Annotated in this window: 50 protein-coding genes and 2 pseudogenes (2 of these 52 only partly in view); 18 read left to right on the plus strand and 34 right to left on the minus strand. The window is 51.2% G+C overall.

Annotated features, from left to right (window positions below; all coding sequences use genetic code 11):
* From Pla144_RS11410 to Pla144_RS11420, 3 genes are all read left to right on the plus strand, one after another.
* A protein-coding gene (locus Pla144_RS11410) for an alpha/beta fold hydrolase (protein WP_146450797.1) crosses the window boundary here: on the plus strand, window positions 1–192 show its final stretch. Its footprint begins 801 nt before the window's first position; the window shows 192 of its 993 coding nt (coding positions 802–993); its start codon lies off the left edge, out of view; its stop codon occupies window positions 190–192.
* A 49-nt stretch (window positions 193–241) separates the two neighbouring features.
* Window positions 242–853, plus strand: a complete 612-nt coding sequence (locus Pla144_RS11415; protein WP_146450798.1) for a hypothetical protein — start codon at window positions 242–244, stop codon at window positions 851–853.
* 340 nt (window positions 854–1,193) lie between these two features.
* Entirely contained in the window at window positions 1,194–2,234 is a 1,041-nt protein-coding gene (locus Pla144_RS11420) for a tyrosine-type recombinase/integrase (RefSeq protein WP_146450799.1), read from the plus strand.
* Window positions 2,235–2,592: 358 nt separating this feature from the next.
* Here the strand turns inward: Pla144_RS11420 and Pla144_RS11425 are convergent, their stop codons facing one another.
* The 7 genes from Pla144_RS11425 to Pla144_RS11455 all read right to left on the minus strand — a co-directional run bounded on the left by Pla144_RS11425 (window position 2,593) and on the right by Pla144_RS11455 (window position 12,418).
* Complete coding sequence (locus tag Pla144_RS11425) at window positions 2,593–5,172, minus strand: serine/threonine-protein kinase (protein ID WP_197530590.1); 2,580 nt, start codon at window positions 5,170–5,172, stop codon at window positions 2,593–2,595.
* A 105-nt stretch (window positions 5,173–5,277) separates the two neighbouring features.
* On the minus strand, window positions 5,278–8,955 hold the full coding sequence (locus Pla144_RS11430; protein ID WP_146450801.1) for a beta strand repeat-containing protein: 3,678 nt from the start codon (window positions 8,953–8,955) through the stop codon (window positions 5,278–5,280).
* A 71-nt stretch (window positions 8,956–9,026) separates the two neighbouring features.
* Window positions 9,027–10,340 (minus strand): PEP-CTERM sorting domain-containing protein, encoded by a 1,314-nt coding sequence (locus Pla144_RS11435; RefSeq protein WP_146450802.1) that lies wholly within the window; start codon window positions 10,338–10,340, stop codon window positions 9,027–9,029.
* 329 nt (window positions 10,341–10,669) lie between these two features.
* A complete protein-coding gene (locus tag Pla144_RS11440; protein WP_146450803.1) occupies window positions 10,670–11,227 on the minus strand; it encodes an ECF-type sigma factor in 558 nt (185 codons plus the stop codon).
* Between the two features lie 106 nt (window positions 11,228–11,333).
* Window positions 11,334–11,612: a hypothetical protein gene (locus Pla144_RS11445; RefSeq protein WP_146450804.1), complete on the minus strand. Its 279-nt coding sequence runs from the start codon at window positions 11,610–11,612 to the stop codon at window positions 11,334–11,336.
* A gap of 172 nt (window positions 11,613–11,784) precedes the next feature.
* Window positions 11,785–12,210: a hypothetical protein gene (locus tag Pla144_RS11450; protein ID WP_146450805.1), complete on the minus strand. Its 426-nt coding sequence runs from the start codon at window positions 12,208–12,210 to the stop codon at window positions 11,785–11,787.
* Between the two features lie 16 nt (window positions 12,211–12,226).
* A complete protein-coding gene (locus Pla144_RS11455) occupies window positions 12,227–12,418 on the minus strand; it encodes a hypothetical protein (protein ID WP_146450806.1) in 192 nt (63 codons plus the stop codon).
* Between the two features lie 121 nt (window positions 12,419–12,539).
* On the opposite strand from Pla144_RS11455, the gene Pla144_RS11460 reads away from it, so the two are divergent.
* Entirely contained in the window at window positions 12,540–13,796 is a 1,257-nt protein-coding gene (locus tag Pla144_RS11460; protein ID WP_146450807.1) for a tyrosine-type recombinase/integrase, read from the plus strand.
* Between the two features lie 550 nt (window positions 13,797–14,346).
* Here the strand turns inward: Pla144_RS11460 and Pla144_RS11465 are convergent.
* Window positions 14,347–14,565, minus strand: a complete 219-nt coding sequence (locus tag Pla144_RS11465) for a hypothetical protein (RefSeq protein WP_146450808.1) — start codon at window positions 14,563–14,565, stop codon at window positions 14,347–14,349.
* A 147-nt stretch (window positions 14,566–14,712) separates the two neighbouring features.
* Here Pla144_RS11465 and Pla144_RS11470 point away from each other — a divergent pair, with 147 nt between their 5' ends.
* Genes Pla144_RS11470 through Pla144_RS11480 form a run of 3 tightly spaced genes read left to right on the plus strand, consistent with a single transcriptional unit; the run spans window position 14,713 to window position 15,775 of the window.
* Window positions 14,713–15,123, plus strand: a complete 411-nt coding sequence (locus Pla144_RS11470; protein ID WP_146450809.1) for a hypothetical protein — start codon at window positions 14,713–14,715, stop codon at window positions 15,121–15,123.
* 40 nt (window positions 15,124–15,163) lie between these two features.
* Window positions 15,164–15,544 carry a transposase gene (locus Pla144_RS11475; RefSeq protein ID WP_197530591.1) on the plus strand — a complete coding sequence of 127 codons (381 nt, stop codon included), beginning with the start codon at window positions 15,164–15,166 and terminating at the stop codon, window positions 15,542–15,544.
* A 33-nt stretch (window positions 15,545–15,577) separates the two neighbouring features.
* Window positions 15,578–15,775: a hypothetical protein gene (locus Pla144_RS11480; RefSeq protein WP_146450811.1), complete on the plus strand. Its 198-nt coding sequence runs from the start codon at window positions 15,578–15,580 to the stop codon at window positions 15,773–15,775.
* Between the two features lie 234 nt (window positions 15,776–16,009).
* Here the strand turns inward: Pla144_RS11480 and Pla144_RS11485 are convergent, their stop codons facing one another.
* The 7 genes and pseudogenes from Pla144_RS11485 to Pla144_RS11520 form a co-directional block, all read right to left on the minus strand.
* Window positions 16,010–17,371: an IS5 family transposase gene (locus tag Pla144_RS11485; RefSeq protein ID WP_146450812.1), complete on the minus strand. Its 1,362-nt coding sequence runs from the start codon at window positions 17,369–17,371 to the stop codon at window positions 16,010–16,012.
* A 183-nt stretch (window positions 17,372–17,554) separates the two neighbouring features.
* The gene (locus Pla144_RS11490) at window positions 17,555–18,910 is read right to left on the minus strand and encodes a sigma-54-dependent transcriptional regulator (RefSeq protein WP_146450813.1); all 1,356 of its coding nucleotides are present in this window, start codon (window positions 18,908–18,910) and stop codon (window positions 17,555–17,557) included.
* A gap of 6 nt (window positions 18,911–18,916) precedes the next feature.
* Window positions 18,917–19,882, minus strand: a pseudogene (locus Pla144_RS25380) (sensor histidine kinase).
* Between the two features lie 59 nt (window positions 19,883–19,941).
* Entirely contained in the window at window positions 19,942–20,355 is a 414-nt protein-coding gene (locus Pla144_RS11505; RefSeq protein WP_197530592.1) for a response regulator, read from the minus strand.
* A gap of 199 nt (window positions 20,356–20,554) precedes the next feature.
* Window positions 20,555–21,031 (minus strand): Hsp20/alpha crystallin family protein, encoded by a 477-nt coding sequence (locus Pla144_RS11510; RefSeq protein ID WP_197530593.1) that lies wholly within the window; start codon window positions 21,029–21,031, stop codon window positions 20,555–20,557.
* Between the two features lie 108 nt (window positions 21,032–21,139).
* Window positions 21,140–21,532: an Hsp20/alpha crystallin family protein gene (locus tag Pla144_RS11515; RefSeq protein WP_315851794.1), complete on the minus strand. Its 393-nt coding sequence runs from the start codon at window positions 21,530–21,532 to the stop codon at window positions 21,140–21,142.
* 78 nt (window positions 21,533–21,610) lie between these two features.
* Window positions 21,611–22,069 carry an Hsp20/alpha crystallin family protein gene (locus Pla144_RS11520; protein ID WP_146450818.1) on the minus strand — a complete coding sequence of 153 codons (459 nt, stop codon included), beginning with the start codon at window positions 22,067–22,069 and terminating at the stop codon, window positions 21,611–21,613.
* Window positions 22,070–22,508: 439 nt separating this feature from the next.
* Between Pla144_RS11520 and Pla144_RS11525 the strand changes: the two genes are divergently transcribed.
* Entirely contained in the window at window positions 22,509–23,006 is a 498-nt protein-coding gene (locus tag Pla144_RS11525) for a hypothetical protein (protein WP_146450819.1), read from the plus strand.
* Window positions 23,007–23,590: 584 nt separating this feature from the next.
* Here Pla144_RS11525 and Pla144_RS11530 read toward each other — a convergent pair.
* The 4 genes and pseudogenes from Pla144_RS11530 to Pla144_RS11540 all read right to left on the minus strand — a co-directional run bounded on the left by Pla144_RS11530 (window position 23,591) and on the right by Pla144_RS11540 (window position 30,222).
* A complete protein-coding gene (locus tag Pla144_RS11530) occupies window positions 23,591–24,607 on the minus strand; it encodes an HPF/RaiA family ribosome-associated protein (protein WP_146450820.1) in 1,017 nt (338 codons plus the stop codon).
* A 20-nt stretch (window positions 24,608–24,627) separates the two neighbouring features.
* Window positions 24,628–28,680: a chemotaxis protein CheB gene (locus Pla144_RS11535; protein WP_146450821.1), complete on the minus strand. Its 4,053-nt coding sequence runs from the start codon at window positions 28,678–28,680 to the stop codon at window positions 24,628–24,630.
* Window positions 28,681–28,885: 205 nt separating this feature from the next.
* Window positions 28,886–29,020, minus strand: a pseudogene (locus Pla144_RS25545) (hypothetical protein); the annotation flags it as partial.
* Window positions 29,021–29,055: 35 nt separating this feature from the next.
* The gene (locus Pla144_RS11540) at window positions 29,056–30,222 is read right to left on the minus strand and encodes an IS4 family transposase (protein WP_146450822.1); all 1,167 of its coding nucleotides are present in this window, start codon (window positions 30,220–30,222) and stop codon (window positions 29,056–29,058) included.
* A 188-nt stretch (window positions 30,223–30,410) separates the two neighbouring features.
* On the opposite strand from Pla144_RS11540, the gene Pla144_RS11545 reads away from it, so the two are divergent.
* A complete protein-coding gene (locus tag Pla144_RS11545) occupies window positions 30,411–30,782 on the plus strand; it encodes a response regulator (protein WP_146450823.1) in 372 nt (123 codons plus the stop codon).
* Window positions 30,783–30,822: 40 nt separating this feature from the next.
* Here Pla144_RS11545 and Pla144_RS24585 read toward each other — a convergent pair whose 3' ends face one another.
* Together Pla144_RS24585 and Pla144_RS11555 are read right to left on the minus strand one after the other, a co-directional pair.
* Window positions 30,823–31,287, minus strand: a complete 465-nt coding sequence (locus Pla144_RS24585; protein WP_197530595.1) for a hypothetical protein — start codon at window positions 31,285–31,287, stop codon at window positions 30,823–30,825.
* 190 nt (window positions 31,288–31,477) lie between these two features.
* Window positions 31,478–31,885 carry a hypothetical protein gene (locus Pla144_RS11555; protein ID WP_146450824.1) on the minus strand — a complete coding sequence of 136 codons (408 nt, stop codon included), beginning with the start codon at window positions 31,883–31,885 and terminating at the stop codon, window positions 31,478–31,480.
* A 1,068-nt stretch (window positions 31,886–32,953) separates the two neighbouring features.
* On the opposite strand from Pla144_RS11555, the gene Pla144_RS11560 reads away from it, so the two are divergent.
* Window positions 32,954–33,313, plus strand: a complete 360-nt coding sequence (locus Pla144_RS11560; protein WP_197530596.1) for a hypothetical protein — start codon at window positions 32,954–32,956, stop codon at window positions 33,311–33,313.
* Between the two features lie 446 nt (window positions 33,314–33,759).
* Here the strand turns inward: Pla144_RS11560 and Pla144_RS11565 are convergent, their stop codons facing one another.
* The 3 genes from Pla144_RS11565 to Pla144_RS11575 form a co-directional block, all read right to left on the minus strand.
* Window positions 33,760–33,975 carry a hypothetical protein gene (locus Pla144_RS11565; RefSeq protein ID WP_146450826.1) on the minus strand — a complete coding sequence of 72 codons (216 nt, stop codon included), beginning with the start codon at window positions 33,973–33,975 and terminating at the stop codon, window positions 33,760–33,762.
* 1,038 nt (window positions 33,976–35,013) lie between these two features.
* Window positions 35,014–36,321, minus strand: a complete 1,308-nt coding sequence (locus tag Pla144_RS11570; RefSeq protein WP_146450827.1) for an APC family permease — start codon at window positions 36,319–36,321, stop codon at window positions 35,014–35,016.
* On the minus strand, window positions 36,318–37,046 hold the full coding sequence (locus Pla144_RS11575; RefSeq protein WP_146450828.1) for a class I SAM-dependent methyltransferase: 729 nt from the start codon (window positions 37,044–37,046) through the stop codon (window positions 36,318–36,320). The genes Pla144_RS11570 and Pla144_RS11575 overlap by 4 nt, the downstream gene beginning before the upstream one ends.
* A gap of 158 nt (window positions 37,047–37,204) precedes the next feature.
* Between Pla144_RS11575 and Pla144_RS11580 the strand changes: the two genes are divergently transcribed.
* Window positions 37,205–37,432: a hypothetical protein gene (locus Pla144_RS11580; RefSeq protein WP_146450829.1), complete on the plus strand. Its 228-nt coding sequence runs from the start codon at window positions 37,205–37,207 to the stop codon at window positions 37,430–37,432.
* Between the two features lie 298 nt (window positions 37,433–37,730).
* Complete coding sequence (locus Pla144_RS11585) at window positions 37,731–39,542, plus strand: APC family permease (RefSeq protein ID WP_146450830.1); 1,812 nt, start codon at window positions 37,731–37,733, stop codon at window positions 39,540–39,542.
* Between the two features lie 314 nt (window positions 39,543–39,856).
* Here Pla144_RS11585 and Pla144_RS11595 read toward each other — a convergent pair whose 3' ends face one another.
* Complete coding sequence (locus Pla144_RS11595) at window positions 39,857–40,273, minus strand: helix-turn-helix domain-containing protein (protein ID WP_197530597.1); 417 nt, start codon at window positions 40,271–40,273, stop codon at window positions 39,857–39,859.
* A 365-nt stretch (window positions 40,274–40,638) separates the two neighbouring features.
* Here Pla144_RS11595 and Pla144_RS11600 point away from each other — a divergent pair, with 365 nt between their 5' ends.
* From Pla144_RS11600 to Pla144_RS11620, 5 genes are read left to right on the plus strand one after another with little or no spacing between them, the layout of a single operon-like run.
* Window positions 40,639–41,154: an MgtC/SapB family protein gene (locus Pla144_RS11600; RefSeq protein ID WP_197530598.1), complete on the plus strand. Its 516-nt coding sequence runs from the start codon at window positions 40,639–40,641 to the stop codon at window positions 41,152–41,154.
* Complete coding sequence (locus tag Pla144_RS11605; protein ID WP_146450834.1) at window positions 41,138–41,635, plus strand: hypothetical protein; 498 nt, start codon at window positions 41,138–41,140, stop codon at window positions 41,633–41,635. Before Pla144_RS11600 ends, Pla144_RS11605 begins: the two co-directional genes overlap by 17 nt.
* 39 nt (window positions 41,636–41,674) lie before the next feature.
* The gene (locus tag Pla144_RS11610; RefSeq protein ID WP_146450835.1) at window positions 41,675–42,772 is read left to right on the plus strand and encodes an AI-2E family transporter; all 1,098 of its coding nucleotides are present in this window, start codon (window positions 41,675–41,677) and stop codon (window positions 42,770–42,772) included.
* Window positions 42,773–42,828: 56 nt separating this feature from the next.
* Window positions 42,829–44,211: a DUF2254 domain-containing protein gene (locus Pla144_RS11615; protein WP_146450836.1), complete on the plus strand. Its 1,383-nt coding sequence runs from the start codon at window positions 42,829–42,831 to the stop codon at window positions 44,209–44,211.
* A 4-nt stretch (window positions 44,212–44,215) separates the two neighbouring features.
* Window positions 44,216–45,553 carry a hypothetical protein gene (locus tag Pla144_RS11620; RefSeq protein WP_146450837.1) on the plus strand — a complete coding sequence of 446 codons (1,338 nt, stop codon included), beginning with the start codon at window positions 44,216–44,218 and terminating at the stop codon, window positions 45,551–45,553.
* Between the two features lie 2 nt (window positions 45,554–45,555).
* Here the strand turns inward: Pla144_RS11620 and Pla144_RS11625 are convergent, their stop codons facing one another.
* From Pla144_RS11625 to Pla144_RS11640, 5 genes are all read right to left on the minus strand, one after another.
* Window positions 45,556–49,752 (minus strand): PAS domain S-box protein, encoded by a 4,197-nt coding sequence (locus Pla144_RS11625; protein WP_197530599.1) that lies wholly within the window; start codon window positions 49,750–49,752, stop codon window positions 45,556–45,558.
* Window positions 49,753–50,165: 413 nt separating this feature from the next.
* Window positions 50,166–50,687 carry a pyridoxamine 5'-phosphate oxidase family protein gene (locus Pla144_RS11630; protein ID WP_146450839.1) on the minus strand — a complete coding sequence of 174 codons (522 nt, stop codon included), beginning with the start codon at window positions 50,685–50,687 and terminating at the stop codon, window positions 50,166–50,168.
* A 285-nt stretch (window positions 50,688–50,972) separates the two neighbouring features.
* Window positions 50,973–52,139, minus strand: a complete 1,167-nt coding sequence (locus Pla144_RS11635) for a baeRF7 domain-containing protein (protein WP_146450840.1) — start codon at window positions 52,137–52,139, stop codon at window positions 50,973–50,975.
* On the minus strand, window positions 52,132–52,278 hold the full coding sequence (locus Pla144_RS24590; RefSeq protein WP_197530600.1) for a hypothetical protein: 147 nt from the start codon (window positions 52,276–52,278) through the stop codon (window positions 52,132–52,134). The genes Pla144_RS11635 and Pla144_RS24590 overlap by 8 nt, the downstream gene beginning before the upstream one ends.
* A gap of 55 nt (window positions 52,279–52,333) precedes the next feature.
* Window positions 52,334–52,900 carry a type 1 glutamine amidotransferase domain-containing protein gene (locus Pla144_RS11640; RefSeq protein ID WP_146450841.1) on the minus strand — a complete coding sequence of 189 codons (567 nt, stop codon included), beginning with the start codon at window positions 52,898–52,900 and terminating at the stop codon, window positions 52,334–52,336.
* A gap of 783 nt (window positions 52,901–53,683) precedes the next feature.
* Here Pla144_RS11640 and Pla144_RS11645 point away from each other — a divergent pair.
* Window positions 53,684–53,998, plus strand: coding sequence for a hypothetical protein (locus Pla144_RS11645; RefSeq protein ID WP_197530601.1), 315 nt, complete (start codon window positions 53,684–53,686; stop codon window positions 53,996–53,998).
* Here the strand turns inward: Pla144_RS11645 and Pla144_RS11650 are convergent.
* The 4 genes from Pla144_RS11650 to Pla144_RS11665 form a co-directional block, all read right to left on the minus strand.
* Entirely contained in the window at window positions 53,971–55,530 is a 1,560-nt protein-coding gene (locus Pla144_RS11650; RefSeq protein WP_146450843.1) for an alkaline phosphatase family protein, read from the minus strand. The two genes, Pla144_RS11645 and Pla144_RS11650, sit on opposite strands and share 28 nt — an antisense overlap.
* 52 nt (window positions 55,531–55,582) lie before the next feature.
* Window positions 55,583–56,728, minus strand: a complete 1,146-nt coding sequence (locus Pla144_RS11655) for an AI-2E family transporter (protein WP_197530602.1) — start codon at window positions 56,726–56,728, stop codon at window positions 55,583–55,585.
* 65 nt (window positions 56,729–56,793) lie between these two features.
* A complete protein-coding gene (locus tag Pla144_RS11660; RefSeq protein ID WP_231936337.1) occupies window positions 56,794–56,970 on the minus strand; it encodes a GlsB/YeaQ/YmgE family stress response membrane protein in 177 nt (58 codons plus the stop codon).
* A 201-nt stretch (window positions 56,971–57,171) separates the two neighbouring features.
* Window positions 57,172–57,671, minus strand: the 3' portion of a protein-coding gene (locus Pla144_RS11665) for a PRC-barrel domain-containing protein (RefSeq protein WP_231936315.1). The gene runs 76 nt beyond the window's last position; 500 of the gene's 576 nt are visible here — the last part of the coding sequence; the start codon falls outside the window, past its right edge; it ends in the stop codon at window positions 57,172–57,174.

The raw sequence follows: 57,671 nt of genomic DNA on the forward strand, positions 1-57,671 counted from the left end.
CCCGTGCTGGTCTTCTGGGGAGCCCAAGACCAACTGCTGCTCGTGGAGAATTCCCAACGACTCAGCCAGCGGCTAAAACGAAGTAAGCTGCACGTGTTTGAGAACTGCGGACATTACTCGTATCAGGACCAGCATGAGAGATTCTTGACTATGCTCATTGATTGGGTTTCTAACGAACATAAGGCCGTTTGATCGGCGCCAGCACACGAGTTTCCAAGACGACATCGGGAGAAAAATGGTCATGGCAAAGCCAGACAACCTCAAGACTTCGACATCGGTCATCGTTGACCTGCCTGCAGAAAAGTTTGACTTAGCAGACTGGATTGTGCATTTCTCGAACGAAGAGTACGTGGCCTGTACTCCGGCCACGGGGGCGCACAAAGTGATGTATGTTTACCGTGCCGGCGATGGTCGCTGGGTGTTCCGCAATGATGAAACTGCGGCGGGTTTCTTGATGACCCAGCTTTATCGTGAGGAAATAATGGAACCTCAGCACATCTTCCTGGTCAGCCCTCGCACAAAGGGGCGTCTGCTCGGATGTGTGCCGCTCACTCTTCAGATTACGTGGGACATGAAGGTTGAGCCGGTAGATAAGAATCGCTCCAAGTTCACTTGCACCGTGGGGGCTCGCCTCAATCCTTTGCTATTTATCGCAGGCCTGTTAATACGCCTGTCATATTGGACGGAGGCGCATACTGAAGAGGAGACGCCTCACTTCGCTGAGAGTGCGGCCCGCTGGGCAACTCGAGACGATCCTGAGCAACGCCCCACCTATGTAGGTGCGATTGGCCAATTCCCAGTAATGCCTAGTCCGACTCTACCGCCTAGTTCTGATCGACGTGAACTAAGCTAGCGCTGATTTGTCTCACCTGCTTGATTGTGCACTTGGGGGAGCAAAGGATCGCGTATCACGGGCGTCTCAAGAACGGGCCAGTTCCCGCAGCGGTCGGAGGCACCGCACTTAATTCGCACCTTGCCAACTTGCTGAATGTGCATAAGTCTCAGCGAGTTCGCCGGGATGCCAAGGCGCACACTTCGCCATTTTCTCGACTAAAATGGGATCATCTGTGCAGCTAGCGTAAGCTGCCCGATTTTACTCCAGAGGGACAGGAGGTTCAGCAGGAAGCCGATTGAGGCCATCGGCTGGCGGAGCCGGGAAGGGAAGCACGTGCCGACGGCCTGGAGTCGTCGCCATGTCCTACAGCTTTGAAACCGTCGCCGCCAAGTATCTCACCGCCAAGAAGCTCTCATCCGGCACCTGCAAAGAGTATCGGGGCACCGTCACGAAGTGGACCACCTGGGGAAAGGGAGTCGACGTCGATCAGATTGGCAGGGTCCACCTGCGGGACTTCCTCGACTGGGTCTACGAAAAGGCGGCAGCGGACGGTGGGTCGAATGCTGGCCGTACCGCCAACAAGTCCCGCGAGAACCTGAGAGCGATCCTGTCATGGGCCTGGGAGCAGGACTACCTGGAGAAGCTTCCGCGGTTTCCCAAGCCGAAGCCGCAACGCGACGTCGCCGGTCGGCACTATCTCACCAAGGCTGACCTGAACGCACTTTATTTCGCAACCTACGAACTGGAGCGGCCGAGAGGGTGGAAGCAACCGCTCACCGTTGGCCACTACTGGCGGGCGGCGCTGGTTGTGTTCTTCAATTACGGTGTCGACACAGGAACGGTCTTCAAGACGGCCGCGTTCCACGAGCCTATACTGTGGCGGCACGTCTGCTGGCGACCTGAACCACCGAACGGTCAAGGGAAAGAGTCCCGCTACGGCTGGCTTTACTATCGCCGTGTGTTGACGAAGAAGCAGTTCTATCGTCCGATGAACCGAGTCGTACAGGTGCATCTGAAGAGCCTCCGGCCCGAGGTGGCTGAGCCGGACCAGCCAGTGTTCCACTGCGGTAGCTCTCGCCCGAACTCGCAGTTCCAACGGCTTTGCGCCTTGGCCGGGGTCAAGCCGAAGCAGGATGTGGAAACGGGCGAGGAGAAGCTTTGGGTTTTAAAAGATCTTCGAAAAACCTGCGCGACCTACTACGATGAACACATGCCTGAGTCTTCCATCGAGATCCTCGGGCACTCGGTAGGCGGCGTAACGTACCGGCACTATGCCCACCGGGACCCGCTTGCCTTCAAGGCGATCATGTCACTGCCTCAGCCATCGGCTTTCACCGCGCTGGTGCACGGATTTGACGGCGAGTGCCCATGCTGCCGCCGCAGGTTCCGCCAGGCCTAAAATCCGACCGGAGCGGCGTCTCCCGGCTTAGCTGCGGAGATGTCGCCGTCGGTGGGCCACCTCAGCGGATTGGCAGGGCTGCTAACTTGCTGAAACTGGTCCAACTTCTGCAACTTAGCAGACAACCAAGCTAACGTCCTTGTGCTCAACCGACGCGGCAATGAGAATTGTTGGAGAGAAGCACGGGTGGTGAGTCTCATGCCCGCAATGGGTCGGATATCCCGCCATTTCGATAGTTCGGAATTCGTTTTAACAAAGCAAAGTATCGTGCTGGAAGTTCCTTTCGCTGCTCCCGCATGACTTGTCGACTACTGAGAAGGTTCAGCTTTGCACACGAATCTCAATAGCCCAAAAACATCTACTCCTCTTCCTCGATTTTGGGTGAATGGACATCCAATTGCTCAATCGCTTCCCTCAGTTTCTTGAGGTTAAGCCGATCTCTACCTGCGGATGGGTTACTTGCCTCCAACTGCTCAAGCAAATCAGAGGCTTCTTGGATCGCAGCAAGTACGTCATTCTCCCTTCCAGCGACTCGCAAGGATATTGCATATTCCTCAAGCAAAGTGGCAAGTAAAACTATTTGATCACTTGCGTCAGTGGTGGCATCCAACCTGCTGCGCGCTTCAAGAATTGACTGCTCTTGATCGCGGAGTCCTTCATCAACGTTCCCCATTTTCACCAAAGCATTGCCCCTGTTGCTCAATGCAACCAGATCGTCAGGTAGTGCCATAAGGCATCCGCTATACGCTTGAGCCGCTTCAGCATGTCTTCCCATTTCATCGAGCTGAATTCCCTCGAAAAAGATCGCATTGTAGTAGGTTCGATCGATGCGTCTCATATCTCGATAGGCAGCGAGTATTCCCTCGTCTGATAGTGGATCAGCAAAGGGCGGGCGCACCCATGAAGCTGCAGCTCCCCAGCGGCGATCTCGCACGATATAAAAGAGTTCGGCCGCGTCCTGTGGCGCGGTCTGCTTGGCAAGCGCCCTGAGGCGAATGGCCTCCTGATCGTGGTGTGTTCTCACATCGCCGTCGGTTAGGTCCCCTAAGCGTTGATAACAGCTTGCAAGTACCCAATAGTAACCCTTCGTAGGTGGATGCAGCTTATCGGCAATCGCCAACATTGAGCGAGCTTTGCTGATCGTTTTTAACTTTTGCGCAGCAGTCTGACCATGAGGCTCCATCCAAAGCACTTCGTAGTGAGAAATACAGATCAACAATTCGTAGACCTGAGGAATAAGTTGATCAATATAACCCTTGGGCAAGTTCTTGCTTTGCAGACTTGCAAGCCACTTGGAGTCGTCGAGGACTCCATAAAGTCTGATTGCTTCTTCAGCCAACTCCGACGGACCAGAAGAGCGATCCCTTCGAGCCTTTTGGTATAGTTTCGTAAACTGCTGGTAGCGATCTAGTTCGTTGCTAAGTAATTCTATTTCTTTTCGAAACTGCTCACCTGCCGCACCAAGTTGGCTTGCGGTTGAGCTTGAGGCCGAGAGTAGTTGCCGTGCCAATATTTCCTGGTTTGAGTCAATCGCGGCGTTTACTTCTTCTAGGTCTTGCTGCAATTGTCTGGTCACCGCTGCTTGAAACGCAATGTGCCCTCCCAGCCAAACGGCAATTGTCAAACTGATCACGATAAAGCCAATAGCGATTGTCCACGCAATTTCGGCATGTCGCCGAGACCATTTTGCCAGTTTCGTAAATAGGGTAGGTGGAATTGCCTCGATTGGCTCGTTGTTCAGATAACGACTGACGTCTTGTGCCAGTGAGCTAGCCGACTCGTACCGGCGGTTGCGTTCCTTTTCCAATGCCTTCATGACAATCAGATCTAGATCGCCCCGAATAGTAGAAGTCATTTTCCGTCGGTCGAATATCTCCCGCTGCTGCACCGGGAGTGTCGAATCGTCGGAACCCTTGAGCGTGCTGAGCCGGGTACTGGGCCTGAGGGGATCGACATCACAAATTATTCGACGGACCTCATCAATACTCAGCTTTGATAGCTCCTCTCGATTGAAAGGAGTCGTGCCTGTAAGCAGCTCGTAGAGTAAGACGCCAAGCGAATAGACGTCGCTACGGATGTCAATATCGAGCCCGTGCTGATCTGCCTGCTCAGGACTCATGTAGAGCGGCGTACCTACAAGCTGCGCAAAGTGAGTGAACAATGTTTTATCCGTAAGATCATGGCTGAGCGCCTTGGCGACACCAAAATCGATCACTTTTACCACAGGTTGGCCATCGTGATTGGTGATCTGCACGTTAGAAGGTTTTAGATCGCGATGGATAATTCCCTTCTGATGGGCGTGATGTACCGCCTGGCAGAGGGTGATGAAGAGATTCAGACGGCTTTCCAGCGAAAGCCTATGTTTGTCGCAGTATTCTGTTATCGGAATACCACGGACTAACTCCATTACAAAGTAGGGCCGACCCTGCTCTGTGGTTCCTCCGTCGAACACTCGGGCGATGGAGGGATGATCCATCATGGCCAACGCCTGCCGTTCCGCCTCAAATCGAGCAATCACATCGCGACTGTCCATGCCGGGATTGATGACCTTGAGGGCGACTTTTCTTTTGACCGGCTCAAGCTGAGCGGCCAAGTAGACTGTGCCCATTCCGCCACGGCCGATCTCTTTGAGAATCTTGTAGCGGTCGACAACGGGATGGGAAGAAATATCCGACATTACCGACGTCTCTTCAGTACCAACGTCGCCGCTTGTTTCTTTCTCACCCAATTGGGGATTTAGCACTTGAAATGCGCCGACTAGTCGATGATCTTCGGAGTCCCTGTGGGCGATCAGCAGCCGATTGACTTCCTTTTGTAACGAGGCGTCCAGGTGACATGCCTCGTCAACGTAATCGGTCCGCGCGGCAGGATTTTCGATATCAAGCGCTGCGAAGAAAATCGACTTGGCAGAGTTTTCGGTCGACGAGAGATTTTCCATCGGCTGCGAGACCATGGTTAGAGGGTCGGGCTGTCAATTCATCATAGCAGAATGGTGGGAGTCAGTAGTAATTGACTAATTATTATCACTTCACCGATCAACACATCAAACAGATGAGCAGGCAGAACCTCGATTTCCCAAAAATCGATCTGCAAAGTGCGACTTTTTCGTCAGCCTTAGCGTGCTGAGAATCCATGCTGGAACTATTGCTAGTAGCAGAAGAGAGCTCGGTTCGGGAACTGCCACGCTGACTGCCGATTGAGTAGCACTGCGGCCGTAGTTAGCCTGCCAGTTAGCGAGGTATCCAATCGCAGGGTTTCGTTGCCAGATGAGAAAGTCCGCACCGTCGACGTCGCCATCGAGATCGAAGTCGCCACTTTCGATAGTCGGAAGCCCACTAGCTGAGAAGAGCACATTTAGGGCGTGGCCGGAGTCGCCAAGAGATAAATAGAATGCACCACTGCCAAGGTCGTTCAGAAATTGACTCTCGTCAAAGACAAAGGTACCAGCGGAAAAGCCGCTGATCGTACCGAGGGCCGTGGCGACGGTCCAGCTATAGTCCTGAGTGTTATCAAAGTTTATGGCTTGACCGGGATCGTCGAGCGAGTCAAGTGTATGGAGCGAAATGATCATCGGTTCAGCAACAGTGCCGATGTTGATAAGATCGCTTTCGACAGCTAAAAGATCGTAGTCGGTGCCCGAGATTCCTTGGGCATCGCGGACTTCGAGTTCGAGTGTCGATGCCCCTTCAAAAGTCATGTTCCCGCCGATTGTCAGCATTCCGGGACTAAAACCGGGGGATACAGTAGAGAATGTACCAGCGTCAACATTACCAACGGATTTGCCAAGTCCCTTAAACTTGGCAGGATCAAATCCGGGAATTCCTAACATCTTTATATTAGGAACATCGATCTCACCTGCGAGATCGACTGCGAGCGTACCTGTCAATTCAGCGGGGGTTGACGATTTTATTTTGCCTTTAACATTTATCAGACTCTTGCCGGTGAAATGCCAATTCGTGGCTTGGGCCGTGGCACCTGCTTCAACGGCCAGCGATCCGGTGATAGTTGCATTGCCCGTAGTGGCCACATTGCCGAGGACAACCGCAGACGCCAGCGCTTTGACATCGATCGCTCCTGGCCCGAAAATACTCGCTCCAGCACCCAGGGTCAGCGTGCCATCGTTAACAAGCAACTGCCCATCGATGTTCACGACGCCCGACTCGATTGTGTTATCACCGTAGCAATTTACCAGTCCGAACCCACCTCCACTCGGGGGAGTCGTGACAACGGCACCGTCCAGAGTGGCGTCGGAAATTGTCCCGCCCACTTTGACGGGACCCACAATCCGTACTTGCTTGTCGAGTGTTCCATCAATCGTGACCAGGCCGTCTTGCAGTTCTAAAATGCCACTCCCGCCCAAAGTTGCCCCGTCGGCAATGACAAAATGACCGCCATTATTGACATACATGGGGACATTGACCGCCAACGTGCCGGAAGTCAACGTGCTCACCGAAGTCGAAATCGAGAGTGATCCCTGATTGATCGATAAGATTCCATTGCTTGAGAACGTCGTTCCGTGTGCTGAAACGCTTCCCTCGATCACGCCCTCACCCTCCACGCGAGATCCACTTCCGTTAGAGATGCCTTCCTGGCCTAGAGAAAGTGTGCTTCCTGCCTCTAAGTGAATAGTACCCGTGTTCACAAACGGAGAAGCGAACGATCCAGGAGAGGCGTCTGGTGGCTCCCCGTGAAGAGTTATGTCACGTCCACCACGCAGTTCCAATGAGCCCGCGTTGGACCATAGTCCGTCAATCGCAGGCATAGTGGAGCTAGGACCATCCAGAATTACCACGGCATCGCTATGCCGAAGCTCAAAGGGCGTTCCACCGGAATTTTGGGGAAGCACAATCGAACCGTTTCCCCTGGCGATCCAGGTACCCTCCGTAAGTGTTGCCTCAGGGATTAACTGCAGTGGCGCCAGTGGATGGACCACAATACTGTTCGTCTTAGGAATCGCGACAGTACCTTCGTGAACTTCCAGCGTCCCTGGATTGTCAAACGGCTGATTCGAGTCGAGATTTAGTTGCCCCCCAGAGTCCACGAGCATGGCGCCACTGTTTGCGAACGCACCATCAATCGTCAATGAAGAATCCGTGAGTATGTTTATCGCTCCGCTGTTACTTCCGCCCGCTTCGAATTGAGCTGAAGAAGTATTGTTGATATTTAGCGTTCCACCAATCGCGGCGTTTCCTTCGACGATGAACTGGGAATCGTCAATATCGACGCTGCCAGCGCCTGAGTAGGCTCCACCTACATTCAAGTTCGATAGGACTGCAACATCGATGGTTCCGGCATTGATTAAGTCTGCAGCTAAAGTAGCAGCAGAGACATTCTCAATGATGAATGCGCCATCATTCGTGGCCAGTGAAGCCATGGTAAGGTGGCCGTTGTCAACAGTGACAATTCCTGCCCCGTGATTGATGAACCCTGCGTCAAGAGTTAGAGTCTTACTAGGTTGAATATTCATCGATCCCGCGTTAGAGACAAATCCTCCGAGCTTAAGCGTCCCGCTGTTGACGTTAACGTTACCGGTGTTGCTGAAGGCGATACCGAAATAAGTCGTTCCTGCCCCGCCGCTTTTGGTGAAGGTACCGGCGTTGTTGATTTGCGATGGAGCACCGATGAAGCCGTCGAAGATTTCGCCGTCGAAGTTAGTATCGAACGTAGCCCCGAGCTGGTTGTTGAGCACCGCTCCATTGCCGGTAATGAATTGGCCGGCCGTCCAGGTGGCAGAGCCAGCATTATTGAGGACGCGACCATTGAGGGTCTTGGAGTTGCTGCCACTCAGGTCCAGGCCGCCGTTGGCATTGGTTATGCCTGCGCCAGTCATCGTGCCCCTCGTCCAGGTAAGCATGCCCGAAGCGGTGATTGTCGATGTACCATCGATAGTGGCTGAGGAGTTCGTGAGAGCTAGATTCGTAAGTTCGAGATCACTTAATGCAGTCAAAGTACCATTGCTGATGTCCAGCGTTCCAGCGCCAGTCACACTTGCACCAGCTACGAAGCTTACGCCGCTCGATATCTGCAATGTGCTGCCGGCTGACACGTCGAAGCTACCGCTGCTTGTTCCGCCTCCCGATAGACTGAGCGTACCTGACTGAACGTTAACAGCACCGGTATTGTTGAATGCGATATGGAATCTGGTCGTACCTGCCCCGCCGCTTTTGGTGAAGGTTCCGGCATTGTTGATTTGCGATGGAGCACCGATGAAGCCGTCTAAGATTTCGCCGTCGAAGTTGGTATCGAATGTCGCCCCGAGCAGGTTGTTGAGCACTGCTCCATTGCCGGTAATGAATTGGCCGGCCGTCCAGGTCGCAGCGCCAGCGTTATTGAGGACGCGACCATTGAGGGTCTTGGAGTTGCTGCCGCTCAGGTCCAGGCCGCCGTTGGCATGCGTGGTCCCCGTGCCAGTCATCGTGCCCCTCGTCCAGGTTGTGAGACCGGAGACAGTTAGGTCCGATGTGCCCGTAATCGTACCATTGGTTTGTTGCAGGTTCTCAATATTGATGGCTTGGTCCACTGTGACCGTGCCGCTTGAAATGACGGCGTCGAAAGTCTGACCTCCATTTCCGTTATTGGGAAACAGGAGACTGTCCCAATGAGAGGAATCCGACCAGTTGCCGGTGGAGCCGTCCCAGGTGCTGGTGACATCGGCGGCCGTTGCGAGCTGGCCCAGAGAAGCCATGGACAAGACAACGCAGAGGAGGGTCTTAGGATTCATCAGTAATTCCTTGTAAAATCGTGAGCTGGTGTCTTCAAAGAAGTGGTATATCGTGTCGACAATCCTTGTGCCTACCCAGTCCGCTTGGCTCGCCGACGCATGAACATGACCATGCCAATCGCGACTAGAATCAGCGAACTCGGCTCTGGCACGACGATCGAAGTCGTATACACACCGCTCGTTCCATCTGTGAAGCTAGCTGCAAAAGCAAGGACGCCTGCGTCGAGCGAGTCGATGCCAAATCGCAGACCGCTCACGCTTCTGCCGTCGAGCGTATCTCCAGTTGCGACGATTTTAGTCAGCACGTCTTCAGAGATTGATTTCGCGTAGATTCCAGTTTGGCCTTCTGAGTCCAGCCCCTGAAACGCAATCATTGATCCAGATACGGAAACAGAGGGGTTCCCGTTGAAGAAGAGCTGTGAGAAATTCCCGTTGCCCAAGGGGACGGATGTATTGAGATCCGCCACGCGAGTGAGCATGCCACCCTCCGCGAACGCAGCGTAAATACCTTCCTGACCGTTGTCTCCGAGGCCCTCGAACGCCACGATCGATTGGGACAAGTAGGGGAAATAGAAACTTCTAAAAGTCCCGATTCCATCGGGGATTGCGAAACTGGCGTCAGCCACGCGGACGATTGATCCCTCCGTGACGTCTCCAATGTAGATCCCAACTTGCGAATTGGCACCCCGTCCTGTCCATGCCACCTTGTTGCCATGCAGCGCCACGCCTGGCTGCCCCAGTCTCTCAAAGACGCCAACGCCACCTGGAATTGGGGTGTTTCGGTCGGCGACTCGCGTTAATGGTCCGCCGCTGGTCGACCCAACGTAAATGCCGCGCTGGCTGTTACCAACATTTCCACCGCTGAACGCCACCGTCGAGCCCGATGCAGATTCAAGACTCATTCCGGAAAAGGTTCCAGAGCCATTCGCTATAGCGGTATTTTGGTCTGCAATTCTGGACAACGTCCCGTCTGTCATTGAGACAGCGTAAATTCCAAGTTGATCGTTGCTACCTCTGGCCCGAAAGGCGACGATAGACTCCGATGAGGATCTTGGACGTTCAATTGAAGTGAAGTTTCCAATTCCAGCTGGAATTGCGTCATTGAGGTCGACGATCACCTGGAGCGATCCGCCTGTCGACGGGCCAACATAGATTCCTGCCCCACCATGAAAAGCCACCGTCGAACCAGAAATGATTGGCTTGTCAAAACCATCAAAATTCCCGACGCCATTTGGTATGGCCGTTGACGTATCGGCGATTTTAGTGAACCCTGCAGCAAGGGCCACTGGACTGGTGCCCCAGGCAAGAATCAGCGTGATCAAGTACATCCGCACCCAAGATAGATGCGACCGGATGCTTGAGATTAGTGTGAGAGTAAGGTTCATAGAGTCCTCGTAATCGAGTGTCTAATGGCACATGTGGGTTGGATAAGTGATGCGATTTCAGGGCAAAGAGAGCTAGTTATCGAATTCTGCTGGGAGCCTGGCAGTGAGGGGTGCTCTTTTTGAAGTCCAAGTCAGCTGTGGTCGTATAGCTCCTACAAACTAAGTGCGTATTTGGACTGGTGCGCGTCCCCAATAATCTTGAAAAAAATCCCAATTTGTTTCTCATGCAGAAACTGAGCCTGATTTGGCTACAGGGAGCAGGATGCTGATCTCATGTGGTATGGGGCACTTGAGAAAGAAGAACAGCAGAAGATTTCTGCCGAAGCACTCTAATTCGAGCTATAATGAACGGCGAACCAGCTGCGGATGTAATCCCAGTGGCGGTACGCGGTTTTTCGGGACATTTCCAGTATCCGACCCGCTTCGACAACTGAAATGCCTGTGAACAGCAACAGTTTCAAGAGTTCGGCCGATTGCGGATCATTGATTGTCAGACTCTCGATCGCTTCGTTAAGATCGAGCAGTATTGCTGGGTCCGTCGGCAAACTAAACAAGAGATCGCAATCAGAATATCGTTGTTTATCACCACCTCGTTTGATTGCCATTTTCTGGCGGGCATGCTCAACCAAAATGCGCCGCATCGCCTCGGCCGCGACACCAAGAAACTGCCCGCGACTTTCCCAGTTTTTGGCAGTTTCGTTGTCAACGAGTCGCACATAGGCTTCGTGCACCAAGGCGGTTGCCGATAAGGTGTGGTCCAATCGCTCGGCACGCATCTTGCTACCGGCAAGCCGTCGCAGTTCCTCATAAACGGCTGGAAACAGATCGGCACCTGCTTCGGCGCGACCCTCTTGAATTTGCTGGAGGATGAGCGTGACATCGTTCATAGGTTGTAGTATAGCTGGCCTCCGGAGCATGATCCATCAAAGCCCAACGAGTTTCCATAAGCCACGAAAATCAGTGGGCTACGGCTGGGAACGGACTCTAGTAGCATCAATCAGATCCCCGAAGCACCATACTTCGGGAGGCGAAATTATTGACTATGGCCGCTCGGTTCAGAGGTCGCAAAAGACACTTTGCCAACAGCAGCCGGGGGTGCACGACCTCCTTCAGTTTGGCGACTTGCGAAATGAGCGAGGTTGCATCAACCTCGGCGCCAAACCGAATTGGCAAACTGCCGTCGGTGAAAATCACCTCTTCAGTTAGTGCCCCCCTAACGGGGGAAGCGTCGACGGCCATGGAGAAACCGAGAAACGTCAGTTTCTTGGACACCGATCGCCATCAGCAATTTGGCTGATGAATTTTCTTGTGCCAACGTCACTAGGATATTGCCCGAAATCGACGTGCCGAGAACTGACCGAAAATCAGCTGCTAGGTGCAGCTGCCCATGATCGTTTGCTTGGAACAGCCAACTGGACACGGGGGACCAATGCCCGGGCACTTGCTACTTGCCGCTGTCTTCATCAACACCGTGCGAGAAATTCACTTGATAACCTTGGGCTTCCAGAGTCTTTTCGTAATCCAGCCGTTCCTGAATCTTCTCAAGCAGCCGATTGAGGTACTTCTGCTGCATCGTCCCAGGCGACATACCAGCGACGCGGAATTCTTCCCCCTCCGAGGCTGAAACTTCAAGTTGCATGAGGGGCTTGCCCATCGCAAATTCCATGAGCAACCGGGCAGCCGCCACGGAACCGCCCAAGGCTTTTTCCCGCATCGCATCGACGATCTCAGCCAGCGCACCAGGACCAAGAGCATGGCAGAAGGCCTTCATGTAGTACGCTTCTCGTTCCTTGCGAGGTCTGCCCGGTCCACCAGGATTGCCTTTGGTGAACTTTCCATCCCGCCCACGGTCGCCTGTTTGAATATCCATCCGTTTTCCTTGCCGTTTAAACGGTGTCTTCGATGAAGGACATAATGCTCGCCTTGGTGGCCTCGCTGAGGGTCGGCCAAGCATCTGTCAGAATTGCCAGTTCTGGATCGGAAATTCGCGAATTTACTTGCACCTGAGCCTGCACTTCATCAGAAAGTATTGCTTTTCCCGGTGAAAGCTGATGCTGTTCGAATCTTGTGTCGCCCACTTGACGTAAACCCTGCCGAATCAAGAGTTTCTGTTACTTGCCGATGGTCGGCAGTGCGGCTTTCCCCATGCTTCACAAACGGTAATTACCGTTTGTGCCAAAAGCGAAGGAGACCTGTACTATGCCGTGGCCAAGCAATCATCTTCCTAAGTACCGCAAACACCGTGGCAGTGGCCAAGCGGTGGTTACTCTCAACGGTCGAGATTTCTATCTCGGTCCCCATAGCACCAAAGCCAGCAAGCTCGAATATGACCGACTAATCGGAGAATGGCTTGCCAGTGGACGCAATTCACTGCATGGGCCGACTGGTGAGACCACGGTCGTTGAACTTTGTACCCGCTACTTACAGTTCGCCAAAGGCTACTATCGCAAGAATGGCCGTAACACCAACGTCATACCTGCCCTAAAGTGCTCACTAAGGTATCTCCGGGAGTGGTACGGCAAGCAACCAGCCGTGGAGTTTGGACCACTGGCTCTCAAAGCGGTACGGGAACGCATGGTCGAGGAGGGTCTCAGTCGACGCTATATCAACGACCACATCGACCGCATCAAGCGGATGTTCAAGTGGGCGGTTGCTGAAGAACTCGTTCCTTCCTCGGTTGCTCAGGCTCTTTTCGCGGTCTCAGGACTCCGCAAGGGACGATCAGGTGCCCGCGAAACGGAGGCGATCCTGCCGGTGGACGATGCCATCGTGGAAGCCACCCTGCCCTGTCTTCCCGAGGTAGTGGCCGATATGGTCCGGCTTCAGCGAATCACCGCTATGCGTCCGGCCGAGGTCTGCATCCTCCGCCCGTGCGACCTTGATCGAGCCAGTGACATTTGGCTCTACCGACCAGGATCTCACAAAACTGAGCATCACGGTCGAGACCGCGTGGTGACACTTGGCCCCAATTCACAGGGAATTTTGCTTCGTTACTTGGCTAGGGATCCTCAGACGTTTTGTTTTCGCCCTTGTGATAGTGAGCAAAAGCGGCGGGCTCTGAAGCACTCCGACAGGAAAACGCCGTTGAACTGTGGCAATCGCCCCGGCAAAAATGGCAAGCCCAAACCTAAGCGGACCGCAGGCGACCAGTACGACTCCTGCAGCTATCGACGTGCCATTCATCGTGCCTGCGACAAGGCCTTCCCTCACCCCGAACTTGGGAGCAAGGTCCGGAAGGATATGACCGACGCCCAGGTCGCGGAGCTGAAGAATTGGCAGTCGGACCATCATTGGTCACCCAACCAACTCCGTCATGCTGCAGCCACAGAGATCAGGCGGGAATTTGGCCTGGAAGCGGCTCAGGTAGTCCTAGGGCACAGTTCGGCAAACGTCACCCAGGTCTACGCAGAGCGAGACTTCGCCAAGGCCTTGGAATATGCCCGCAGGAGAGGATAGTCAGTGCAAGTACCCCGGCCAGTGGCACCACCATCCACTGGCCGGGGCTTTCTTTGATCAGTGCATCTGAACGCGATGAAATGCAATTGATTGCAATACCCTATTACTTGTAGAGATGATTGACCACTTAGCGATTAGAGTCCAAGGCCTGCCTAAGGCCTCTCAGTTCACGTGTAACGCTCGTGGATCACATGCGGTGGTAAATCTATTCCTTCGGCATGAGATGCGTCAGAAGAGCTTGTAGGCCATTGCTAGTTGGGCGGCTCAACCAAATAAAGTCTGAAATGAGCAGGCCAGCCCATCGAAACTCAGTCAGCTCGAATGGGTTGAAAGACACCTTGTGGCTCAGGGGGGCCCACCGCCTTGGTTTTTTTACCATCCGCCCCCCCAGAATCGGTTTGAAGTACCTAGTTATCCACTGCAAAACCGCGAGTCCCATTTTCGGTGTTAAGATAGGCTAGATTAGTGCCAATTGCGAAATTGGCTGTTCCAACATCTTCAGGCTCAGACTCACGACGTAGGTAATGGCGTCCTGTTGGAAAACTTCCTTTCAGGTCGCCCCCAATTCGTTAGGCAACTCGGTGCCGAGGTCCCTGTGCATGTCGCGTTCAATGTCGGCAAGGTAGCCTGCAAATAACTGCTCGGGTTCGTTGCCGTCCGACAGCATGGCAATAACGGAAACCGCGTCCCCATCGAATAGGATTTCCTTGTGCGGGTCGCAGTCGTAACGGCTGGCCAGATAGGCCCGCATCTCTTTAGATAGTGGCATGGGTGTTTCCCTTTCGAGATAAGCACAGGACCCGTTATTGCTGTTCATGGCATTTCGCTCCCGGGGTGAGAGAGCCAAGATGCATATACGCAAGTACCCTACAAGACCTTGGTTGCTGTCTGCCGCCATCTTGTGTTCAGAGGGTCAATGGTGGCCCCAAGTGGTTTGCTGGCGTTGGTGGGTAGCTACGCCCAAGTTCCGGGGTTTGGCACGCCGACGCTAGATACGGCAAGCTCTCCAACTAGCGGCGGCGTCTCTTGTGCGGGTTACGGCAACCGGGTTGCGTGCAGAGAACACGCCCTCATTTGTCGTTTGGGCAGAGCCAGTCTGGAGCTCGGATGCCAACGACGCGGGCGCCGTCAATTTGATACCGTCGCTGCAGAGGTCATCCTCACCTCCATCAATTCGGGCTGGCCGTTCGTGAGAGCGGGTGGTCCATCGAATGTCGCTAGTTTAAGCGAGTTGCTGGTTCTCCTGTGGCGCGATCGCATTGGTTATGCAGTGCTAGCGATGCCGCCAAATTATCTGGGCCGAATTAGCGAACGAATCCATCGCTAGCACGCGTAGAAGTAGATGATGTCTGCTGGTCATGGGAGCCATGCGTTCTACCGGTTTTGTAGCACCTTTGTGTGTTGAAGGGGCAATCAACGGCCGTATCTTCTTAGCCTGGGTAGAACAACACCTTGTTCCCACGTTGAAGCAGGGGGACGTGGTCGTGATGGACAATCTCTCCAGCCACAAGGTGAAGGGAGTTGTCGAGGCGATCGCAGCCGTGGGTGCTGAAGTGCGTTACTTGCCACCCTACTCGCCGGATCTCAATCCCATCGAGTTGGCATTCAGCAAGTTCAAAAAGCTCTTACGGGATGGAGCCCAACGTACCATAGAAAAACTAACCGAACTCTGTGGAAGAGTTCTCGATCTATTCACCGAACATGAATGCCGAAACTACCTCCGACATTGCGGATACCGCTACAAATAAACGTTGACGAGACTAACACGTAAGGAGAGAATCATGTCTGCTTTTGTGATTATCGATAACGACGACGGATTAGTCGTAGCAAAAGTTGAAGAGGGTCAAACTGGCGAACAAGTCGCAGTTGCCAATGCAGGAGTGCTTATTGATGCAGGACCATTTTCGTCCTACGAAGATGCTTTTGATGCCATGCAATTGATACCTGATCCACTCGATGATTTGCACGGTGCTGTCTGACTAATTGATTAGCTGTCTTTTCCAGAGTGGATCTTTTCTTGCCATTGAACTGCTAGTTGGGCAGCTTGCCGATATCGTTCGAGGAGTTGCTCGTATCTTTGGGGAGCTTCTTGTGCAGAAAACTCTTTTACAGCAGCGGCAAAGTCCAGTTGGCCATTGCCTCCTTTAGTGGCAAGATAGTCCTCCCTGATAAACTCTCTGTCAGCTTTCGCTCATTAATCTGGGTAAGCAATTTCAGGTAGGCGCCCGGTGGCTCGATGCGTTCAGGCGGTCGATAGTGAGGCGAACTATCACTTTGAATCGCAGGATGAGCACGAAAACTGGCGAAAAAACTATCCAGCGCAGCAGCTTACGCAGATTGTAGCCCGCGGCGGCCAATAGTGTGTTGATTTGGTCGCCCGTTTTACCCGTCAGATAGTTGCGACACAGTCGGTTGTCGCTCTTGAGGTGACCAATGGTCGGCTCGATCGCCGCGCGACGTTTCAACATGCTGCGGAACGTGCGCGTTGCTTTCTTGGGAATGGTGCGCACCACATGCACCATAGCGCTGCCCGTGTAGTTGTGGCCACGGTAGCCTTGATCCACTACCACGTCGCCAGGCGATGTCCCTGTCAATCGTTCGATCTGTGTGATGGTACCCTGCAGGGTGTGGCCGTCGTACGGATTGCCATGCAGGGCGTGCGCACCAACGATCCAATTGCTCTTGCTGGTGGTCGCCACGCTGGCCTTGCAGCCAAACTCGTAACGCTTGTGGGCCTTGCCTTTGGCAATACACTCCACCTCGGGGGCATGTACGCTGTACAGCTTGTGCTTGCTATCGCGGGTCTGTTCCAGGAGACGATGTGCCAGGGCCAGGAGTTCTCGCAAGGGCTCATCGGCGATTTGTCCTCTTGTTTTACGTGCCTTGCGTTCAATGTCCCGGACCACTCGACCGAGCAGCGTTTTCAGTTTGCGGGTCATTTTGGCGGCCCGCTTCATCTGCCGAGCATGCGCATAACGGCTTTGCATAAACAGCGTCTTTTTCCCGACAAAACGGTAGCTTTGCCGTATTGGAAGGTTCAGTCGCTTTGCCTGACGAATCAAGGCGATACGCATCTTGTGGTACAGCCGGGCATCGGTGGGGAAGGCAATTGCCTTCTCTTGGACGGTCGTATCGACATTCACCTGCGCCAGCTCGTGGGGCTTCATGGCTTTCATGGAGAGGGCTGCCTGGATTGTTGCTGCCAGGAGCTTTTCCAGTCGCTCAGCACCCACCCGCTTACGCCACTTGCTCATCATCGACGAATCGACCGGTGGTTCGTGCTGCATGTACTGGCAACCACAGAAGTATTGCCAATACGGATTCTCCACCCAACGGGCGACGACCGATTCATCGCTTTCGTTAAAAGTGTGCTTGAGATACATCAGCCCCACCATCAGACGCGTGTTGACACCGGGGCGACCAAGTTCCTCGGCGTAGCACGAGTCGATGGCCACATCGAATTGCTGCCAATCGATCTGCTGGGACAGGATGTAGAGCGGGTGCTCAGGATTCAAGAGTTCGCTCAAGTGGGCGCCAAAGAGTTGACGCTGGGGAGTCGACTTTTTCGGTTTCATTTTTTGCCAGCTTCTGAGACCAAACGGATCAAAACCTGGCAAATTTTAGCGCGATCTCGATGTCCTTGCATCCCCTATTTCAAGCAACAAAAAGATTTTGAGAGGGACGACAAGATAATCTGCGGTTTGCCGAGTTCGTTCACGCAGGTCTTTCCATTCACGCTCGAAGAAATCATGCATAGTTTACGCCTCCAGCCCATAATCCTTAATTTTCCGATGTAGCGTGCGAACACTGATACCTAAGCAGTTGGCAGTTTGAGCACGATGGCTATCAAATTGTTCCAAGGCTCGTCGAATCGCTTCCTTCTCTATATCTGCCATGGTCATTCCTGGCTGAATCACCGCTTGCACAGTTTTTGCACCACTAATGTGAGGCGGTAGATCACTAAGTTCGATTTCGTGCCGGAGGCAAAGCACGATGATACTTTCCAGAGTATTCCTGAGTTCTCGAACATTGCCTGGCCAGTCGTATGCTTTTAGAGCCTCAAACGCTTCATTCGATATATCTTTGACAGATCGATTATTCTCTTTCGCAAGCTGGTCGATAAAGTAACGGACTAGGAGGGGGATATCTTCTCGGCGTTCTCGCAGAGGCGGCAGGCGAAGTTCAATTACCTTGAGTCGATAGTATAGGTCCTCGCGAAAGTTCCCTTGCTCGACGCATTTGGCTAGATCTCGATTGGTTGCGGCTACCAAACGGACATCGACGTCAATTTCCCGCGTACTTCCAACGAGCATGACTTTCTTGTTCTCGATGGCCCGCAGGAGCTTGCTTTGTAAACCGAGTTGCATTTCGCCGATTTCATCGACAAATAGAGTTCCTCCCTGTGCAGCCTGAAATAGCCCTTCGCGTTTCGTGCTGGCGCCGGTGAAGGCTCCTTTCTCGTGGCCGAAGAGTTCGCTCTCGATAAGCGTCTCGGGAATAGCTGCACAATTGACAGGCAAGAAGGGGTTCTTTCGCCGTGTACTATTGGCATGAACCGCCCGCGCTACCAATTCTTTGCCAGTGCCACTTTCACCAATGATGAGTACAGTACTGTTGGTGTCGGCGACCAATTGGATCTTCTCAAAAATCTGTCGCATTGCTGGACATTGGCCAATCATATTCGCCAAGCCGTTGCCAGCATTCAGTTGACGGTGTAGTTGAGCAATCTCTTTGGCCATTGATTGCTTTTCGAGTGCCATACGAATGCGATGCACCAACTCTTGAGGCTTGACGGGCTTGATAAGATAATCGAACGCCCCTTCCTTTAAGGCCTCGACAGCCGATTCGGCGGTGCCATGACCTGTAATGAGAATTACTGTAGCATGAGGGGACTTCTGCTTAGTCAGTTTGAGCAGCTCTAATCCATTGGTGCGTGGCATTTTCAGATCGGTAACGATGACCGAGATGCCATCATGAAGATGAGCGAGAGCCTGTTTACCATCTTCTACAGCAATGACATCGAAACCATCATCCTCCAACCATTCTTCCATGGCGTCTCGGCTTTGGCGATCGTCGTCCACAAGCAGTATCCGGCCAATAGAGTCCAGCGTCATAATCAATTACCTCGTAGCCTTTTGCAAGGCAAGTTCCTTGAAGATACGCTTCACTGTCTCACGATGTTGGCCAACACTTGGCAGAAGAATCACAAACGTCGTACCCTCCTGAGGTCTGGATGTGAAGGATATATTCCCGCCAAAATCCTCGATAGTCCGCCTCGCAATTGCCAGACCCAATCCTGTTCCACCCGACTTGGTCGTGAAATACGTCTAAAAAATGCGTGGTTGATCTTCGAGAGGAATACCACAACCGTTATCCTCGACCTCAATGCGTACTTGTTTACCATAAGCACTTGTTCTCACCCAGAGCGTGCCCCCCTCCGGCAACGCATGACGAGCGTTGACAATCAGATTCAATAAAGCCCGCTTGAATTTCCCCCGATCAACCAGTACTTGAGGCACTTTGGAATCGAATTCACGAACAATCTTTACTCCGGAACGCTCAAGTTCAAGATCCTCGAATTCAATTACTTGGTTCACAAGATTAGTTACATTGCTTTCCTCCAGATGGTCATTTGCCGGTCTGGCGAGGGAAAGAAAATCGGTAAAGAGCTGTTCCATATCCATGGCGAGTTCATCAAGCTTATTGACTCGCTCTAAACTCTTCGCGTCGTCAGCGGCACTTTTTCGTAAGAGTTCTATGCGGGTTTGCAAGGCATGTAAAAGGTTTCTGGCCTCATGGGCAAATCCTCCTGACATCGTTGCAACCTCGGCAAGATGATCCAAACGTGCTTTTTCAGATCGATCCTTGCGGTCACGACCAATGAGCCACCTTAAGGCAAGAGAGATACCCACAAAAACCATCAGCTCGAAGAAGAAGTTGTACCACAATCCCGGAATAACACTTCGAGCTATTTCTTCAGGTAGGGCACGAAAAATCCAGAGGGTGGATACTATACGCGAAAGGAGTACAACAGCTAAAGCTGCTGTTAGTAATGCAATGATAGGTCCTCTAAATGATCGGATCATACCTATATTCTAGGGTAGTTAGATCGATCTTCTCCAGTGGTGAAAACAAACAATCGCAGCTAGTTTACTGACGGATTCAGCCGAGAGCAGGGCGACAAGGAATCCCCCTGTTCACCAGAACCGGGCTGAACATAGCGCCGAACAGCTCGAAGAAGAATTTGCGAAGGAATGGGTTTTTGGAGAAAACCAGAGGCTCCGTTACTCATAGCCTGATTACGAACGAGTGATCGATCATCGCTGCTCACTACCAGAATCGGAGTTGTCCGATCGCGGCCACGGAAATCTGATATTAACCGCAATCCTCTCGCACCAGGAATGTGGACATCCAATATGATCAACTGGGGGCGTACTGTATCCAAGATTTCGATGGCTTGGTCCTCATTGGTTGCTGAACATACTTCAAATCCTTCATTGGCGAGCACGTCTTTAACTGCTTCAATCCACGATTCGTTGTCATCAATAACAGCTATCATCCCAGCACTCATTCTTCGGTTCTCCATTATCTGGTAGGAGCATCTACCTTGAGTACGACGAACTACGCAGTAGATCAACGTGATGACTGACAGCACCAACTGCAAGCCGGATTTAGCTTGCAGTCGTTTCGGCAGTGATCCGCTATTGCATGTCCTTCATTCTCAACTCATTAGGCAGTACAATCCACTGGACAGCAGATTACTTCGCTTCGACGGGAATTCGCTTCCCCTTCGCTTCTTCTCCCTTGGGTACATGCAATTCGAGCACGCCGCTGTGATAGCGAGCCGAGATATTATCTGCTTTTACTCCATGCGGCAGAGGCATCGACCGCTGGAACTTTCCGTAGTGGTATATCGACCCGTTCTTGCCATTTGATTGCTCTTCGTTGTGCTCAGCACTCACAACCAAATTGTTTCCACGAATTTGGACATCGAAATCATTGGCCTCGAAACCTGGCGCTTCAGCACGTACAACGTACTCAGTATCATTTTCATCAAAATCAACTCCCCAATTCAGTGAACTAAAATGCTCACCTATGTTACCCGACCAGAATTTGTCAATAAGGGAATTGAACTCGTCGCGAAATTGAGCCAATCGATTTTCGAATGGGGCACCAAGAGCTGTTGAAGAGCTTGATTCCTCATGCTGCTTCTTCCAGGGAATTAAGTTGAACATTGCTAATCTCCTTATCTGCTGCATTAAATAAATTGGTAGGGGAACAGTGACTTCCGGCCCAACGGTCAGCAGGCAGCACCACTGAAGTTCTTCTCGCATGTGTTGAATCTAACCCGCCTTAACAGCGATCTTTCGTGGTTTGACGGCTTCCGTTTTGGGCAAATGCAAGGTGAGAACGCCATTTTTTAACTCTGCGGAAATCTTCTCTGTATCAATTGCCTCGCCAATGGCAAACGTGCGATAGAAGTCACCTATACCGTACTCGCCAAGAAGATATTGGGCTCCTTCTTGCCGCGGTGCCACGCAACCGCGAATCGTCAATTCATTCTTCTCAAAGTCGATATGAAGATTCTCGGTAGTTACACCGGGTAAGTCACCCCAGAGAATTAGTTCGTCGTCCCTCTCAAAAATGTCAAACCGTGGGGTGAACATAGGGTTATCTCGGGTATGTTCTGCTTGGGCCACATTGCCCCCTGTTTCTTGTTTCACCATCTCAGCCATTTTATTGCTCCTTCCCATTTTCGATCCTAGGTTCGTTAATTCCAGCAGATTGCCCGGAACCGCGAACGAAGGTATGCACTATTCAGCCTTGACTTGGATTTTGCGAGGTTTACTTGCCTCTTGCTTTGGGAGCTTGATCGTAAGCACTCCATGTTTGAAGCTAGCCTGTACTTTGTCAGGGTCCACCAAGTGAGGCAATTCAATCACACGGGCAAACTTTCCATAGCCGCGTTCCCTGCGGTGCCAGGTCCCTTCCTCACTTGATGGTACTTTCCTCTCACCCTTGAGCGATAGTTGATTACCGCCATTGACATAGATCTCCATATCGCTCAGCTCCATCCCAGGTAATTCAGCCTCAACAAGCAGTTGTTCATCGTTCTCCCACACATTGAGGGCAGGATAGCTACGGGGAGCAAAGGAACTTCCATTTGCCGTTCCATATCTCCCGAAAAGGCTGTTCATTTGATTCTGCAATCGCCCCATCTGTGACTGCATTTCAGTCCAATCATTCCAAGGACTCCAGCGTGTCGCTAACATTTTTCTCCTCCTACGCGAGTGCCGCTTAACAAAGTAAAGAAACAGTTGCTGATGATTTCCACTCCTAAGATTCGCTTTCATGCCTGCGCTCGTAAACTATTGCAAGGGACGTGCCAAAAACATGACTTGGCGCAGTCATCAGGGCATACAACTTCCATAGCGAATTGTTCCGCGGAATCTGCAACGCGTCATTGAGTTGCCGTACTTTATTGGACCTATACAAGTCATTTTGACCTGAAGAGACCGCGATGTCGTCGGCCTTTTTGTCCGATTTGATTGAGACATTATCGATCTCAATATGGGAAAACAGAGGAGATATCAAATTCGAGCAGAAGCCCGGCACGGTTTTTGCGAAAGTCTAGTTCAGGGGATAATGTTGACCCGAAAACGTGTGATTGACTGTCTAGAGTAATAATTCCTTGATGGAGGGGATAAATCAATGACTGTCGCAAGAGTTGGCCAGCCTGGGATCGAAGCGACTTCTCAGCTTGCCGATCAAACCCAAGTTGCACGTGAAGCAAGGACTCGGATGGTTGTGGCGACTCGGGAATTGGAAAATGCCCTGGCAGCGGCTTCGTGGCATCGAGAAGATTTATGGCATCAACATGTGCATGATACGCTCGTCGTTTTGCAGACCTCTCTAAGTGACACATGCAATTCTGCCAATAGCGAGGAAAGCCTGATGTCAGAGGTCGTCACTGAGTCTCCTCGACTCGAATCGAAAGTAAGACGCATCCGTGCCGAATATGCCGATTTAGAAAATCACGTCGAGTCGCTACAAGCCTGTTTTTCCAAGCCAGCTGAGAATACAGAGGATGATGTCGCAGACATTCGACAACGATTGGGTTGGTTAATTACAGCTCTCAAACACGTTCAGTCCAAAGAGACCGAACTGCTCTACGAGGCTTTTCAAGTAGATATAGGGCATTGTGATTAGTAATTGGAAAGAAAGTGAGGTGTCTAATGGCTAGTAAAATGCTAAAGAGCTCGTATACTGCTAGGAGAAAGGGCGAGCCCCAAAACAGCCCGAAGCCTCGCGATCAGCCCGACATCAGGCAGTCCAAAAAAACGCAGCGCAGAGTAGGCAACAAGCGAGATTCTGCTGCGCAAAGCAGTCATCCCTTAAGGCCAGCAGAAAAGATTCAACGGCGAGGACTGAAGGTTTCGCTGTCAGCAAATCGCGTTTCCGCGCTGCCGACAGTAGAAAGTCAACGGGACAGGGAGCCAAGCTTCGAAATCACACCACCCGGTTTATTTCTTTTCTGGGGATACTTGACTGGGGTAACTCTACTCATGTTTGCTGTCTTTGACCTGCTTCTTGGCATTCCCTTTTATAATGCAAGCCAAATGTTTGACTTTGGACTCCTCTTCTCGGCAGCTATCCTACTCTATATGAGTTGGGATACCAGTACTGAGAGGCGTCAACAGTTTATCAAGTAATCTCTTGGAAGTTATTTTTGCCACGGATGAAGAAACGTGAAATGGCTTCAATTCGCTGTGATCTTAATCGAATAGCTCGTGTTACCTCAAGTCAGCGAGATTCCTGCGCAAAGTAGAACGTGCTTGATCAATCATTGGGTAAACAATATCCTCGGGCATCTGTAGAATGTTTGCGATCTCTGGAATCTCGAAACCGGAAGCTTCATGCAGCATGAGTGCTTGCCGTTGGCGCTTGGGGAGTTTGTCCAACAATTCTTTGAGCTTTTTCTGTTGTTTTTCTGCCTCGATTCCTTGCAAAGAAACCGCGACCTCCTCGTCAGGCACTAGTTCTTCTAACCTCACCGTGTCGTCGCGCTCGAACACATGCGACATCCAAAAATTCACATCCTCCAAGTCGAGTGCGTTTGCCTCGTCCTCATCGCTCACAGGGACCTCGGCATAGGGTGTCAGAGATACGGGCGGTTCGCTTGAGATTAAGGCATTTAGTCGTTCGTTCAGCAATTCTAAGAGCCAGGCCTCCATGAGCGAGTCGGGCGGACGAAGTTTGAACCTATCGTATGCCAGAAGCAGTACTTCGTCTATCAACTCATCAACGTCGAATTCGGCCTTTGGAACCAACTCTTCCAATTCCAAAAGACTTAATTCGTATGCCGCATGGTCGCGGACCGTCTCCAGGAGCGGCGACAGCATCTCAAAGAAATCATCTTGGCGTTGTTGTTGTACATCTTGCTCAAGAAAGGGAGACGACGACAATAACTCGTGACGGATCTTTCGCCGTCGTCGAAGAAGGTGATCTCGGCGTACGCGTGCCTTATGCCTTCGAATTTGCCTGGCAAGATCATCAATCACTTCGTCAATGACCTGTTCAATACTAGATTTCTCACTAACTGCGATTAGCCTTCCCGTGGAAAGTGTAAGCACAGCACGCAGTTCCCATGAATTGCGACTTGAATGGCCGTAGAGGGTCAGATCAAGACGGCAGCGATCAGACCCAAAGCGAGATAATCGGCGTCTTAAACGGGGCAGTTTCTGTTCCAAGTAATTTTGCGATTGATCTTGCCGCGTTTCAGACCTGCGAAATGTCCATTGCACTTTCATAGTAACACCCTAGTTGGAGGTCATTCACTTTCACCTATGGGTTCTTTATTCTTCCCGGACTGGCGATCGGCCAACTCACGAAATAAGTTACGTAAGACATTCATATTGATTGGTTTCGTCAAATGCTGATCAAAACCTGCTTTGAGGGCTCGCTTCTTATCGCTTTCTTGGCCATAACCGGTGAGCGCCACAAGATAAAGCGATTCACTGCTATGGCGCAATCGAATACGTCTCGCAACCGCGTATCCGTCTAATTCTGGGAGTCCAATATCAATGATGGCAATGTCGGGGAGACGCATTTCCATGGCCGTAAGCGCTGCAAGTCCGTCACTCGCTGAAGTCACATCGTAGCCGTCTAGTTCAAGGAGTGTTTGGGTCGTGTAGCGAAGCTGCTCGTTGTCCTCCACCAGCAGTATCTTCAAATCGGGGGGAGCATCACAATCAGATATATGCCTTGACGATTCAGTAGGTAGAACCGTGGCTAAAGGTATTCGAACAACAAACTCACTGCCTTTACCACGGCCGCTACTAAATACTTGAATGTCACCCCCGTGAAGGTCAACAAGTGATTGCACAAGTGTCAATCCAACGCCCATGCCTCCTTCGCTATGCCCCAGCGTGTTGTCAGCCTGGAAGAAGGGGTCAAAAGCACGACGCTGCAGCTCTTCGCTCATCCCTAAGCCGGTATCGCTCACACGAATGAGGGCCATAGCGTCTTCAGAAGCTATCGTGAACCTGACAATACCTGGTCCTGGAGTATACTTAGCAGCATTCACAAGCAAATTGACCTGCACCTGCTGAAGGCGAGCTGCATCAGCATCGACATAGATTGCGGTTCTGGGAAACTCGGTTACAAATTCATGGTGTCGCTCGGCCATCATCGACCGAACAACTGCGGCAGATCGCTTTGCTACCTCGCAGAGATCAATTACCTCTGTTGTTAACTCAATTTTACCCTGAGTGATGCGTGAGATGTCCAGCAAATCGCCCATGAGGCGAGTCATTTGATCTGCCTGAGTGCTAATTGCCTCAGATGCTTTATGTGCTGTAGGATCTTCCAAAGGAAAGCGAGAAAGCACCTCAACTCCGTTCTTGATCGCTGCGAGAGGATTGCGCAATTCGTGGGAGAGCATTGCCAAGAATCGGTCGCGGTGTTTAACCGCTTGTCGAGCTCGTGTTTCGGCAATTTTCCTCCTCGTGATATTGGTGGCAATACCTGCCACAGCGAATATTCTCCCGGACTTATCTCTTAAAGGATATTTGATACTCAAATACGTGATACCCTTCCCCTTCTTAGGTATTGTCTCCTCAATTTGTAGAATCTCGCCGGTGGTCGCGACGTGCCTGTCATGAGATTCAATATGATCGGCCACATTTCGAGGCAACACTTCATAATCGGTTTTTCCCACTAATTGTAAACCTTTGGTCCCCAAAACGCTCTTGGCCCGACGATTAGCGAGGGTGTACCGGCCTTCCAGATCTTTCACATAGATGAATGCCGGGGCATGGTCAAGAATCCCTTGCAGCTTTTCCTCACGATCGCGCAACTCTTCTTCTGCTTTCTTGAGAGTAGCAATGTCGATGAGAGTCACTACGACTCCGTCAATATCTGCGGTTGATTGGTAGGGAAGAACCTTCAATAGATACCAGTTGTTGAAACGATCCTGTACTTCCTTCTCAATGGTCTGGCCTGTATCGCGAACCCAGCGAATATCCCTAGTTAAATCCGTCCCTCGAAGATTGTTTGAAAACGTCTCAAAGGACCGGCCAACATCCTGAGTTAGAGTGTTAAATACTTTCGCAATTCTTGGTGTAAGTTTTCGGATGCACAGTTCGCGATCCAAAAAGAGAACTCCCACATCTGTGCTGGCTAGCAGGTTCTCCATGTCATCAGTTAGCTCAGTAAGCTCACTGATTTTGCGTTGGTATTCAGCATTTACGGTATATAATTCTTCATTTACTGAATGCAGCTCTTCATTGGTGCTTTGCAATTCTTCATTGGAAGCGACCAATTCTTCATTTGTAGCATGAAGTTCTTCATTGCTGGCTTCCAGTTCTTCGATCGTCGCCTGAAGATTCTCTTTCGTTGTTCGGAGTTCCAGCTCAAGATCGGCGATTCTTTCTTTTGAAACTTCACCTATGTTGAGAGGCTCTGCTGGCAAGCCTGCATTTTGTTCCAAGGTTTCGAAGGTTAGCAGGAAGTGCGAAATGCCTTGACCTTGCGCCGCCAGTGGATACACCATTAGCTTGATCTTCGCCGCCTGGCTATCATTTGAAACGGCCACCGCAGAATAGGATACGGTTGCGCGTTGTTTGGAGGCTCGTTGCAAGGCACCTGATAAAGCAGTTCGGAGGTCAGGTTCCAGCAGATCGATCACATCCGATGAACTCTTTCCTGCTGAGTGGTGAAGATACTTGCCGGCATCACCAAACACATGGACCAGTTCTCGGTCATAATTCAACAGCAAGCCGGACGGTACGCAACTGTCCAGCAACGCGTCGTAGACATGATGCAATGCCCCATCGTGAGAGGATTGTCGAGCATTCTTCGCTGCCGTCGTCGGTTGAAGTGCCGGTAGGCTGGAGATAGGCATAGGAAGTCGCACGTCGGCGGGAAGTCTGGAATCACGCCTTTTCCGAAAAACCTTCCATTGTCGATCCAACACGGAAAACTCTTCTTCCAGTCCCGCCAGACCTTCACTAGGTCCGAGCATCAGTACGCTATTTGCTTTGAGCCCGAAATGGAAGAGTGACAATGCTCGCTTTTGGGCAGCAGGCTCGAAATAGATCAGTAGATTGCGACAGCTTACCAAGTCGAGACGAGTAAACGGGGCGTCCTTCAAGATGTTGTGCTGAGCGAACACAATCATCTGGCGTAACTCGGCACTGACCTGGTATTGCTGCCCTTTTCGTGAGAAGTAATTCTTGAGCCTCTCTGGTGAGACCTCTGCTAGTCTCTCTTCGTCATAACATCCGGTTCCAGCGATGTCCAAAGACGCTTGGTGAACATCGGTGGCAAATATCTTGGCATTAATCGGGCGATTCAAGCGAGTCAAATGCTCATGTAGGAGAATGGCGAGCGAATAAGCTTCCTCTCCAGTGGCGCAGCCAGCGACCCACATGCGTATTTCCTCGTCGGATTTCAGTTTTTGTAATAACTCGGGAATTGTTTGCTGATCTAATTCTTGAAAAGCATCTCGATCCCTGAAAAACTGAGTGACTCCTATTAAGAGGTCCCGGTAAAGTGAATTTAACTCCTCGGTATCTGCAGCAAGTTGCTCGACATAGGAGTCGAAATCAGACGTATGGTTCAGCAACAAACGCCGCTCAATTCGACGGTGGACCGTGCTTTGCTTGTAATGCGAAAAATCGATTCCATAGGCATCACGCAGGAGGCGTAGTAATTTAGCCATCGATGTCTCGTCGATAGGAGGGAGTCTCTTTTGAGCAAGCAGTTCGCTACGCACTGGATGCACGGCGTATTCGGCCAGAGCTGGTCCCATCTCCTCAGGCGACAAGCAGAGATCAACTACCCCTGTTTCCACCGCACTCTTAGGCATGCCATCAAATTTCGCCGTTTCCTCACTTTGGGCCAGAACCAAACCACCGGCCTCCGAGATTTCACGGATACCCCTCGACCCGTCACTTCCAGTGCCCGAAAGAATGATACCTATGGATTGCGAGCCTAATTCGTTCGCTAGTGAGCGAAAAAAAATGTCGATCGGGAGAGTCAATCCTTGGGAAGGGTCCTTGTCAGTAAGAAGCAGCTTTCCGCATGAAATCGCCATTTCCTTCCGGGGAGGTATCAAGTAGATCGAATTTGCCTCGACAAACATTCCATCCTTGACGGTGTGAACGGGAAGCTTGGTATGCCGCACCAACAATTCGTCCATCAAACTCTCGAAGTCAGGCGAAAGATGTTGGACTACTACAAATGCCATACCAGTATCGGACGGCATATGATCGAAGAGTTGCTCCAATGCCTCCAGGCCGCCAGCCGAGGCACCCACTCCCACTACAAATTTTGGCCTAGGGGGATTTATTTCCTCTTGTTGCACTTCCTTGTTCGGCATTGCCTATCATTCTCCGTTCTGGATCGGCGATAGATTTTTCCCATAAATAGATTACCCCTTCAATTAGAGCAAATTGGATACCAATCAATGGATGTTCTGCGGTCACATTTTTGTGCCAATGATGGTATCGTGAAAAAGACGTTCGGCCAATTTGTCACTGTATTTTGTAGCCTCTGTGGGCCAGAATGACCGCAAAGATTATAATCTATAAACCTTCTGTGGTTCGAAAATCGCGCCCTATGGCAGAAAGAACCAACATCAGATCTTTGGTGCCAATGAAACCAGTTGATAGATGATAATTTCTGCTAGCTATATTATTAACCAAATGCTGAGCTGCTTGTTCACTTTGTTTGCCATCTCATTACTGTCCCAACGTTAGTCGAATAATAGCAACTGGTTAGGGCAAGGGGGTTGTGAATACTTATAATCAGATTGTGAATTCAGTTCAACCAATGGCGTTTTCTCGAAAATTGATACGCTGAGAATCTGTAGAATTGTGTAAAGCGATAATTTGATGCCGAGGCGATTTTTGACGATGGCCACTAGCAGATACACCGACACGGCGGTCCAGATTTGGGCCTTCACGGCGTTCTGACTCGTGCCGTAAAACGACTTGATTCGTAGATGCTGTTTGATCCATTTGAAAAATAGCTCGATTTGCCAACGTGATTTGTACAGCGTTGCGATCGTTGTTGCTGGCAAATCGAAGTTGTTTGTCAGAAATACGAGACGCTTTTCGAGGGACTGGTCGTAGTAACGAATTCTTCGTAGCGGCTCGGGATACCCTTGAAAGGAATAATACGTTTCCAAGACAATCGTTTGGTCGCACTGCACGCCGGTCTGTTTGTGGACTTCGTGAGAGTAGCGTCGCTGGAACTTGAGATTCTTCTTTGCGCGGGTGACGAAATAGGCCTTGGCTTGGTGAAGTTGATAGAGACGAGTGAAGTCGAGATAGCCGCGATCCATGACGTAGTACGCCCCAGGCGAGGGAACCAAGTGGTCCAAGACGTTCACATCGTGCAGTTTTCCGTCGGAAATTAAGATAAATTCGGGAATGTTGCCTTGAAGATTCAACAGTGTGTGCAGTTTGACGGCCCCTTTGGTCTGGCGAAACCTGGCCCAGGGGAACATCGACAAGCAGAGATTGATTGTCGACGCGTCCAACGCGTAGACAGTTGCATCCAAATCGATGCCCAAGTCGTCGCTCGCGTACGGCGATCGTGCTTTGTGGATCAGAATCTGAGCAAAGTCGGCGTAAATCCTCCAATCGCGAGCGTGATTGGCATGCGACAAGTTGTTGCGGCTCACGCTGCTGCGAATGCCCATGTGATAGAGCTTGTTGCCCACAGCACGCAAGCAGGTTTCGATGTCGCGCAGACTTTCTCGGTAAGTCAGCTGCGCGAAAGCCATGACGCGCAATTGTTCGCTGCAAGGAAACGTTTTGATTTTGTGATCGCCACCATAGCGGCGGACGCACGTCTGGAACCGGCGCCACGGAAAAAACTCCATCAACTGCGAGAACACCAATCGACCTGCGTGCATAGACCGAATCCATTCCGAATTGTCGGAAATGAGGAATTATCGGCCAAAGCGATTTCAAATCGATACAGGTCATAGTTTTGCGTAAACTAAAGAAGTGTAATGAGTTACAATCAATCAACGTAAAAACGTTGGGACACTAGTGCTAACGACTAACTGCTAATGGCTAATAGCTGCAAAGGAACTTTGTGATGAGCAAGCACATACTCGACGTGGGCAACTGCGGCCCCGATTTTACCTCGATCAAGCGGTTTCTAACGCAGACCTTCGATTGCACGATCGAACAAACTCATGGCCTGGAAGATACGTTGGCTGCACTCCGCGGTGCGAAGTTTGATCTCGTACTCATCAATCGCAAGCTCGATCGCGATTATTCCGATGGGATCGAGATCTTGCGGAAAATCAAAGAGGATTCTGAATTGAAAGATACGCCCGTGATGCTCATCACAAACTTCCCCGAGCACCAGGATGCTGCAGTAGAACTGGGAGCCGAACGCGGATTTGGGAAATTGGAACTCGGCAAGCCAGAGACTCGCGAGAAGCTCGAGCCGATTCTCGGCTAATCCTTAGCCGTCCCGCAACTCGATATATTGCTTCGAACCGCTAAACCTCAATCGCCTCTTTGACCGGCATCACAAAATGGGGGGATTTTCCGTTCTTGGTCAAATCTGCTGCCTTGGTGTCGGCCTTTTTGCGCTCGTTGAACTCAAACAATGCAACGCGGCGAAGCGACTGATTGAACACGCCCCAGAAAGCCTTTAAGCGAACCACCTTTTTGGTAGACCTGCGTGGCTTGGCGGCGGCCTTCTTCTTGACTACTTTTTTCTTCTCAGGAGCTGCCTTTTTGGCAGCGGCTTTCTTCTTGACTACCTTCTTTTTCTTAACGGGAGCAGACTTGGCCGTCTTGCTTGTCGCAGCGGTTGTCTTCTTTTTTACTTTTGCCACCTTCTTGGTTGCTACTTTCTTCTTGACGGTCTTTTTCTTGGGGGGCTTTTTTTTCGCGGGAGCCGCTTTTTTCTTGGAAGCGACCTTCTTCTTGACGTTCTTTTTGACAGTCTTCTTAGCCATAGTGCCAACCCGACGTGACGGCTGGGAGTGAGGAACAACCCGAAGTGCGGATTCTAGCCGATTCTGGACTCCATGCCTACTGCTTCTGAAGCACATTTGGTATACAAGAGGCCGAGATAATGACGTTACAAGTCGCCAGAAGTGCCCTTTTTAATGGACAGCTCTACAGAGGCTGCTTGATTGAGCCAGGTTATAGCTCGATGCCGAGTTTCTTAGTCCGGGCAAGAAGACCGGGCTTGAAATACACCATGGGGCGTAGGGACCGGGAATAGCTTCTGGCATCGGCTTTTTGACGAGCCCAGAGAAAGGTGCTATTCACCAGGGTGCGGGGGAGTACACCCTGTTCGACTCTGAAGACGACCAGATCGATAAATGCCTTGTCACCGGGAGTGACCGCCTTGAGGCCGACGGTGAGTTGCTGCTTGAGAGAGAGTTGTCGCCCCTGTTGAGAATTTGAGCTACTCGACTGTTGGGCGTTGGTGGGCAAAATACAGAAACAAAAAAGACCAATCATCAAAGCCGCCACCAGCGAACTGGATTCGTCCCGGAACCAGCGCGAGGCAGGCAAAGATTTCTGAAGATTCTTGTTCCGAGCCATTTTTGCACCTCGCTTGCAGCTAAGGGTGAGTGAAAAGTCATTTCTGGAGAAGTCTCGACCTATTTCGGAGACAACTTGTAGTTGGCTCGCAGGAGACTGGCAAGTCCAATCTGGTGCATCGCAATAGGTGCCAGCAGATATCCGAAATAGTCGCCTTCTACTCCGCAAAAGTAACGCTGCTTTTACGGAGCAAAGGCCGAGATTCTGGCATGCCTTTTGCCCCTCAGGTTCATTGATAAAGCGATGCGAAACGCACCCTGCAAATTTGCATTTGGTATGGCGTTTGCTGACAAGAATTTTGCCCACAACTCTCTTTTTCGGAGTAGAATTAATCTGTATAAGTCATCCCTCGCGAGGCATTTGCAGTGAAGAGTACTTCGCGTGACAACCGATTTTCCTTTAGCAATCAAATAACAATAATCGCTTCGCCCCGTGCGGAGATAAGGAGCCAAACTTCTCGGTCATAATTCCGTCGGGAGGACCAATTTTTTGGATAGGCCCGCGTCAAATAAAAGGCAGTGCGCAGCACTGTCCGACACGCGCCTTTCTTCCAGCGACTCCACACCGTCGCAATTCGGCCGGAAGTTTGATTTTAGAAAAGGTCGGGGTCTTGCACTCGTGCAGGCCCCGACCTTTTTGTGTTTCAATCAGTATATCCGCAACATTCGTTCTCTTGTTAGTCGCGACGCGCCTGGCGAGTGGAGCTAGCCAGCGGTAGGCAACCTCGCGAGGCGTTTGCGATTCTCCTCGCGAGTTCCATAACTCATCAACACCTAACACTGCCAAAAACCCACTGTTTCTCTGAATGAAACTCGATAGTGGAAAGGCAGATGCTTTTTCCTCCGGGCTGCTCCTCGTCGCCACATGTAATTCTGATCCATCTGCCCATCCATGGCGAAATACCTGAGCGATTCCGCACATCTTGCTTGGTGAGACGGGTTGAGGTGTTTGCCTTCGGTGTTAGAAATTCTAGCCATGCCGCGGAGTGAGCACGTATTACGTCTTCAATTTAACAATTGGCATGCGCCTTGCTTGTTAGGTATGCGTTTACTGATGGGAAATGAGAAAGTGAGGTGGATTATGTACGAAGGCACCGACTTGGAAGAATACATGGTCGAGATCCGCGACCGAGTTTGTTCACGATGCATCGAGCGGCCTCCCGGCGGACCACCTTGCCAACCACTAGGGAAACGCTGTGGGGTAGAGGTTAACCTTCGCGAGCTTGTCGAGGCCGTGCATCAGGAGCATTCAAACTGGATGGAACCATATATCGAGCGATTCCATGAGGACGTTTGCGCTCACTGTGTGAATCGACCGACATCACAATGCCCCTGCGCGCTTGACTACTTGCTTTTGCTTGCCGTCGAAGCGATCGAAGACGTCGACCAGAGACGAGGCAAATCCGCCATGCAAGGAGCGGAAACATAACAAGCTTTTTGGCAATCCCTACTATTGTTGCCGTACAGCGAGTGAGCCGGCTTTGCAAACAGTCTATTGCGATTCGAAGGCTAATTCGATTCGTACAGCCCAAGAGCAGGCAAGTGATTTGCTGCTCTTATTGTGAGTTTACGCAAGAGCCTTCTTGTGATGAGGCCTTGATTCGCGATTTTCATCAACTCATCGAGGCGCGACATATGCTACCTCTTTACCGTTGTGACACACCTTTTATGGCACATGGAATACCCAGTCGAAATGCGTCTGGCAAAGGTTTTTAGAACTTATTTGGCGTAGACCTGTCAGGGATGGGTCGTTAGACCAACAGTTCTGAAACACTGAGCCGAGCCCCGCCTTGAAGCAGCCAATTTCCCGAGTTCAGGGCTGATCCATGGTCAGTGGAATGGCGGATGACTCGGCGGTACTGAGCAACGTTTAGGTCACTCAACCTCGTCGACTTCGCCCGTCTCAATCAGAGCATTCGCCTCGTCGACCGTAAGTTCCCACCGGCCGATCTCATCCGCGCTGTCTTCATTCTCGCTGGCGTCCTGGGTGGGCCAAAGTATGCAGTCACCGACGGCGGCCTTGAGCCAGAGATAGGCGTTCTCGCCGGAATTGTTTTTCGCAGATAAGATCTCTTCGATTTTCGTGGTCATGGCGTTCCTGTGTACGTTCAGTGGACAAGCCGAACCGGCAAATTACCGGTTTGCGAAATCTGTAATCGTCAGTATAACTCCATTTACAAGTCAATACCTAGCGCTGATTCCGCTGCATCTGAAGATAACCCTCATGATAGTGCCTTTGGCAACCTTCGCACAATGCTCAACTCGCGAAGAGCAAGTCGCAAGATATAGTTATTGACGTTCGACCGCTTAAGAGATGAGACAAGCTCAAATGGGTATCCCCGATCGAGTGCTGCCGAGCCGCTCATAAACTTTTTTGCCACCGATTTAGAACCGGCTGTCCCCACGTCGATATGGGTCTCTAAAATCGTGGTGAGAAAGCTACTTTGCACAGGTTTCGCGTGCCTGAAAGACACACATTTTCTCAGGCTGAGACGCTGGGCAGTTTCGGGCCGACGTATGCAGCATCAATCCAACATTTTCGGTACCTCCATGTGCACCGCCGCATGCGACTTAAAGAGGCACCAACTTGCAGAGGCGATTCTCACCGACGACAGTTCGCCAATCAATAACTACCGGCAGAGCCGGTAGTATGAGGAAGGCCCCTAAAAGGGGCCACTTGGTTTAGTCTATGTCAAATAATCCGCGTTCTTGGTCACGCTCGTGTTTCTCCTGGTTCTGGATATATTCTCGAATCATCGCTTCATCCAGCCCCACAGTCCCACTTCACATGGGATTGGCTACGCCAGTCTTTCATTGGGGATCCTCCTGTGCCCCTCGGGGCCTTCCTCAGGAGGATCTTTTTTATACTCCGGGAACGGCGGAGCCTATTGGGTACGCACCAGCAGAGCTGGTGGTTTACGAATTTGAATTAGGTTTGGCGCTGCGGCAGATGCAATCGCCGCGAGATTGATTCTCGGTGAATTGAGGTCGGTGAGTATCACCGCCGTTTCCCACCGCTATTTGCTAAGTTCAGTCGGTGATCAAGACCTCCTGCACGAACGTCGATTGGCTATCTGCTTGAGGTCTAGAAACACTGCCGACATTAACTGCACCTAAAAGAAGTCCCGCTCAGCTGGAAGAAAAACACCTGACCGCTAGGTACAGCCCTATTCCCGACAGCAAAGTGACTGCCGTCGCGATTGCTTCATACGGACGATGATAGGCAGCCAACCCAGCCAGTATCAAGGTTGAACTGACATAGAAACTTGGCGCAAGTAGACCTACTGTTGGCGGCAGTTCGCCATGAGATTTGTTGGATGAAATGAATAATATTGAAACGGTAAGAGCCGTAAACAGCGAGAGGGTGAGTCCTAAGTAGGAAAGCAGGGATTGCAGTCCAGCAAAGTAAATCACGAGCAAAATGCCGATCCCTTGCAGAAGTACCGCATTCGTTGGGGGAGAATCTTTGGCCGCCAGCAGGCGAGGCAGAAAGCCATCGGCAGCCATCTTGGCATAGACTCGCGGGCCTGCTACCAATGCCGAAGACACGCTGCTAGCCAATCCCAGGCAGATCGTTACTCGCGTGAGCCAAGCAAACCATTCCCCGGCCAACGCCTGAGCAGTGATGGCAGCAACATCGCTTTTACCCGAGATGGCCTGAACTCCCGGCGCAAAAAGAAACGCCGCATTTAGCAGCATATAAGAAATCGTTACTACGACGGTCCCGTAAATCATTGCTCGGGCAATCGTTGCAGAACCGCCCCGCGCTTCCTCTGTGACATACACGGCAGCATTGAAACCGCTGTAGCTCAATGAGATCCACATTACCGAACTAGCGAAGCCCAAGAGGATATTGGTAGGTGGCGAATCCAACGGCTTGCGGAGCGCTGCTCCCCCCTGCCAATTTCCAATCAAGGAGTATGCTACCAACAAGAAAGTGGCCAAAAGCATCAACTTGATTCCCACCAATAAGTTCTGACCAATTGCTCCTGATTTGGTGTGGAATGCGTGGAATACCGAAACCACCAGCACAAGTAGAATTGCAAGTGCTTTGTCAGGAAGCCACGCTGGACGACTTTCAGCAGGCCAGGCATAGAGATCGAAGGTAACGGCTGCGAAGGCAGCAGCTCCGGTAAAACCTGCCAGAAGGGAAACCCAGCCCCCTAGGAAGCCGGCAGCTGGATGAAGAAAGCGAGAGAGAAATACATATTCCCCTCCACTCTCGGCCAAACACTGGGCGAGTTTGCCATAGCTGAGCGCACCGCACAGGGCGATTGTGCCTCCCACTGCCCAGGCCGCCATGACTAGCCACGGTGAGCGGAGATCTGCCACCGAAAATCCGCTGGTAGTAAACACCCCAGCACCAATCATACTGGCCACCACCAGGGCAGTCAGTGACAAAATGCCCAGGGGCCTCTTAGCTTCTCCGTGACTCATGGTTTGCGAAAGCGCAAGAAGTAGTTCTCTTCAAACTGCTCGAGCGGAATTTCCTCGACGAACTCAAAGCCAGCCTGCTCGATCTCTTGGCGAAACACGCTCTTCCCGGCTCGCACGTGGCCGAGAGTCCACTCGCGTGAAACTCCCGGAATGCGTTCGAAATCAATCACCACCAATTGTCCCTCGTGCTTAAGCGCGCGCTGGATCGATGCCAACGAGGCTCGCGGATGTTCAAAGTGATGATACGTGTCACAAATGAATGCCGTATCGATGCTTCCGGGCGGCAATCGCACGTTGTCCTGCCCGCCCAACACTGGCGTAACATTGAGCAGTCCTTTCTTCTCGGCAATCTTACTAATTTGCTCAATAAACGCCGGGGCAATATCAACGGGTAGAACTTGCCCCGTCGAGCCCACGGCCTTGGCAAAAGGTTCGACGAACAGGCCAGTACCGGCACCGATGTCTGCGATACGATCGCCAGTAGTCAGCTTCAGTAGTGTGACGATTTTATCGCGAGCCCGAAAGATTTCGCGACTTTCCACTTCAAAGCGAGCTACCCACTCGTCGACGTCCAATTCTGGGTCCAGAAAGGCGTCGTTAATGCCGGGACTTACACTGATGGATTCCTCGGGCGTAGCCACTGTTTGGCACGAACCATTGCTCGCACAAACGGTGATCAAGGCAATCGTAAAAGCGAATCGCAGAGACAATCGGTGGGCAACCATCGCTGTCAATCTCCTTATTCATGTACCGGTCTTCGAACCGTTCAAGAATACACCTGCATCTGTCTGGCAGCAACTCTCGTTCGGCGAGCTGATGGGATAGAATGATGTCGCTGAGTTAGCAAGAACTACTACGATCGAATACGTAATTGGAGAATACGGTGATCGAGGGAACATGGAAACGGATGAGCGGTGAACAAAACGGGCTAGATGAACCGGTGGAGGAAGTTGAAAGGGCCAGGTTGGAAATTGTTGGCAATCAGCACATTATCACCGTGGGAGAGAAAGGCATGAAGGGCACGCATAAACTAGATCCCACCCAGACGCCGATGAGGATTAATTCGACGGATATGGCTGGCCCCTTCTCGTTATCGCAAGCGTTTATGTGAATTCGACACTAAGCGACCAAGACACGCCTTCATGAGCGCTCAGAACAGAACATGGTAGTCAGTAATTGGTAGTCTGCTTGTGGGCCATTTGCAGGCCTTCGAAACCGGCGCCAAATTGGCTTTTTGGAGATTGGCAACCACGGGGCGACGTCCCGATCCGAAAAAGTATCGTTATTCCTTCGGAAGCGGCACGGCCACCTGCTTATACGACACTGCTGACTTGGTATGATACGAGCAACGTGGCGTGAGGTCGTAAATTGACCCTATCGTGTGACAAATTTGGCCAGCCGACTTTCAAATGACATCAAAGACAAAAAATCGCTGCCCATCTGAAGACGATACGAGCCGAGCGACTCGTTCGAACCATGTTACCGAACACAAACACGGTGGATTGGGCGAATTGCCGGCGACCGCGATTTGCGGCAACGACATCACGTCGTCTTGCTTGTATGTCTCAGCTTTAGCGATCATTTACGCGGGCCGATGGGCGCCTATCGTATTGCTCATGGTAGCCGGGCTGTTGTACTTATTCCGATCGATCTATTCTGAGGTTGTCGGCGCGTTGCCCCTAAACGGTGGGGCCTATAACGCACTATTGAATACGACAAGCAAGTTTCGTGCGTCCGTGGCGGCCTGCTTGACGATTCTTTCCTATATGGCCACGGCCGTAATCTCCGCCAGTGAAGCGATGCATTACGCTCATGCTTTATGGCCTGCACTGCCCGTAATCGTGGCCACGATCTGCTTGTTGGCTTTCTTCATGTGTTTGACGATTATCGGACTTTCTGAGTCGGCGCGTGTGGCTATTGCAATCTTTGTCACGCACTTGCTGTCATTGAGTGTCCTGTTGGTTGTTGGTATCGGCTTCGTCACGAAGAATGGCATCGAGACGCTCACTGCCAATCTTCACACTCCTACAGAAAGCGGGCTCGCGCTTTCGATATTTTTCGGATTTTCAGCAGCGTTGCTGGGAATTTCCGGGTTCGAAAGCTCTGCCAATTTTGTCGAAGAACAGGCCGAGGGAGTTTTCCCAAAAACACTCCGCAATATGTGGTTGGCAGTTTCATTCTTTAATCCGGCCATGGCCTTACTCGCGTTGGCGCTGGTCCCGGTAGCCAACGTGCCAGATCACGAAGAAGCGTTACTGGCCCACATGGGACAGGAGGCTGGCGGACAATGGCTTTTCTGGCTGATTTCGATCGACGCGGTATTCGTACTGAGCGGTGCGGTATTGACAAGTTTCGTAGGTGTAAACGGCTTGGTACACCGTATGACGCTCGACCGTTGCTTGCCCCAGTTTCTCTTGAAAACGAACCGCCGCCACACGACACATCGCATCATTATCGCCTTCTTTTTGTTAAGCGTTTCTGTACTGTTGATTACTCAGGGTGAATTGAAAGCACTGGCGGGCGTCTACACAATTTCGTTCCTCTCAGTCATGATTTTGTTCGGCATTGGCAATATTTTGTTGAAGGTAAGACGGGCTCAATTGCCGCGGCCGGTACGCGCGTCTTGGCCTTCTGTACTAATAGCTATCGCCGCAGTCGTGACTGGATTAGTTGGCAACGCCCTGATGAACCCACCCTACTTGCGAGTCTTCCTAGAGTACTTCATTCCGGCCCTTGCCATCGTAACAGTGATGCTAGGACGAGTGGCCATCCTCGAATCGTTTTTGTTTCTTGTGCGAGCCAGCATTTCGTCGCTCATTGGCCCGTTACATCACCTTACTGGGATCATACGCAACAAGATCGAAGCTATTAACTCACAGCAAATTGTCTTCTTTACTCGCGGTGATGACATAGCGAAACTGAACAATGCGATGCTGTACGTAAGGCAAAACGAACACACCAATCGAGTTAAGGTCGTCACAGTCGTCAAAGACACTAGTGAAGTGCCCGAGCGACTAGACAAAGAGCTGAGTTTCCTCGATGAGGTTTACCCCGAGATCGACATTGAATTTGTCGTGCTGGAAGGTGAGTTTGGCCCGGAATTGATTGAGGAATTATCCAAGAAGTGGAATATTCCTACCAACTTCATGTTCATCGGTTCGCCGGCGGGGCATTTCATGTACGGACTGGCTGAATTACGTGGTGTGCGATTGATAATTTGAATCAGCCCAAATCAAAGCTAGGATTCAATGCAACGTGGTCGATGGCCGTCGGCGGCATGATCGGAGGCGGTGTATTCTCTACTATCGGTGTCGTGATAGGGATAGCCGGTGCATGGGCTTGGTTGAGCTTCGTCGTCGCGGGTCACTATTCCGGTCACAACTGCCTAGCTGACCGCATTTGGTACCATGGATGGCTATGAATACCGAGTATTCAACGTATGAGGGAGTCCGAGAGAGTGGACGATTTTAGATGCGGTGGTACGATCGCTTTGAAGGCAGTTGTCGCCGCCTACCGCTTCTTCTCGCCAGATAATTCAAGCAATGTTCCATTCCTTGATCTTGCGCTGTAAAGTGCGGACTGAAATGCCAAGGATCGCAGCGGAGCGTTTCCGATTTCCCTTATTCATGCTTAAGGTCTGCTGGATAGATTCTCGTTCCAGCTCGGCCAGCGAGTGCCCTCCTAAAGGAAGATAGGCCAAGCCAATAGGGGATCCATGGATACCTGTATCCTTGGTAGCGAGTACCTTTGAATTCTCCACTACCTTTCCATTAGAACTGTGGCCATTTTCCAGGAAATGTTTTTTCGTTGCCTCGGGATGCCGCAAGAGCTCAGGTTCTTGGTTTCTGGCAACATTAAGCCGAAAGTAAAGATCCGCGCGGCTATCCCCTTGGACGTCTCCATCTCGGTGATAGTTAGACGAATGAACGGTAGTTGGTTGAGCAGTTACCATAATTAAATCCCTATGTGTCTCCTGAAGAGGTGCACTTGCCATCGGGGTGCATATTGCGTGCCGGTGGCACATTTTTGGTCGCTGATTTGGAATCTCGAAGAAATTACACATTTGGACCGAAATAGTTGAGTTCTTATTAACTCGGCCTGTGATTTAAGAAGCCGTATTCTTGGCAGCTTTTCCTAGTGTGTACGCCTAGAAGCCAACTTGGTTAGAAATCGATCAACCTGTTATCTCAGTGGTTTTAGAACTATTTGCTTCGGTTTGTCCTGACGCAGTATATTCGGGGTAATAACCTCATGTGGCATGACGTTTGCCCTCATTTGCCTTGATTCTGGTGGTTAGATAGTCGGGGTGAATTGTTCATGGATGAGATAGGACCCTACGAGGTAGTTGTTCGTGTCTTGGGTGGAGCATTCTTTGGGGGCATTTTGGGCTGGGAAAGTGAGGTCAGTGAAAAACCAGCTGGCTTGCGAACTAACATGCTCGTCGCCATCGGGGCGGCCACCGCAACCCTGGCCGCGCTTGGCCTTTACAATTCGCTGTCTGGTTCTCGCCCCGCTGAACAGATCAACTCAGACCCCATCCGTATCATTTCAGGCGTCATCGGAGGCTTGGGTTTTCTAGGGGCGGGGTCCATTATTCAATCTCGTGGAGAAGTCCAAGGAATTACCACGGCCGCTACGATCTGGGTCGTCGGGGGGATCGGAATCGCCTGCGGCCTCGGAAACTATGTGCTCGCCCTAACTTCGGCTATCATTACTTTTGTGGTGCTCTTTGTGATCGGTAAATTTGAGGTGAGTTCTCTCGCTCCCGAGAATCTCCAGAATAGTGATCGCAAGTCAGTCCAGTTGAAGAGTGAGAATGAGTCTGAGAATTGAGGAGCATGCTCAAATTATGGCCTATCTACAAGTAAGATACATTCTGGCCCAAGCCGAGAAAATGCGCAATTTCCTCCGAAATTTCGCCGAGAAACAGCAGCGCAAAGCGAGTAACGACTTGCTTGCCGGTCTCTTCCACGAGGTCAACAAACACGAGAAGCTACTTGAGCAATGTTTGGAAGATTTTGAATTGGAAACAACTCAGGACTTACTCGACACTTGGATTCAATTCTCTGGTGACGATGAACTCGAAGAAGCCATGGCCTCCCTGTCGGGAGTTGTCGAACAAAATGATGACAATGTCCTCGAGAAACTACTGCATGCCGAAGAAACCCTCTTGAGGGTCTACAATCAAGCCCATGAACAGACCAGCTCGGAACGTCTCCAGGAGTTATTCGAAAGCCTCATAGAACTACAGGATCATCATCTCCGCAATATTGCTAATTGTGTATCCGAGTATGAAGAGATGCGTCGGGGCTGAGCCTTCACGCGCTATACTCAATCCAGAAAGGAGAATAATGTGTCGCGTCAGATGTCACTCTATCTCCTGCTTGCCACGGTACTTCTCATTGGTATCTTATTCTATCAAGTCATCCAGCCGTTTGTCTTCTCGCTCCTTTTTGCGATCGTTTTGGCGGTCTTGTTTCGCCCTCCGTACCAATGGGTAGTTGCACATATGAAGAGTCACCGGCGGCTGGCGGCAGTAGCAACAACTTTGGTGGTGATGCTGTTGATCTTACTACCCATAGGAGGAGCTTTGGTCCTGGCAGGTGCCCAGCTGGCTCAAGTCGCCAGCGATGCCGCCAATTTGGCGAAAGAAGATAATAGCGGTGAAGACTCCGACCTAAAACAAAACCTCGCAGATTTGGAACAATCAAAGCTGGCCAAGACGCTCGACAAGTACTACCACGAACTTCCTGCAGAACGGCGCCGACAAGTCGACGACCTCATTTCCCGGGCAGGCGACGGATTTGTCAAACGGGTGATCGAAAAAACGGCAAGTTTTGCCGGGGACCTGGTGGACTTCACCATCGGTTTCTTTGTGACGGGATTGGCCCTCTACTATTTTCTGGCAGATGGCAAAATGTTCTTACAGCAATTGCAAAGTTTTCTCCCGCTCGATGCGGAGGAACAAGAAATCTTGGTCGAGCAATTCGGCAAAGTCTGCCGGGCGGTCATTTTGGGAACCGTTTTTGCCGCGCTCGCTCAAGCACTCTTAGCAGGTATCGGCTTTATGATGGCCGGGGTTCCCAACGTGTTTTTGCTCATGGCTGTGACCATGTTTTTTGCCTTCATCCCGTTTGTCGGAGGGAGCAGCCTAGTGATTCTCGTCTCAGCCTGGCTGGCCCTAGAAGGTCGCTACTTGGCAGGTGGGCTGTTGTTTACCTATTGTGTGCTCTTGATCTCCACGTCCGATAATTTGATTCGCGCCTACGTCATTGGGAGTGAGGCCAAAATGAACCCGCTCGTGGCATTTATCACCGTCCTGGGAGCAATTCAATTGATTGGCTTGGTGGGGATCTTCAACGGTCCGATGATTGCTGCCTTGTTTTACACCTTGCTGAAGTTGCTGCGCGAGCGCATCGCTCATGATGAGGCCCCGCCCGTAACCGTCTAATACACTGCCAATACAAAACATGCCCTCCTCACGATTTCTGTGGTTATGATGGATCTATGAAGACCTGGCTAATGAACCAATGGGAAAACTACCGAACCGGTTTCTGGTTCATTCCGTCGTTGATGACGATGGGTGCCCTATTTCTCGGTTTCTTAATGCCGGAAGTGGACCGCTATCTCGATTCCTCCATTCCGGTGTGGATGCAGTCCAGCCCAGAAACCGCTCGCGCCACATTGACGACCATCGCCGGTGCAATGATCACCGCCGCGGGAGTCGTGTTTTCGGTGACAATTGTCGCCCTTTCGATTACCTCGTCGCAGTTCGGACCTCGGCTGCTGCGAAACTTTCTCAGTGACTCCATTACTCAAATTGCTTTAGGTGCATGTCTGGCAAGCAGTCTGTATAGCCTTATCCTGCTTAGCGCCTTCTCTAAGACTGAAGACAAAATATTTCTTCCTTTTGTCTCGATCTATCTAGCATTGTTTCTAGCCTTGGTGACGCTCTATATCTTGATTTATTCTCTCCACCGAGTGGCCAGTGCTACACAAGCAGATAATGTCGTAGCTGAAGTTGCTGACGACCTTGAAGATGCGATCTCCCGCATCTTCCCCGAGAAGATCGGAGAAAAAAGCAAAGATCTGGCGCATTGTGAAAACCTAGCCGCTGAACTGTTCTCCGATCGGCAACCTAAGGTAGCTTCCGTGAATGCTGACAAGGAGGGCTACTTACAGGCAATCAATCACGAGGGAATCGTCGACTTGGCCCAGGAGTTCGACTTGGTCATCAAGCTTCGCGCCCGGCCGGGCGATTTTCTTATGCAGGGTCTTCCCATCGCCGAAGTTTACCCCGGCACAGAACTAGATGAGGACGTCCAAGCTAGGCTCAACAAGACTTTCATCGTCGGCAACCGAAGAACTCCCCAGCAGGACATGGAGTGTGCCGTAAGCGAGTTGGTCGAGGTTGCCGTGCGGGCACTTTCTCCGGGGATCAACGACCCCTTTACTGCAATCCGCTGCGTGGATCGTTTGGGAGCGATGCTCCGCCGGCTTGCTGATCGGGAAATGCCAATTCCTTATCGCTCGGATGAAGAAGGTGCGCTACGCGTGATTGCCCGGGGTTACACTTTTCCTAATGTCCTCAATTGCGCGTTTGACCAAATACGTCAACATGGCCGTGGAAACGTAGCCGTCTCGATGCGTCTCCTAGAATCACTTGAAGCGATAGCGGATTGCGTTGAGAGCGATTCCCAAAAAGCGGCGGTGCTTCGACAGGCAAAGATGGTATATCGCGGCTGTGTGGAAGCAATTCCAGAAGAAAATGATCGCGACGACTTGGCCGAGCGGTATTGGTTCGTCTTGAAACAACTGGGAGAAATTCCGGAAAATCACGAACCTTTCAATCAGGATTGGAAAGCTCTCTCTGATAAGGCTGGATCATAGTTCTATGCAATTTAAACATCCAATGCGCCAAATTCTGGCGGTATTTTGCTGCTTGATAATTTCCCCCGAAATTGAAACTAATCTCGCCATTGCGGAAGATACTCCACCACAGCGGAGCTATTCCGATTGTCACATTCATCTGTTGAATTTCCTGCAGCGAGGCGAATTTCTCAATGCCGACCGCGAGTTCCCCGGATCGAAGTGGGGCGAGATCGATCATGAACGATATGCTGTACTACCTGCCGGCCAACGGTGGCGCCGCATCGCGGGACTCCTTGAGACTATGGATCGCAGTCACATTGATTATGCCTTGATCTGTGGATTACCCGTTTTCAAGAAGTGGGCAGTGAACGAAACTTACGAGCGACCCGATGGATATCTGGACAATGAGTCCCATGTCCTGCTGGCCCGTGATTCCGATGTCACTATCGCAGAATCGATTCTCGAATACCGACGCGAATTCGCGGAAGAAAAGAAACAGCTTGCCGAATTGGAACGCGTTTCACCCTTTATGTGCGCTTTTGATCCGACCGACCTGGGAGCCGTCGATCAGGTGGTGCAGCGAATTCAGGAGTACCCTGGCATCTGGCAAGGAGTCGGCGAAATCCTCTCGCGGCATGACGACCTGACGCATCTGCAACTCGGCGAGCGCCCCCGCAGCAATCATCCTGCGATGCTGAGAATCTGCAAATTCGCGGGCGAGAACTATCTACCTGTGAGTATTCATCACAACATCGCCCCCGTCTCTCGTCCCGGTCTGGAACGGCCTCCCGTGTATCTTGATGAGCTCGTCGAACTGTTCCGCTATTGCCACGAGGAGCCGGGCTCTGTGCGACGATCTACAGTCTTCATCTGGTGCCACGCAGGCACAAGTCGCCGCGTGCAGGTGGATGACTTACCATATTGGATCGAGGAGGTGCTCAAAGTCTTCTCAGAGCATGTCGCCATCGATCTATCCTGGCTCGTATGGGAGAACTACATCAAAGATGATCTAAATACCTGGACCACGCTGATCGAGAAATACCCTACTCGATTCATGTTGGGATCCGATGTGGTCGGCGGATCGACTAACGCCGCCGAAGAGCTGACACAATTTGTGCCGCTCCTGGAACAACTTAAGCCGAAAACCGCCAAACTAGTTGCCCGCGATAACTTCCACAACCTGATGAACGAAATGGCTGAGCAGCGGCGAACAGCAAATTTGGTCGACGGCGATGGAGCAGGCATTGTGCTGCCAACCGATTACTCGTTCCCCGAATACGCCCACATGCCCCGCCTCAAAGATGAAGAATCTTTTGTTCGTTCTCGGTTGGAGCAACAAGCCGACAAGGACGCCAAATGATGTCAGGAGACATCACTCGATGGCTCCATCTCGCCATCTCTAAGCAATTTTACAAGCAAATCCATATCGGTCGGCTTAGTCATGTGATGGTGGAACCCGGCCTGCTGCCATTGGCAGGGATCAGAGGTGCGACCGTCGCCAGTGAGTGCATAAAATCGTGTCGTGTTAAGCTGTGGCATTTGTTTCAGTCGATTCAGGACATCGAAACCAGACATATCAGGCAGCGAAATATCCAGCACAATCGAATGCGGAACGAAACTCTCGGCCTCGCGCAGGGCCGATGCCCCATCGAATGCCGTCTGCACCTGGAATCCGCGCAACTCCAGCAATTTCTGGGTTGCCGTGCAGGCATCCTCGCAGTCGTCAACAACAAGAACTCGCATCTCGGCGACGTCGATGCAACTTGTTGGATTGGTATACTTTGAGATCATGGTGAGTAATTTATGGGTATCGATTGGTTTGCTCAAATAGGCATCACACCCGCATTCCAAACACAAGCCCATGTCCCCCTGCATGGCATCGGCTGTCAAAGCGATAATCGCCCCTTTGAATCCCATCTCACGTATTTTTGTCGCTGCCTGATAGCCATCAAGGCGGGGCATCTGCATGTCTAAGAGGATCAGGTCCCAGATGTGCTCGTCTCTAAGGGATTGTTTCAGCTGACGAATTGCATCGAGCCCATCTTCAGCCAGTGAAACTTCCGCCCCAGCGTCTCTAAGAATTCGCTGAGTCAAAAACCGCACATCCCGCCGATCATCGACCACTAAGACTCGACAGCAGAGCCGATTGTTGCTGGCATCGGTCTCGCGTTGTAGATCGATCTGATTGCTTTTTGGCTCAACAAGATCAACTTCCCTCATATCACCTACTTGGATAGTGCAAGAAAACGTACTCCCCTTCCCTGCCTCACTGATCACTTTGATCTGGCCCCCCAGAACATGGGCCAATCGCCGGCAAATCGTCAGTCCCAAACCTGTCCCCCCGAATTTGCGACTTACCGAACTATCTGCTTGGGAGAATGGTTGAAAAAGCAGCGACATTTTCTCTTGGGGAATACCGATGCCCGTGTCAATGACGTCGAAGCGAAGAAGTGGCTGAGGCAGGTCCTTGAGATAACTGACTTGGAGTTGCACACTTCCGGACTCGGTGAACTTGATTGCATTCCCTACCAAGTTGACGAGAATCTGCTTAAGTCGCTTGGGATCACTTTCGATGGTTGCCGGGATCTTTCCTTCGTATTCGACGACAAACTCCAATTGCTTTTCGCGGGCTCGTACGTCCATTGTGGACCGTACATCGGCCACAACCTTCTGCACGTTGAATCGCTCACGAGAGACATCTATTTTGCCAGCCTCAATCTTTGAGAGATCCAGAATGTCGTTGATAATTTCGAGCAAGAACAGGCCATTGCGCTTGATCACCTGCAGATATTGTGACTTTTCAGGATTGGTTTCCTCTTTGGCAAGTAGATCAGCGTACCCCAACATGGCAGTCATCGGTGTGCGAATCTCGTGGCTCATGTTTGCCAGGAAATCACTTTTGGCACGATTCGCTTCTTGGGCCTCCATCTCACTCTCGCGAAGTGCATCGGCAGCGGCATGCTCTTCGGTAACATCCCAATTCAGGCCAACAACTCTTACAACGTCTCCTTCGTCATTTCGCTCGAACTCGCCGACCGCCGCAAGCCAGCGCACCTCTCCGCTAGGCCGAGTGATGCGAAATTGTTCATCATAAGCCTCGTAACCTAATGTGGCCCTAGCCCAGGCTTCTTTTAAGTTGGGTAGGTCATCAGGATGCACAAGATCAAAAAATACTTCCGGCGAAGCGGGCGAGCCAGAAGGAAGCCCCAATAATTCGTAGAGTGCATCGGTCCATACGCTGCCGTTAGGAGTCCATTCCCAAGCTGCCATGCCTCCTGCTTTGAGTGCCATCGTCAGCCGCTGCTCGGCTTGTTTCTTTTCGGTAATGTCCGAACCTGTTGGCACGATGAATATCACTTCGCCAATCTCATTGAGTGCGGGAGTCAGCACAAAGTCGACTAACCTTTGACTACCATCGCTAAGCCAATAGGGAAGTTCCGCTCTGTAGAAAACTCCCTTCTTAGAACGCTCAACAGCACGGCGGATCGTGTCTTGTATTTGATTTGAACCAGACCACCAGGGACATTCCCAAAACTTGCAGCCAATGACTTCTTCACGCTCGTATCCGCACAACACCAGGGACGTTTCGTTGGCTTCTATGACAACACCCTCTAGATCGAGCATTCCTGCAAAATAAAAACTTTGGTCGAACAACACCTGCAACTGGGCGCTTTTGTTCTTCGCTATATTGAGTGCCTGAATCAATTCCTGCTGGTTCTCGAGCAGGCGTTGTTCGCTCTCAATGAGCGACAGTTGTAATTGCTTCTGCTCGGTAATATCCGTGTTCATCCCGACCCAGCGCAGCACGCTGCCATCGGGGCAAAGTTGGGGTACGCCGCGCACCGCGGTCCATCGCCAGTCTCCGCTGACATGGCGCACCCGATATTCGAATATCCATGGCTGGAGTGATTCGTTGGACGCCTGCCAAGCTGCAAAGACCTGCTCGCGTTCATCGGGATGCAGCACATTCGTCCAACCATCCCCCTGGAATTCTTCGAAAGTCTGCCCCGTAAAAGCTCGCCAGGTTGGAGAATCCTCGACAACTTTTCCCTCGGCATCGGTTGTCCACACCATCTGAGAAGAGGCAGCTACAAGTGTCTGTGCTCGACCTTCGCTGTCGCGCAAGGCAACCTCGGCCTGATTGCGACTCGTGATGTCTCTAAGATACCCCGTAAAGAAAGGCACGCCATCAGGAGTATGCGCGACACTAACCGACAACTCTACCGGAAATCGACTTTCGTCGGATCGCATGGCCATGAGTTCGAGGCGTTTGCCAATAATCTCTGTTTCTCCGGTTTGCAAATAATGTTGAAGCCCGTCTCTATGCGCCTCGCGTTGTTCTGGCGGGATGATCACCTCAGCAAGTGGTCGACCGACGGCTTTATCGCGTGCAATGTCAAACGTTGTTTCCGCAGCAACATTAAAATCCATGATCTTCCCATGGATATCTATTGTTATAATCGAGTCCAGAGAAGCTTCGAGAATTGCCGACTTGCGGGCTTCTACATTGCGGAATTGGGCATCAATGCGACAGCGGCGGATAAACTGGCCTATCTCATGACCCACCTCACGGAGCATATCGCGCTTGGATTGCTCGTGACGTAAGGCACGGTTTGCAAAGATTTCAATCGCCCCATGAAATCGTTTCCCTGAGAAAATCGGGATGGCCAGTCCCGTGATAATGCCACACTCCCGCGCCTGTGAGCCGCGATGAAATAGCGCCTCGTCGCCGACGTCATCAATCCACAAGGTTTCCTTGGTCTCCCAAACACGTCCTGCCAGTCCATTTCCTCGTGGCAGCAGCAACTCAAGAGTGGAATGAACAAATGAATCAAGGCGAGGCGTATCGGCGCGATGCGCCAACTCGCCACAGAAAAGAGATCCCGAATCTGCATCGATCAACCACATCGCACAGATGTCCGCATCCAGATTACTGCGCATCGCTTCGAGAATTTCAGGAATCACTTCCTCGAAAGATTCGGCAACTGCCAGTAGCTGTGTCACACTATGGGCAAATGCCAAGCGGAGTTCCGCGCGCTTCTGCTCAGAGATTTCGGAAAACGTGAGAATCACGCCAGTGAGTTGATCGTCTTGACGGCAAGGGAGAACGCGACGCAGGAACCAACGACCCTCGTCGGTTTGGAATTCGCGTTGCTTGGACTCTATCCAGTTCTCCGGAAATTCGCCGCCCGGCAGCGGAGGCATTTCGAGAGCTTCGTGTGAGATCTCGCTCAGCGGGCGGCCAATGTCTTCCTCTCGAAGAGGGTAAATTTCTGAAATCGATGGGGTGAAACTCCGGATGCGGCTGTGCGTGTCCAGGAAAATGGTGGCAAGTCGGGTGCCCTCGAGGAGGTTTTGCAAATCATTCCGAGCCCGTGCCAGTGCATCCATCCCGGCTTGAGATTCCTCGCTTGTATTCTTGCCATTCTTCGCCGAGTTCAGTGCTTCCACTAATTCGCGTCGAGTCTGTTCAAGTTCATTTTCCAACTGAGCTATTTTTAGGTTGCTCGCCTCGTCGGAGGTCAACAGCTTTTCTGGCTCAACTGACTTAGTGCTCACAATTTTTCTTGGCATGGCAATTGCGCGAAACTATCGAAGATATGAACTGTAGTCCTACGGTGACCTGAATGTCCGGTATTGAGGCCCCATGATGAGATTTTCCCGAGACTTTGTTCAAGCTTCCTACTTCAAGCCATTGTGACGTGTTCCGAGGCTCTGGACAAGCAACACCCCGATTGGACTCTTCCGCCATCTATTTCTGAGGACGACAGCTTTTTCTCAAATATCTGCAGCGAACATCCGTCATGCTTGTAGCTCCTAGCAATTTCGTCCCCCCCATATTAGCCGAGCAAACCACTTCTCCAGCAGCATTGATCTCCAGCAGTTAGCCGAATGGTACAAATAATTCAGTAGGGCAGAAGAGTGCTTGTCGAAAAACCGACGCGGTCATCTTCGTCATTTGTAATTTTTCTTCATCTCCTTTCGTCTTTCTGACTGATCTTGATTTCCCCTTGGTCCAGAACGTCTGGCTCGTCGCCGGTAAAGGCTGCGACGCCTATCTTTAATAACGTCACGAGTTTGTTGTTCTTGGGATCCCAGTAAAAAACGTCACTAGGCTCAACCTTGAGTGCAGTCAAATTCGGGTCGTCAACGCCTTCAAACCAAGCATCGTCCGTAGAGCTATAGAGCTCTCTGAGAATAACCTTGTCAGTCGAGATTGTTGTCTGGCCGAACACATTCATAAACTGCATCGCACCCGTATTGGAATAGATTAAGTGGACGTGTTTGTCCGCAATGATGTTTTGATTGTGCTGACTATCCTTACCGCTTAAGAACCAGATATTCCCCTCGTCATCAACCTTTTTTGTACTCATGGGCACCATGTGAATGGGCGTAGAACCAAGTTTGGTGGCGAGCATAGCAAAATCAATCCCTTCGGCAAGTTTCTTGATTTTTTCCTTGGCCTCAGCGTTGTAAAGGTCTTTTTTACTCATAATTTGTCTCCATGCTTTAATAGTAGGTGTCGTCCTCTGGCCATGCGGCGACTATCGATAAACTTCAAGCCCAAGTCCGCCCGTCGGTCGGCCTTGTAAACGGTGACTGGTACATTCACCAGCCCGAACGTGATACGACCTTTCCAGATTGTCGCGCCATAAGAGAATTCTTCATGAAAAGGGAGAAATAGGTCCATTGCAAATAGATAGATACTTGTGTCAGTCCAACACGATTTAGAGATAGTGATCCATGCAATTATGTAAACGCAACTGATTCTAATCACATCACTTTGTTTGATTGCTGCTCATTTGAAAGCGAAAAATTGCAGCAATTGGTTTGTCGAGTTGATTTTTCTTAACAGAATAAACATCCCCGCCGTTACGCAGTGTGGCCACGACGGCTGAATTTATCTTGTCTTCGCCCGTGGAGACACGATTGGTAAAAGCATCTGAGCTTTCGCTGCTCTTCGATGTCCACCGTTGTTCGTCTTCCACCGTCAAGAGCGTTTTGACTTGGCCTTGCTCGGCGGCAGGCAGCACCACGTCCAAGTCGTCGCTACCCGACTGCTGAGAAACTGCTGTGCCAAATTGCTCAAGCAACTCTTGGCGATGGGCATCAAATAACTTTTCGACGAGCGGCCACGCCTTCTCGTGCAATTGCTCGCCGCTGAGATCGTCAGGATTGCCTCGCACTGGTTCATCGACCAAAGCGTTGTAGTCGCAGGTGTCTTGGAAGATCGGGAAAAGATACTCTACGCCTGCAAATACCAGCGGAACGCGCTCCGTGCCGAAGAATGCATTGAGGGAGTCGTTGATGTGGTGAAAAAACTGTTTTATCTCGTCTTGCTTCTTGACATCAGGATCGCTGCCCCCGTGTCCATGGAACATCGCGTCGCCGCCGCGCGAAGTGCTGTGGGCCTGCAAGCTTTTTTGATACTCGTCGATGTTTAGAGCCGAGCGAAGATTCTCGGGGAGGTCAGCATCGGGGACCTCGTTGACGCTCGACTTCGTGCCGAGAAACATGCGCAGTTCGTTTTGACTAACCGCCAGGAGGTAGAAACGGCCATCGTTCTGTTGTAATCGACAAAGGGGTCGAACATGGAACTTGTCCGAGCAAAAGCAAATGGTGGGGACATTTTCCGGAATCCTCCAACGTCGGATCTCCTTCCCATCAAGGAAGATTGCCAGTCCGTCGCTTTGGTGTTGCCACCAATCGTCATCATCTTCCCAGGTTCTTAGTTTTTCGATCTGGTTCCAGATTGGGTTCCCTTCCGTTAATTCAGACTGCAGCCGAGTAGTAGCATGATTAATAAGATTTTTGAATCGAATCCGATTCTGCTGAACTTGGCGTCCAGTTCTCTCTGTTGGCATGTAAAGCGACACTAAGCTGGGGCCAGTACGCTCGACGAGGGCTGAAAGGTCTTCTTTGCTAAAGCTATCCATGTTAATCATTGCTACTTCCGAAGTATTGAATAAACTGCTTGTAATCACTTTCGATCGTCGTCGCCATTCGATCCATTTCGCATTGAAACCCTTCTTCCCCCGAGTCTTTGGCGAATAGGAGCCATCCCGTCCCGTAGGTGAGGGTCATCAAGTGCCCAGAAACTAAAATGAGCGAGCATCTCTGGTCTCCTTAACTACAAGCTTCAAGCGTGCTGTTCGGCATGAACGCCTTCGGCAAACTCTTCGATCGCCTTCTGACAGAAAGCAGGCAGATCGTCGGGGTTACGACTCGTGACCAACCCCTGATCGCAAACACATTCCTCGTCCACCCAGTTAGCACCAGCGTTCTTCAAGTCCGTCTGCAAACTAGGCCAGGAGGTAACTTTGCGTCCTTGGACCACATCGGCCTCGACCAACGTCCACGGGGCATGACAGATCGCCGCGACCGGCTTGCCTTGTTTGAAAAAGTCCCGCACAAAATCTACGCAAGACTCGTTTCTTCTCAGCGTGTCGGGATTAGCGAGGCCACCGGGTAGGACTAATCCGTCGTAGTCCTCAGCGGAAACCGAGTCGATCGTTTTATCAACAGTGAACATGTCACCTTTGTCAAAGTGATTCATGCCTTGAATGGCGCCAGTCTTAATTGAGATCAGCTCGACATCGGCATCGGCATTTTTGATCGCTTCCCAAGGCTTGGTGAGCTCGACTTGTTCAAAACCATCCGTTGCCAAGAAGGCAATCTTTTTTCCAGTTAGCTGTTTTTGCGACATTTTCAATCCTTCTATTTGAGCGTAAAACTAAAGTACGGTAGACATCGGGGCTGCTTACAATGGAGGCGCAGGCTCCGCAGGGGGAACGTCCTGCGGTTCTGGCACTGGATCGTCGAAGGGCGAAGGAGCCGGAACATCGTGTGGTGATGGAGCCGGCACATCTTGCGGATCGGGCGGCTCTGGTGGAAGAGGATTTGTAGGCAAACTCCCCGGTTGCTTCCGAGGGATAGAGACAAGCGCCGAGTGAGTCCTCACAAACCGATTTCGCCTTAAATTTCTTCTTCGACTATAAATTCTAGGGTTACAAGTCATGATTTCTCCTCCACCTATTGCTAAGAGAAGCGACGCCGAGACTGCAACTAACTCGGTATTGCGATCCCCAATGCTGCTTCAAACTCTTCGACCTCTGCAGGCAAAAAACGCCTGCTATGACGTCTTAAGTGGTTCCCCGCAGCATGTGAGCTCAGGACAGCCATCCTTGCAATTGCAATCGGCAGTCACCTTCAACTCCATCCCACACTTCTCACACTTGTATGTCTCACCTTTTATGGGTTTGGTTGCTATTTGAGTAGCCATCAGTAATTCCTCCTGTAAATGGTTAGTTGTAAAGTGAAATCCTATTCAAACAAAAGCAATTTGCATGCCGGTTAGGAAGGCTTCCTCAATGTTGCCTTCTGATATATGCCTTGACAGCATTCGGACAGAATGTCCTTCGCGATGTTGGTTTCTGAGCCGTCACCTTGATGGTTCAACCGCCATCGTCGTTATCCCGGAGTTATGGCCATGAGTCAGGCAGTCGAAAAAGAACTCGGTCCTTTCATGTCCGAGCTCAAGATTCGAAATCCTCACGAGAAGAAGTTTCATCAGGCTGGACTTGAACGAAATCAGAATGCCATGCGGTTCAGTTGGTCGCGGGAAGAAGTGGACGAGCGATTGCAGCACAACATGCAAGCAATCCACAAGCGATGCGTCGACCACGGCACTACCGATGGCAGAGTGAACTATACCGACGAGGCCAACATCGCCGACTTGAAAAAAGTCGCCGACGCGATGCTTTCCTACGAAATCGTTTATGACCGCGCGGGCGAGAGTTCTTGAATATGACTTGCACCAAGCTCGCGTGGCGGTTCGAGGTCGAGTATCATCATGCAAAGCGGTGTCACATCGACGCTCCGCATCTTTTCTGGCAGCGTAATCGAAGGAGGCAATCCCGCGGCGATCAACGGAGACGTTGAATCCAAAGCATGCAAAGAACCATGAGAACCTCCCTCGTAGCAGCTTGTTTCCGGCAAGCAGAATTCGCGTCCTAATTTCGCAGTGACCCAGATGCTGCCACTTTGATGAAAAAAGGAGGCCGCAATGCGTTCGAAAGAGTTTGGATAGTCACCCCAGCGAATTCTACCTGAGGAGTCGACCGTCGCATCGAGCGCAGCAAGGTCTCCAGCCCAAGTCCAGTGCGTTCCATAGTCGTCCTTCCCCAAACCATTTTCATGATTTGCGAGAGAAAACTGCAGGCGTCCGCGCTCTTGGGTGACGACATGAAACTGCACGTCTTTGGCTTCGAGTCCTTCATCAGAATCGCACCATAGGATCTGATCGACCCCTTCCTCTTCGAGTAGACGCTCGATTATCGGTTGGCGGTCTTCCCAAGAATCAATCTGAAAATATATCTGGGCGGCTCGCATGTTGGGGCAGACCATTACATCGTCGCCACTCTGCCAAGCCGCACCAGCTTTGGCGAGCTGATAATCCTTGAGCACTTCATTCAAATCAACCGCAGCCTCGTCAGCCGACGAAAGATCGCTCTGACTATGATCGCCCGTGATCACAATCGCAAACTCTTCAAGCATTTTGGACAATCCGCCATGGATTTCGAAGAGATGACCCAAATGCTGGTCAATTGCTTCGAGATCTACTTCCGCGTCAAGAGGACCTCTTTCGTGGCTATCGAAATCATTGTTCGGGAAATAGGCCAGGGTAAACTCTGGTAAAGAGTCGAGTTCTGCCAACTGAAGCAGATAATCGGCAGTCGTCTCGTCGTGAAACCCAAAGCGTCGCGATATACCCCCGCGCGCTTGAATCCGTTCACCACGAGGAAGGAGGGTGTTGACGAAATCCCCCATGAACATCAAATGAGGTCCAGGCATTTTCTTTTCGTAATCGCCCGGAATTAGTTTGAATAAAAGAGGCCAGCTAATCTCATGATCCACGGTACCTCGAAACCACAACAGATTTATTACCGCATCCCGCAGATGCCCGTGCTTTTCCACCCTCTCAAAGATAGTTGGGACTGCGAGACGATCGCAATTCAATTTGTATTGAAAGTCCATCAGGTAGTGTCCAGCTCCTTCGTTAACGATCGCCCAGATATCCGTTCCGAAATATGCGACCTCATCTAGATCACGGTCATACCAATACGCACCCGCAATGCCATGTTCGCGAGGATAACAACCCGTGGCAAGCGAACAGGTTGCCGCTGGAGTGATCGAAGGGAAGATGGCAGTGCATTCAGCGCGCATCAGACCCGCATCAACCAAGCGAGAAAGGTTTGGTAGCCGCCCTGCCAGGAGAGCTGGTTCTACGACGCGCGTTGCGAGTGCATCGATAATGATCAGCAGGACTTTTTTCATGGCAGCGGCCGCCTCGGTCTTAGAGGCTCATTAGATTGAATCGATTTAATTGTCAGTCCTTGCCAGGCTTTTCCAAGACATCCTTGATATAGGCTTCTTCCACCCCAACTTTTGAGACCGCCAACAGAGGGGATGCTACTCCAGCCCCGAGGAACCCGAATAACACTCCCATGATTGCTTGGAATGCGATCAGGAGTGCCGGTGGAAGGGAAGCTTGTTTCTGTTGGATCAGGGGTGTGATGGCATAACTTTCAACGAGTTGTAACGCAATATATCCGAGCACGACAAGCAAAACAATCGTTCCTCCCTTGGGAAGAGCGAAGAGAATCGCCAGTATCAATGCTAAGGCAGGACCGATGTTGGGAATGAACGTCAATAGTGCCGTGACAACTGCCAATGTGAAAGCCATTGGCACACCTACCACCCTCAGCAAGAGGCCTGCACTTACGCCTGTAATTGCCATGGATGCAAATCGACCTAGTAACCAGTGCCAGAGGGTATCGCCCATTTGATTCATGATATCGCGCGTGCGTTCTTGTTTCTTCTGAGAAAACAGTTGGACACAGCCATCCCGGTAAGAGCCAGGATCAATTGCCAGAAAGAGTCCAACAAAGAAGATCAGCAGACTGTTCACAAACAAACCAAGAGTTGTCTTGAAGATTCCCGCGACGGCCTGCGCACTTCTCTTGGCAGTACTTTGCAGGGCACTCTGCTCCATCATTTTTGTTTGGGAGTCCGCTTCTTTCGAGACGGAATCGGATTCTTTATCAGAGGACTGCTTCTCGTCGTCAATCAACTGTCGCAGGAAGGGTGTTGACATTAAGACGGTCCTCAGAGGTGGATATTCTTTACTCCAATCGTTGAGATGCTGGATCCCTTCATCAGCTTGTTCCACAGCTTTGTTAATCCGAGTGTTAATCTGAACCCCGAAGATCGCACTAAATCCACAGAATAGGAGGATGAGAGTGCCGGTTACAGCCGCTAGGCTCCAGGAATACTTCAGGGGAGAGAATGCAGCCAACAGTTGGCTCACTCGCGAAAGGAATACGCCAAACACAATCCCCATGAACAGAATGAGAATAATGTCTGTCGCGAGCACAAACACCGTCGCACAGGCTGCGACGACAATCACACCGAATATTGCAATGCCGATGACCGTTGCGGAATGTCTTAGCGAATGTTCATTGTCGTGTTGCAAAGCATAACCCTCTGAGTCTGAAGCACACTTTACTACCAATGCCTACAGGCAACCAGGGTCTATCATCAAGTCTTTTTCGCAAAGTGTCGAAGCAACAACAGCACAAAGACCCCGCCAATAACAGCGCCAATAAAGCCAGCCGGCTGAATCCCTTGGTTAGAAATCCCAAACAGTAAGTGGGAGATTGCACCACCCAAGAACGATCCCGCGACCCCTAACCCGACCGTGCCAAAACAACCCATTGGATCTTTGCCAGGGGTCAAGAATCTCGCTAGAGCCCCAGCAATCAAACCGAACACACACCAACTAATTATGTTACCGATCACAGGCAGGCAATACCTTCCTTATCAACGTACGAAAAACACCGTCGCAGGCTTGCAGTGAGCATGCCCGCGACGGCTGGTTTCTTTACGCAAACTCTCGTTCACCGTCCTCTAGGTAGATCATTGGTTGCGCTGATTGCGGTCAACTTCAACATTCACACCTCGCCGATTAACATCGACGTCGACGTTTCCATCCCGATTTCGTTTTAGGCTATAGCGCCGATCGAGATCGTTTGCAAAATTGGAATCTGCAAAATTGGGCCAATTGTCCTGATTAAACCCTTTCGCTCCCTCAAGTTGTTGCTTAGACACATCGAGCGTCAAGCGATGCTCCTCGGGATCGTTTGGATCCTGGCTGCATTGAAATGCTTCCCAAGGGACAGCAAACATTTCGTCGCCTATCCCAATGAATCCACCATAGGTTACTGCAGCATAGCGAACCTTGCCCGTATTCGGGGCAAGTACAACGTCATTGATTTCACCTACATCTTCGCCTTGAGAATTGTAGATGTTCATGCCAATGACATCGCTAGCCCGAACGGTCTTGCCCGTCATATTAGAATTGCTACTGCGATTCTGATTGGCGCGATTTGAATTTGCATTCGCGTTCGTGGTAGTTT

Source organism: Bythopirellula polymerisocia, assembly GCF_007860015.1.
Classification (GTDB): domain Bacteria; phylum Planctomycetota; class Planctomycetia; order Pirellulales; family Lacipirellulaceae; genus Bythopirellula; species Bythopirellula polymerisocia.

What these genes read in the sequence shown, in the direction of transcription:
- Pla144_RS11415 (WP_146450798.1), top strand. Translation starts at nt 242, where the DNA reads ATGGCAAAGCCAGACAACCTCAAGACTTCGACATCGGTCATCGTTGAC.
- Pla144_RS11420 (WP_146450799.1), top strand. Translation starts at nt 1,194, where the DNA reads ATGTCCTACAGCTTTGAAACCGTCGCCGCCAAGTATCTCACCGCCAAG.
- Pla144_RS11425 (WP_197530590.1), bottom strand. Translation starts at nt 5,172, where the DNA reads ATGGAAAATCTCTCGTCGACCGAAAACTCTGCCAAGTCGATTTTCTTC.
- Pla144_RS11430 (WP_146450801.1), bottom strand. Translation starts at nt 8,955, where the DNA reads ATGAATCCTAAGACCCTCCTCTGCGTTGTCTTGTCCATGGCTTCTCTG.
- Pla144_RS11435 (WP_146450802.1), bottom strand. Translation starts at nt 10,340, where the DNA reads ATGAACCTTACTCTCACACTAATCTCAAGCATCCGGTCGCATCTATCT.
- Pla144_RS11440 (WP_146450803.1), bottom strand. Translation starts at nt 11,227, where the DNA reads ATGAACGATGTCACGCTCATCCTCCAGCAAATTCAAGAGGGTCGCGCC.
- Pla144_RS11450 (WP_146450805.1), bottom strand. Translation starts at nt 12,210, where the DNA reads ATGGATATTCAAACAGGCGACCGTGGGCGGGATGGAAAGTTCACCAAA.
- Pla144_RS11460 (WP_146450807.1), top strand. Translation starts at nt 12,540, where the DNA reads ATGCCGTGGCCAAGCAATCATCTTCCTAAGTACCGCAAACACCGTGGC.
- Pla144_RS11465 (WP_146450808.1), bottom strand. Translation starts at nt 14,565, where the DNA reads ATGCCACTATCTAAAGAGATGCGGGCCTATCTGGCCAGCCGTTACGAC.
- Pla144_RS11470 (WP_146450809.1), top strand. Translation starts at nt 14,713, where the DNA reads ATGGTGGCCCCAAGTGGTTTGCTGGCGTTGGTGGGTAGCTACGCCCAA.
- Pla144_RS11475 (WP_197530591.1), top strand. Translation starts at nt 15,164, where the DNA reads ATGCGTTCTACCGGTTTTGTAGCACCTTTGTGTGTTGAAGGGGCAATC.
- Pla144_RS11480 (WP_146450811.1), top strand. Translation starts at nt 15,578, where the DNA reads ATGTCTGCTTTTGTGATTATCGATAACGACGACGGATTAGTCGTAGCA.
- Pla144_RS11485 (WP_146450812.1), bottom strand. Translation starts at nt 17,371, where the DNA reads ATGAAACCGAAAAAGTCGACTCCCCAGCGTCAACTCTTTGGCGCCCAC.
- Pla144_RS11490 (WP_146450813.1), bottom strand. Translation starts at nt 18,910, where the DNA reads ATGACGCTGGACTCTATTGGCCGGATACTGCTTGTGGACGACGATCGC.
- Pla144_RS11505 (WP_197530592.1), bottom strand. Translation starts at nt 20,355, where the DNA reads ATGATAGCTGTTATTGATGACAACGAATCGTGGATTGAAGCAGTTAAA.
- Pla144_RS11510 (WP_197530593.1), bottom strand. Translation starts at nt 21,031, where the DNA reads ATGTTCAACTTAATTCCCTGGAAGAAGCAGCATGAGGAATCAAGCTCT.
- Pla144_RS11515 (WP_315851794.1), bottom strand. Translation starts at nt 21,532, where the DNA reads ATGGCTGAGATGGTGAAACAAGAAACAGGGGGCAATGTGGCCCAAGCA.
- Pla144_RS11520 (WP_146450818.1), bottom strand. Translation starts at nt 22,069, where the DNA reads ATGTTAGCGACACGCTGGAGTCCTTGGAATGATTGGACTGAAATGCAG.
- Pla144_RS11525 (WP_146450819.1), top strand. Translation starts at nt 22,509, where the DNA reads ATGACTGTCGCAAGAGTTGGCCAGCCTGGGATCGAAGCGACTTCTCAG.
- Pla144_RS11530 (WP_146450820.1), bottom strand. Translation starts at nt 24,607, where the DNA reads ATGAAAGTGCAATGGACATTTCGCAGGTCTGAAACGCGGCAAGATCAA.
- Pla144_RS11535 (WP_146450821.1), bottom strand. Translation starts at nt 28,680, where the DNA reads ATGCCGAACAAGGAAGTGCAACAAGAGGAAATAAATCCCCCTAGGCCA.
- Pla144_RS11540 (WP_146450822.1), bottom strand. Translation starts at nt 30,222, where the DNA reads ATGCACGCAGGTCGATTGGTGTTCTCGCAGTTGATGGAGTTTTTTCCG.
- Pla144_RS11545 (WP_146450823.1), top strand. Translation starts at nt 30,411, where the DNA reads ATGAGCAAGCACATACTCGACGTGGGCAACTGCGGCCCCGATTTTACC.
- Pla144_RS24585 (WP_197530595.1), bottom strand. Translation starts at nt 31,287, where the DNA reads ATGGCTAAGAAGACTGTCAAAAAGAACGTCAAGAAGAAGGTCGCTTCC.
- Pla144_RS11555 (WP_146450824.1), bottom strand. Translation starts at nt 31,885, where the DNA reads ATGGCTCGGAACAAGAATCTTCAGAAATCTTTGCCTGCCTCGCGCTGG.
- Pla144_RS11565 (WP_146450826.1), bottom strand. Translation starts at nt 33,975, where the DNA reads ATGACCACGAAAATCGAAGAGATCTTATCTGCGAAAAACAATTCCGGC.
- Pla144_RS11570 (WP_146450827.1), bottom strand. Translation starts at nt 36,321, where the DNA reads ATGAGTCACGGAGAAGCTAAGAGGCCCCTGGGCATTTTGTCACTGACT.
- Pla144_RS11575 (WP_146450828.1), bottom strand. Translation starts at nt 37,046, where the DNA reads ATGGTTGCCCACCGATTGTCTCTGCGATTCGCTTTTACGATTGCCTTG.
- Pla144_RS11585 (WP_146450830.1), top strand. Translation starts at nt 37,731, where the DNA reads ATGACATCAAAGACAAAAAATCGCTGCCCATCTGAAGACGATACGAGC.
- Pla144_RS11595 (WP_197530597.1), bottom strand. Translation starts at nt 40,273, where the DNA reads ATGGTAACTGCTCAACCAACTACCGTTCATTCGTCTAACTATCACCGA.
- Pla144_RS11600 (WP_197530598.1), top strand. Translation starts at nt 40,639, where the DNA reads ATGGATGAGATAGGACCCTACGAGGTAGTTGTTCGTGTCTTGGGTGGA.
- Pla144_RS11605 (WP_146450834.1), top strand. Translation starts at nt 41,138, where the DNA reads ATGAGTCTGAGAATTGAGGAGCATGCTCAAATTATGGCCTATCTACAA.
- Pla144_RS11615 (WP_146450836.1), top strand. Translation starts at nt 42,829, where the DNA reads ATGAAGACCTGGCTAATGAACCAATGGGAAAACTACCGAACCGGTTTC.
- Pla144_RS11620 (WP_146450837.1), top strand. Translation starts at nt 44,216, where the DNA reads ATGCAATTTAAACATCCAATGCGCCAAATTCTGGCGGTATTTTGCTGC.
- Pla144_RS11630 (WP_146450839.1), bottom strand. Translation starts at nt 50,687, where the DNA reads ATGAGTAAAAAAGACCTTTACAACGCTGAGGCCAAGGAAAAAATCAAG.
- Pla144_RS11635 (WP_146450840.1), bottom strand. Translation starts at nt 52,139, where the DNA reads ATGATTAACATGGATAGCTTTAGCAAAGAAGACCTTTCAGCCCTCGTC.
- Pla144_RS24590 (WP_197530600.1), bottom strand. Translation starts at nt 52,278, where the DNA reads ATGACCCTCACCTACGGGACGGGATGGCTCCTATTCGCCAAAGACTCG.
- Pla144_RS11640 (WP_146450841.1), bottom strand. Translation starts at nt 52,900, where the DNA reads ATGTCGCAAAAACAGCTAACTGGAAAAAAGATTGCCTTCTTGGCAACG.
- Pla144_RS11645 (WP_197530601.1), top strand. Translation starts at nt 53,684, where the DNA reads ATGAGTCAGGCAGTCGAAAAAGAACTCGGTCCTTTCATGTCCGAGCTC.
- Pla144_RS11650 (WP_146450843.1), bottom strand. Translation starts at nt 55,530, where the DNA reads ATGAAAAAAGTCCTGCTGATCATTATCGATGCACTCGCAACGCGCGTC.
- Pla144_RS11660 (WP_231936337.1), bottom strand. Translation starts at nt 56,970, where the DNA reads ATGGGTTGTTTTGGCACGGTCGGGTTAGGGGTCGCGGGATCGTTCTTG.